51 protein-coding genes (1 of these 51 cut by a window edge) are annotated in these 56747 nt (G+C 71.0%); 13 read left to right on the forward strand and 38 right to left on the reverse strand.

Going from position 1 to position 56747, the window contains the following annotated elements; genetic code table 11:
• Nucleotides 1-315: 315 nt before the first annotated feature.
• The 3 genes from rplT to infC all read right to left on the reverse strand — a co-directional run bounded on the left by rplT (nucleotide 316) and on the right by infC (nucleotide 1768).
• A complete protein-coding gene (rplT, locus tag ACWEKM_RS02395; protein WP_006141703.1) occupies nucleotides 316-699 on the reverse strand; it encodes a 50S ribosomal protein L20 in 384 nt (127 codons plus the stop codon).
• Between the two features lie 101 nt (nucleotides 700-800).
• Nucleotides 801-995 (reverse strand): 50S ribosomal protein L35, encoded by a 195-nt coding sequence (gene rpmI, locus ACWEKM_RS02400; RefSeq protein ID WP_451619269.1) that lies wholly within the window; start codon nucleotides 993-995, stop codon nucleotides 801-803.
• A gap of 110 nt (nucleotides 996-1105) precedes the next feature.
• The gene (gene infC / locus ACWEKM_RS02405; RefSeq protein WP_451619333.1) at nucleotides 1106-1768 is read right to left on the reverse strand and encodes a translation initiation factor IF-3; all 663 of its coding nucleotides are present in this window, start codon (nucleotides 1766-1768) and stop codon (nucleotides 1106-1108) included.
• A 377-nt stretch (nucleotides 1769-2145) separates the two neighbouring features.
• On the opposite strand from infC, the gene ACWEKM_RS02410 reads away from it, so the two are divergent.
• Entirely contained in the window at nucleotides 2146-2523 is a 378-nt protein-coding gene (locus ACWEKM_RS02410) for a DUF1844 domain-containing protein (RefSeq protein WP_451619270.1), read from the forward strand.
• A gap of 13 nt (nucleotides 2524-2536) precedes the next feature.
• Here ACWEKM_RS02410 and ACWEKM_RS02415 read toward each other — a convergent pair whose 3' ends face one another.
• Nucleotides 2537-3268 (reverse strand): SseB family protein, encoded by a 732-nt coding sequence (locus tag ACWEKM_RS02415; protein ID WP_451619271.1) that lies wholly within the window; start codon nucleotides 3266-3268, stop codon nucleotides 2537-2539.
• Nucleotides 3269-3418: 150 nt separating this feature from the next.
• Between ACWEKM_RS02415 and ACWEKM_RS02420 the strand changes: the two genes are divergently transcribed.
• A complete protein-coding gene (locus ACWEKM_RS02420) occupies nucleotides 3419-4483 on the forward strand; it encodes a serine hydrolase (protein ID WP_451619272.1) in 1065 nt (354 codons plus the stop codon).
• Nucleotides 4484-5124: 641 nt separating this feature from the next.
• On the opposite strand, the gene mycP is transcribed toward ACWEKM_RS02420, so the two are convergent.
• Complete coding sequence (gene mycP, locus ACWEKM_RS02425) at nucleotides 5125-6312, reverse strand: type VII secretion-associated serine protease mycosin (RefSeq protein ID WP_451619273.1); 1188 nt, start codon at nucleotides 6310-6312, stop codon at nucleotides 5125-5127.
• Entirely contained in the window at nucleotides 6309-7403 is a 1095-nt protein-coding gene (locus tag ACWEKM_RS02430) for a hypothetical protein (protein ID WP_451619274.1), read from the reverse strand. The genes mycP and ACWEKM_RS02430 overlap by 4 nt, the downstream gene beginning before the upstream one ends.
• 828 nt (nucleotides 7404-8231) lie before the next feature.
• Between ACWEKM_RS02430 and ACWEKM_RS02435 the strand changes: the two genes are divergently transcribed.
• On the forward strand, nucleotides 8232-9434 hold the full coding sequence (locus ACWEKM_RS02435; RefSeq protein WP_451619275.1) for an amino acid deaminase/aldolase: 1203 nt from the start codon (nucleotides 8232-8234) through the stop codon (nucleotides 9432-9434).
• Between the two features lie 4 nt (nucleotides 9435-9438).
• On the opposite strand, the gene ACWEKM_RS02440 is transcribed toward ACWEKM_RS02435, so the two are convergent.
• The 4 genes from ACWEKM_RS02440 to ACWEKM_RS02455 form a co-directional block, all read right to left on the reverse strand.
• Nucleotides 9439-10350 (reverse strand): DUF2510 domain-containing protein, encoded by a 912-nt coding sequence (locus ACWEKM_RS02440; RefSeq protein WP_451619334.1) that lies wholly within the window; start codon nucleotides 10348-10350, stop codon nucleotides 9439-9441.
• 74 nt (nucleotides 10351-10424) lie between these two features.
• Nucleotides 10425-11216: a 3-oxoacyl-ACP reductase gene (locus ACWEKM_RS02445; RefSeq protein ID WP_451619276.1), complete on the reverse strand. Its 792-nt coding sequence runs from the start codon at nucleotides 11214-11216 to the stop codon at nucleotides 10425-10427.
• Nucleotides 11213-12625 carry an aldehyde dehydrogenase family protein gene (locus tag ACWEKM_RS02450; RefSeq protein WP_451619277.1) on the reverse strand — a complete coding sequence of 471 codons (1413 nt, stop codon included), beginning with the start codon at nucleotides 12623-12625 and terminating at the stop codon, nucleotides 11213-11215. Before ACWEKM_RS02450 ends, ACWEKM_RS02445 begins: the two co-directional genes overlap by 4 nt.
• Nucleotides 12626-12633: 8 nt before the next feature.
• Nucleotides 12634-13992: a glutamine synthetase family protein gene (locus ACWEKM_RS02455; protein WP_451619278.1), complete on the reverse strand. Its 1359-nt coding sequence runs from the start codon at nucleotides 13990-13992 to the stop codon at nucleotides 12634-12636.
• A gap of 85 nt (nucleotides 13993-14077) precedes the next feature.
• On the opposite strand from ACWEKM_RS02455, the gene ACWEKM_RS02460 reads away from it, so the two are divergent.
• Together ACWEKM_RS02460 and ACWEKM_RS02465 are read left to right on the forward strand one after the other, a co-directional pair.
• A complete protein-coding gene (locus ACWEKM_RS02460) occupies nucleotides 14078-14815 on the forward strand; it encodes a FadR/GntR family transcriptional regulator (RefSeq protein WP_451619279.1) in 738 nt (245 codons plus the stop codon).
• A gap of 392 nt (nucleotides 14816-15207) precedes the next feature.
• Entirely contained in the window at nucleotides 15208-15921 is a 714-nt protein-coding gene (locus ACWEKM_RS02465) for a gamma-glutamyl-gamma-aminobutyrate hydrolase family protein (protein WP_451619280.1), read from the forward strand.
• 11 nt (nucleotides 15922-15932) lie between these two features.
• On the opposite strand, the gene ACWEKM_RS02470 is transcribed toward ACWEKM_RS02465, so the two are convergent.
• The gene (locus tag ACWEKM_RS02470; RefSeq protein WP_451619281.1) at nucleotides 15933-16859 is read right to left on the reverse strand and encodes a LysR family transcriptional regulator; all 927 of its coding nucleotides are present in this window, start codon (nucleotides 16857-16859) and stop codon (nucleotides 15933-15935) included.
• Between the two features lie 70 nt (nucleotides 16860-16929).
• Between ACWEKM_RS02470 and ACWEKM_RS02475 the strand changes: the two genes are divergently transcribed.
• Nucleotides 16930-18087: a TDT family transporter gene (locus tag ACWEKM_RS02475; RefSeq protein ID WP_451619282.1), complete on the forward strand. Its 1158-nt coding sequence runs from the start codon at nucleotides 16930-16932 to the stop codon at nucleotides 18085-18087.
• Here the strand turns inward: ACWEKM_RS02475 and ACWEKM_RS02480 are convergent.
• The 4 genes from ACWEKM_RS02480 to ACWEKM_RS02495 form a co-directional block, all read right to left on the reverse strand.
• Nucleotides 17999-18718 carry a helical backbone metal receptor gene (locus ACWEKM_RS02480; RefSeq protein WP_451619283.1) on the reverse strand — a complete coding sequence of 240 codons (720 nt, stop codon included), beginning with the start codon at nucleotides 18716-18718 and terminating at the stop codon, nucleotides 17999-18001. The two genes, ACWEKM_RS02475 and ACWEKM_RS02480, sit on opposite strands and share 89 nt — an antisense overlap.
• Before the next feature lie 134 nt (nucleotides 18719-18852).
• Entirely contained in the window at nucleotides 18853-19422 is a 570-nt protein-coding gene (locus tag ACWEKM_RS02485; RefSeq protein ID WP_451619284.1) for a helix-turn-helix domain-containing protein, read from the reverse strand.
• Nucleotides 19423-20121: 699 nt separating this feature from the next.
• Nucleotides 20122-22740 carry an ABC transporter permease/substrate binding protein gene (locus ACWEKM_RS02490; protein ID WP_451619285.1) on the reverse strand — a complete coding sequence of 873 codons (2619 nt, stop codon included), beginning with the start codon at nucleotides 22738-22740 and terminating at the stop codon, nucleotides 20122-20124.
• A complete protein-coding gene (locus ACWEKM_RS02495; protein WP_451619286.1) occupies nucleotides 22733-23809 on the reverse strand; it encodes a quaternary amine ABC transporter ATP-binding protein in 1077 nt (358 codons plus the stop codon). Before ACWEKM_RS02495 ends, ACWEKM_RS02490 begins: the two co-directional genes overlap by 8 nt.
• A gap of 180 nt (nucleotides 23810-23989) precedes the next feature.
• Here ACWEKM_RS02495 and ACWEKM_RS02500 point away from each other — a divergent pair, with 180 nt between their 5' ends.
• The 3 genes from ACWEKM_RS02500 (at nucleotide 23990) to ACWEKM_RS02510 (ending at nucleotide 27410) form a co-directional block, all read left to right on the forward strand.
• Complete coding sequence (locus ACWEKM_RS02500) at nucleotides 23990-24919, forward strand: 5'-3' exonuclease (RefSeq protein WP_451619335.1); 930 nt, start codon at nucleotides 23990-23992, stop codon at nucleotides 24917-24919.
• A gap of 127 nt (nucleotides 24920-25046) precedes the next feature.
• Entirely contained in the window at nucleotides 25047-25889 is an 843-nt protein-coding gene (locus tag ACWEKM_RS02505) for a siderophore-interacting protein (RefSeq protein ID WP_451619287.1), read from the forward strand.
• A gap of 567 nt (nucleotides 25890-26456) precedes the next feature.
• Nucleotides 26457-27410: an RluA family pseudouridine synthase gene (locus ACWEKM_RS02510; RefSeq protein WP_451619288.1), complete on the forward strand. Its 954-nt coding sequence runs from the start codon at nucleotides 26457-26459 to the stop codon at nucleotides 27408-27410.
• A 196-nt stretch (nucleotides 27411-27606) separates the two neighbouring features.
• On the opposite strand, the gene ACWEKM_RS02515 is transcribed toward ACWEKM_RS02510, so the two are convergent.
• From ACWEKM_RS02515 to ACWEKM_RS02565, 11 genes are all read right to left on the reverse strand, one after another.
• Complete coding sequence (locus tag ACWEKM_RS02515; protein ID WP_451619336.1) at nucleotides 27607-30459, reverse strand: DEAD/DEAH box helicase; 2853 nt, start codon at nucleotides 30457-30459, stop codon at nucleotides 27607-27609.
• An 89-nt stretch (nucleotides 30460-30548) separates the two neighbouring features.
• Complete coding sequence (gene tatC, locus ACWEKM_RS02520) at nucleotides 30549-31499, reverse strand: twin-arginine translocase subunit TatC (RefSeq protein ID WP_451619289.1); 951 nt, start codon at nucleotides 31497-31499, stop codon at nucleotides 30549-30551.
• A 47-nt stretch (nucleotides 31500-31546) separates the two neighbouring features.
• Nucleotides 31547-31837, reverse strand: coding sequence for a Sec-independent protein translocase subunit TatA (tatA, locus tag ACWEKM_RS02525; protein ID WP_451619290.1), 291 nt, complete (start codon nucleotides 31835-31837; stop codon nucleotides 31547-31549).
• Nucleotides 31838-32095: 258 nt separating this feature from the next.
• Entirely contained in the window at nucleotides 32096-32290 is a 195-nt protein-coding gene (locus ACWEKM_RS02530) for a hypothetical protein (protein ID WP_451619291.1), read from the reverse strand.
• Between the two features lie 10 nt (nucleotides 32291-32300).
• Nucleotides 32301-32561: a hypothetical protein gene (locus ACWEKM_RS02535; protein WP_451619337.1), complete on the reverse strand. Its 261-nt coding sequence runs from the start codon at nucleotides 32559-32561 to the stop codon at nucleotides 32301-32303.
• 159 nt (nucleotides 32562-32720) lie between these two features.
• Entirely contained in the window at nucleotides 32721-33773 is a 1053-nt protein-coding gene (locus tag ACWEKM_RS02540; RefSeq protein ID WP_451619292.1) for a helix-turn-helix transcriptional regulator, read from the reverse strand.
• 19 nt (nucleotides 33774-33792) lie between these two features.
• On the reverse strand, nucleotides 33793-34770 hold the full coding sequence (locus ACWEKM_RS02545; protein WP_451619293.1) for a helix-turn-helix transcriptional regulator: 978 nt from the start codon (nucleotides 34768-34770) through the stop codon (nucleotides 33793-33795).
• Nucleotides 34771-34889: 119 nt separating this feature from the next.
• Nucleotides 34890-35264 carry an FKBP-type peptidyl-prolyl cis-trans isomerase gene (locus ACWEKM_RS02550; RefSeq protein WP_451619294.1) on the reverse strand — a complete coding sequence of 125 codons (375 nt, stop codon included), beginning with the start codon at nucleotides 35262-35264 and terminating at the stop codon, nucleotides 34890-34892.
• A 104-nt stretch (nucleotides 35265-35368) separates the two neighbouring features.
• Nucleotides 35369-36373 (reverse strand): FKBP-type peptidyl-prolyl cis-trans isomerase, encoded by a 1005-nt coding sequence (locus ACWEKM_RS02555; protein WP_451619295.1) that lies wholly within the window; start codon nucleotides 36371-36373, stop codon nucleotides 35369-35371.
• Between the two features lie 160 nt (nucleotides 36374-36533).
• Complete coding sequence (gene pafA / locus ACWEKM_RS02560; RefSeq protein ID WP_451619296.1) at nucleotides 36534-37895, reverse strand: Pup--protein ligase; 1362 nt, start codon at nucleotides 37893-37895, stop codon at nucleotides 36534-36536.
• Between the two features lie 9 nt (nucleotides 37896-37904).
• Nucleotides 37905-39164 carry an MFS transporter gene (locus tag ACWEKM_RS02565; RefSeq protein ID WP_451619338.1) on the reverse strand — a complete coding sequence of 420 codons (1260 nt, stop codon included), beginning with the start codon at nucleotides 39162-39164 and terminating at the stop codon, nucleotides 37905-37907.
• Between the two features lie 120 nt (nucleotides 39165-39284).
• Between ACWEKM_RS02565 and ACWEKM_RS02570 the strand changes: the two genes are divergently transcribed.
• A complete protein-coding gene (locus ACWEKM_RS02570; RefSeq protein WP_451619297.1) occupies nucleotides 39285-40304 on the forward strand; it encodes a LacI family DNA-binding transcriptional regulator in 1020 nt (339 codons plus the stop codon).
• A gap of 343 nt (nucleotides 40305-40647) precedes the next feature.
• Here ACWEKM_RS02570 and prcA read toward each other — a convergent pair whose 3' ends face one another.
• From prcA to arc, 6 genes are all read right to left on the reverse strand, one after another.
• Nucleotides 40648-41400, reverse strand: coding sequence for a proteasome subunit alpha (gene prcA, locus ACWEKM_RS02575; protein ID WP_451619298.1), 753 nt, complete (start codon nucleotides 41398-41400; stop codon nucleotides 40648-40650).
• Between the two features lie 57 nt (nucleotides 41401-41457).
• The gene (prcB, locus tag ACWEKM_RS02580) at nucleotides 41458-42303 is read right to left on the reverse strand and encodes a proteasome subunit beta (RefSeq protein ID WP_451619299.1); all 846 of its coding nucleotides are present in this window, start codon (nucleotides 42301-42303) and stop codon (nucleotides 41458-41460) included.
• Nucleotides 42255-42848: an endonuclease VII domain-containing protein gene (locus tag ACWEKM_RS02585; RefSeq protein ID WP_451619300.1), complete on the reverse strand. Its 594-nt coding sequence runs from the start codon at nucleotides 42846-42848 to the stop codon at nucleotides 42255-42257. Before ACWEKM_RS02585 ends, prcB begins: the two co-directional genes overlap by 49 nt.
• Nucleotides 42849-42892: 44 nt before the next feature.
• Nucleotides 42893-43111 (reverse strand): ubiquitin-like protein Pup, encoded by a 219-nt coding sequence (locus ACWEKM_RS02590; protein WP_451619301.1) that lies wholly within the window; start codon nucleotides 43109-43111, stop codon nucleotides 42893-42895.
• Nucleotides 43112-43300: 189 nt separating this feature from the next.
• The gene (dop, locus tag ACWEKM_RS02595; protein ID WP_451619302.1) at nucleotides 43301-44812 is read right to left on the reverse strand and encodes a depupylase/deamidase Dop; all 1512 of its coding nucleotides are present in this window, start codon (nucleotides 44810-44812) and stop codon (nucleotides 43301-43303) included.
• Between the two features lie 231 nt (nucleotides 44813-45043).
• Entirely contained in the window at nucleotides 45044-46810 is a 1767-nt protein-coding gene (arc, locus tag ACWEKM_RS02600) for a proteasome ATPase (protein ID WP_451619303.1), read from the reverse strand.
• Nucleotides 46811-47053: 243 nt separating this feature from the next.
• On the opposite strand from arc, the gene ACWEKM_RS02605 reads away from it, so the two are divergent.
• Nucleotides 47054-47359, forward strand: a complete 306-nt coding sequence (locus ACWEKM_RS02605) for a ferredoxin (protein ID WP_451619304.1) — start codon at nucleotides 47054-47056, stop codon at nucleotides 47357-47359.
• A 61-nt stretch (nucleotides 47360-47420) separates the two neighbouring features.
• On the opposite strand, the gene ACWEKM_RS02610 is transcribed toward ACWEKM_RS02605, so the two are convergent.
• The 3 genes from ACWEKM_RS02610 to ACWEKM_RS02620 form a co-directional block, all read right to left on the reverse strand.
• Nucleotides 47421-47996 carry a hypothetical protein gene (locus tag ACWEKM_RS02610; RefSeq protein ID WP_451619305.1) on the reverse strand — a complete coding sequence of 192 codons (576 nt, stop codon included), beginning with the start codon at nucleotides 47994-47996 and terminating at the stop codon, nucleotides 47421-47423.
• Nucleotides 47997-48237: 241 nt separating this feature from the next.
• Nucleotides 48238-49140, reverse strand: coding sequence for a tRNA (adenine-N1)-methyltransferase (locus ACWEKM_RS02615; RefSeq protein ID WP_451619306.1), 903 nt, complete (start codon nucleotides 49138-49140; stop codon nucleotides 48238-48240).
• Between the two features lie 265 nt (nucleotides 49141-49405).
• Nucleotides 49406-51013, reverse strand: coding sequence for a site-2 protease family protein (locus tag ACWEKM_RS02620; protein WP_451619307.1), 1608 nt, complete (start codon nucleotides 51011-51013; stop codon nucleotides 49406-49408).
• Between the two features lie 174 nt (nucleotides 51014-51187).
• Between ACWEKM_RS02620 and ACWEKM_RS02625 the strand changes: the two genes are divergently transcribed.
• The gene (locus ACWEKM_RS02625; protein WP_451619308.1) at nucleotides 51188-52243 is read left to right on the forward strand and encodes a RecB family exonuclease; all 1056 of its coding nucleotides are present in this window, start codon (nucleotides 51188-51190) and stop codon (nucleotides 52241-52243) included.
• Nucleotides 52244-52255: 12 nt separating this feature from the next.
• The gene (locus ACWEKM_RS02630; protein WP_121888237.1) at nucleotides 52256-52927 is read left to right on the forward strand and encodes a response regulator; all 672 of its coding nucleotides are present in this window, start codon (nucleotides 52256-52258) and stop codon (nucleotides 52925-52927) included.
• Between the two features lie 157 nt (nucleotides 52928-53084).
• Here the strand turns inward: ACWEKM_RS02630 and ACWEKM_RS02635 are convergent, their stop codons facing one another.
• The 3 genes from ACWEKM_RS02635 to metH form a co-directional block, all read right to left on the reverse strand.
• Nucleotides 53085-54689 carry an ABC transporter substrate-binding protein gene (locus ACWEKM_RS02635; protein ID WP_451619309.1) on the reverse strand — a complete coding sequence of 535 codons (1605 nt, stop codon included), beginning with the start codon at nucleotides 54687-54689 and terminating at the stop codon, nucleotides 53085-53087.
• Between the two features lie 421 nt (nucleotides 54690-55110).
• A complete protein-coding gene (locus tag ACWEKM_RS02640; RefSeq protein ID WP_451619310.1) occupies nucleotides 55111-55812 on the reverse strand; it encodes an HAD family hydrolase in 702 nt (233 codons plus the stop codon).
• Nucleotides 55813-56541: 729 nt separating this feature from the next.
• A protein-coding gene (gene metH, locus ACWEKM_RS02645) for a methionine synthase (RefSeq protein ID WP_451619311.1) crosses the window boundary here: on the reverse strand, nucleotides 56542-56747 show its 3' end. It continues 3310 nt past the right edge of the window; 206 of the gene's 3516 nt are visible here — the last part of the coding sequence; the start codon falls outside the window, past its right edge; its stop codon occupies nucleotides 56542-56544.

Genomic DNA, 56747 nt, shown 5'->3' on the forward strand with positions numbered 1-56747 from the left:
GGCACCTCGAAGCCGACGGCACGGCGATCCCCCAAGGGGCGCGGGGAACTGCGCGACCAACCCCCACCAACCCGCACCCGAAACGAAAACCGAGGACCCAACAGACGGCTGCCCGTGCCCACGGCACCTCGAAGCCGACGGCACGGCGATCCCCCAAGGGGCGCGGGGAACTGCGCGACCAACCCCCACCAACCCGCACCCGAAACGAAAACCGAGGGCCCAGCAGACGAAAGCCGAGGACGCCAACAGCAGGACCCGCAAGCCATGAAGCCTGCGGGTCCTTCAGTCACGTACGCGGCTGAAGCCAGCGCAGCGTCACGCGGCCTTGGGCGCGTTGACGTCCGACGGCAGCGCCTTCTGCGCGACCTCGACGAGGGCGGCGAAGGCGTTCGCGTCGTTGACCGCAAGCTCGGCCAGGATCTTACGGTCGACCTCGACGTTGGCGGCCTTCAGACCCTGGATGAAGCGGTTGTAGGTGATGCCGTTGGCGCGAGCAGCGGCGTTGATGCGCTGGATCCACAGCTGCCGGAAGTCGCCCTTGCGCTTCTTGCGGTCGTTGTAGTTGTAGACCAGCGAGTGGGTGACCTGCTCTTTGGCCTTGCGGTACAGGCGCGAACGCTGACCGCGGTAGCCGGATGCCTGCTCGAGGATCGCCCGGCGCTTCTTGTGGGCGTTGACTGCCCGCTTGACGCGTGCCACTTGTTAACTCCTTGTAGCGGGGCCGTGGTGGTACTCACACAGCCCGGAAACGACTGGGTCCCGGTCCTGACGCGGGGCGCTCGGCTGCGAGCGCCCGTGTGTCACTTGCCGAGAAGCTTCTTGATCTTCTTGGCGTCGCCCGGGGCCATCTCGGCGTTGCCGGTGAGGCGACGCGTCACACGGGACGACTTGTGCTCAAGCAGGTGGCGCTTGCCGGAGCGCTCACGGAGCACCTTGCCCGATCCGGTGATCTTGAAGCGCTTGCTGGAACCGCTGTGCGTCTTGTTCTTCGGCATAGCGCCGTTTCTCCTCGTCGGTGGCGCTCCGATGCCCGGTTGCGAGAACCGGGCACAGCAGAGCGTCGCTCTTGTTTCGGTTATGTCCTGGGGACTCGCGTCCCCCGGGATCACGCCTCGGCGGAAGCCTCCGCAGGGGCCTCGGCGTCCACGTCCATGGCGCTGTCGGGGTCCGCGGCGTTCTGCGAGCGGCCCGGATGGGCCTTCGCGGTCGCCTTGCGGGCCTCCTGCGCCTGACGGGCCTCGGCCATCGCCTCGGTCTTCTTCTTGTGCGGACCGAGGACCATGATCATGTTGCGGCCGTCCTGCTTCGGGTTGGACTCGACGAAGCCGAGGTCCTGGACGTCCTCCGCGAGCCGCTGCAGCAGTCGGTAGCCCAGCTCGGGGCGGGACTGCTCGCGACCACGGAACATGATCGTGATCTTGACCTTGTCGCCCTGCTTGAGGAACCGGACGACGTGACCCTTCTTGGTGTCGTAGTCGTGCGGGTCGATCTTCGGCCGGAGCTTCATCTCCTTGATGACCGTGTGCGCCTGGTTCTTGCGCGCCTCACGGGCCTTCATGGCCGACTCGTACTTGAACTTCCCGTAGTCCATGAGCTTGCACACGGGCGGACGGGCGGTCGCCGCGACCTCGACCAGGTCCAGGTCGTACTCCTGCGCAAGCTCCAGTGCCTTCGCGAGCGGCACGATGCCGACCTGCTCGCCACTGGGACCGACAAGTCGCACCTCGGGAACGCGAATCCGGTCGTTGATGCGGGGCTCGGCGCTGATGGATCCTCCTCGGTAGCACCACGCGACGGTCTGGCGGACAGCCGCGTAACGTCTGTTTTCGTGAGACCTAACCGCGCCGAAGCAGAAAAAACGCCCCGGACGATCACAGGCGGGGCTCCTCGCACTACCGGAGCACCATCGCGATGACCGCGGGGCGCGCTTTCGGGCGACTCCATCGTCCGTACGGAACGATGGTGGCCGCCTGACCGGAGACCCGCCGCCTCAGAAGGCGGTCAGGTGGGAGATCGGAGCCTCCACTTGTGGGCCGGGCACAGTCGTGTCCGGCCGGTCGTTCCTTCAGGCTAGCAGCCCGGGGCCGGAACGGCGAACCGAGGCCGACTGGGGTCCGGTCCCGCGCGGCGCCTATCGTGTCCCGCATGAGTGAGACCTCCCCCTCCGGCACCGCCGAGCAGCCCGACTTCGACGAGATGGCGCGCGACATCGCCGAGGTCCCCGCGGTCGAGGTGATCGTGACGGTCGCCGTCAACCTGATGAGCGCCGCGGCCGTGAAGCTCGGGCTTGCCCCCCATGAAGGGGAGGGTGACAAGTACAAGGACCTCGACGAGGCCCGCAAGCTGGTGACCGCCCTCGCCGGCCTGCTGGACGCGAGCGCGACCGAGATCAGCTCCTTTCACGCGGCGCCGTTGCGTGACGGCCTGAAGTCGCTGCAGCTGGCGTTCCGCGAGGCGTCGATCGTCCCGGACGAGCCCGGCCAGGGCCCCGGCGAGAAGTACACCGGCCCCGTGTACGGCTAGCCCGTCCGGCGGTTCATCCGCGTACGTACAGGGGCTCGCCCGGGGGCGTGGTCCCGGCCGGCAGCAGCGCCAGGTCGAGGCCGTGCACCAGGCGGGCCCGCAGTGTCTCGTCGGCGGCGATGCGGCCCGCGACGGCACGGGCGGCCTCGGCGGGTTGCGCCGCCGGGTCGAGGACGAGGGCGAGGGTGCCGTCGGCCCGGCCGGCACCGAGGTGCGCGCGCAGCACGGCGGGCTCGGCGGCCACTGCGCTCCGTACCGCCTCCCGCACGGCGGGGTCGGCGAGCGGGTCGGCCGTCGTACGGCCCTCGGCCAGCGCGAGCAGCGCGGGGCCGGTCAGTTCGAAGGGCACCGGGCCGGACATGTCCAGCACGACCGTGTCGGCCTTCTCGTGCGCGGCGGCCTGCAGCGCCTGGTGCAGCGGTACGGCGACGGGCCTGGCGGCCGGGTCCCAGCGGGCCAGCGACGCGGTGGAGGTGAAGGCGGGCAGAGCGGTACGGGATCCGGCCCGCAGGGTCGGCACGGCCATGTCGCTGGTCTTCTCGCGGCGCAGCCCCTGCTCGTCCTCCTCCGCCTCGCCCAGGACGGCCACGACCGGAACGAGCAGCCGGGCTCCCTTGAGCGCCTCCAGGACGGGACCCACGGCGGTGCGGTCCTCGGCCCAGGCGGCGAGCGCGGCGCTCAGCCTGGGGTCGGCGGATCCGTCGTCGTCGGGGAAACCGGGGTCGGGAATGTTCTTGTTCGCCACGGTCGACGACCCTATCGGGGGGCTGCCGCGGGGCTTGTGCGGGCCCCGAAAACTCGCGGTCACGGATCTCACCGGAATCTCAGCCGTCACTGACGAGCTTCTCAGCCGCGTCCAACGGCCTGCACAGTCCGCGCCCCGAGCATCGCCGGCATGGAGTCCCGCAGAACCCGCCGACGCGGCCGGTCCCTTCCGTCCGTGCGCCGTCCGTCCAGACGCCGTCCGCCGGCGCACACCGCGCACACCGGGCTCGCGGTGATCGCGGTACTCGCGGGGCTCGCCATCGTGGGGACGACGGCCGGCGGGACGGTGTATGTGTCGGCGCGGGCGCACTCCGGCGGCGGGGACATATCCTCGGCGGCGTCGCCGTCGGCCTCCTCCTCGGCCCCGGCGGGCGAGGAGGAATCGGTGCGGCCGGTGACGGAACCGACGGTGGACCGGGACACGCTGCTGAGCACGGCGATGGCGGCGCTGGCCGTCCCGTCGGGCGCACGGGTGGCGGCGGCCGTGCTCGACCTGGACTCCGGCGAGCGCGCCGTCCATGGCGACGCGACGTTCGACACGGCGAGCATCGTCAAGGTCGACATCCTGGCGGCGCTGCTGCTCCAGGTACAGGACGCGGGACGGCGCCTCACCGCGGCGGAGCGGGCCCATGCCACGAAGATGATCGAGAACAGCGACAACGACTCGGCGTCGGCGCTGTGGCGGAGCATCGGCGGCGCGGACGGGCTCGACGCGGCGAACGAGCGCTTCGGGCTGACGGACACGACCGGCGGCGACGGCCCGCTGTGGGGGCTGACCCAGACCACGGCGGCCGATCAACTCACGCTGCTCCAGCAGGTGTTCCGGGACGAGTCGGAGCTGAGCGAGGCGTCGCGGGAGTATCTCCAGGGGCTGATGGAGACCGTCGAGTCCGATCAGCGGTGGGGTGTCTCGGCGGTGGCCGACGGCTCCGGGTGGGCCCTGAAGAACGGCTGGCTCGCGCGCAGCACGACCGGGCTGTGGGACGTGAACAGCATCGGCCGGGTGCGGGTGGACGGCACCGCGTATCTGGTGGCCGTGCTGACGGAGGGCACCGCGTCCCAGGCGCGCGGCATCGAGCTGGTCGAGGCGGCTGCGCGGGCCGCGGTGTCGACGTTCACCGGGCAGCCGACCCCGGCCACGACATCCGCCCACCCCTCAGCGACACCGACCTCATCGGCGCCCCCGGCAGGGTAGCCCCCGCGCGGCCACCCACCCCATCAACGGCCCCGGCACACCGTCCCGGCGTGGGCGCCCGTCCGGCCAGCGGTCCCGGCACGGCAGGCCCAGCGCGGCCACCCATCCCATCAACGGCCCCAGCACGACAGTCCCAGAGCAGACGCCCAACTCGCCAACGGTCCCAGCAAGACGATCCCGGCGCGGATACCCAACCGGCCAGCGATCCCGGCACGGCAGACCCAGCACGCCCACCCACCCCATCAACGGCCCCAGCACGACAGTCCCAGAGCAGACGCCCAACTCCTCAACGGGCCCGGCAAGACGATCCCGGCGTGGGCTCCGGGTCGTCAGCGTTCCGGCCACGCAGACCAAGCACGACCACCAACTCCCTCAACAGCACCCCCGCCAACGCGGGCCTGGCGCGACCGCCGGACTCGTCAACACCCCCGCCAACGCGACCCCGGCGCGACCGCCGATCTCGTCGGCACGCCCGCCAATACAACCCCAGGACAACCACCCACTCCCTCAACACCCCCGCCAACGCGGTCCCGTTGGAGCCGCCGGGGTCGTCGGCGGGCACGGCGAGGTGATCCCGGCGCGGGGGTATCCGCGGGCGTTGGTCGGCTGGGGGCGGGGTTCCCGGAGGGCAGGCCCTGGGATCAGCGCTCCGTTGTGCGTCGGCCGCGCCACAGGACCACCGCGGCCACCAGCAGCACCCCGCCGATGCCGCCCGCGAGGGGGCCCGCCCAGTCCGCGGTGTCCCCGGCCTGCTTGGCGGCGTCCGGGCCGGGCCCGAAGTACTTCTCGCCGTACACCGCCGAGTGCAGACCCTGTGGCTTGAGCCGGCCGGCCGCGCCGATCGCGGCGGCGGGGTCGACGAGGCCGAAGCCGCGCGAGTCGTCCCGGCCGCCGCTCGGCGCGTCCCGGGCGGTCTCCTCCAGGAGCCGTTTGATCTGGGCCGGGGTGAGGCCCGGGTGGGCCGCCCTGATGAGCGCGACGGCACCCGAGACGAACGCGGAGGCGGCGCTGGTCCCCCAGCCCTCGTAGTACTTGTGGTCCGGGTCGGCGATGACGATGTCGACGCCGGGCGCGCTGACCGTGGCGTACCAGCGCCGGGTGGAGAAGTCGGCACGGGTGTCGTAGCGGTCGACGGCGGTCGCGGCGATCACACCCGGATAGGCGGCCGGGTAGGAGATGTGGTCACCCTTGTCGCCGCCGTTCCCGGCGGAGGCGACGACGACCACGCCCTTCTTCAGGGCGTACTGCACGGCCTCGTCCTCGCTCGGCTCCGGGTGCGCGGAGTCGGAGTCGTCGCCGAGCGAGAGGTTGATGACGTCGGCGCCGTGATCGGCGGCCCAGCGGATGCCCTCGGCGAGGGCGTTGCCACGGGTGGAGCGGGCCTTGGCACGGGCCGAGTCGTCGTCCTCAAGGATCACCCGGACGGGCAGGATCCTGGCCTCGGGGGCGATGCCCATGACGCCGTCGGCGTTGCCGGGTCCGTGGCCGTGCGCCGCGATGATGCCGGCCATGGCCGTGCCGTGCTTGGCCCAGGCGACATCGCCGGGCTCGGCGCCGAAGCCGACGAAGTCCTTGGTGGGCAGGACGTTCCCGGCGAGATCGGGGTGGTCGGCGTCGACTCCGGTGTCCAGGACGGCGACGGTGACGCCCTTGCCCTTGGTGGTGCGCCAGACCTCGTCGGTGTGCAGGGCGGACAGGGCCCACTGCTGGGCGCGTATGCCGTCGGCGTGCGCGACGGTGGACGGCAGGAGGGCGAGTGCGCCGGCGAGCAGGAGACTCAGTGCCGTGCCGGTCGTGCGCGGGCGGTGGCCGCCCTTCGTTCGCCTCATGAGGGCTTCTCCGTGGCCGGGCTGACGGTCTGGCGCAGGCGTCGTTCGATGCGGTCGGCGAGGCCCTGGGCCTCCTGGCCGAGGCCCGCCTGGGCGGGGGCGGTGGTGGCACCGGACTGCTGGGCGTCCGCGGCGGGCTGGGGCGCGTCGACGGTGCGGCCGTCGGCCCAGCCGGAGACGGCGTAGGCCACGACGGGGGCGTCGGTGAGCACCGAGATGGTCCAGGAGGCGCGCTGCTTGTCGCCGAAGCCCGCGGCGAGGGTGTCCTTCGCGGCGTACGGGCGGGGCATCAGGTCGGTGCGGCGGTCCAGGCGCTCGTCCTTGAAGCGGGCGGCGAGGGCGGACATGGCGGCCGGGTCGGCCTTGGTGAACAGCAGACCGACGGTGGTGACATGGCTCTGGGTGGCGTCCGTGTAGGTGGCCCGCAGCAGCCGTTCGCAGCCGAGGGGGGCGAGGAGCCCCCGCAGCAGCGGGTCGAAGGCGTGCGCGCAGCCGCTGTCCGGGGCGACGGCGATCCGTGTCCAGGTCCGGTCGGCTCCGCCGGGTCCGGCGCCCTTGCCCTCGACGCTGGGCGGGAACAGTTCGTCCACGGGCATGCTGTGCCACAGGTCGCCGGCCGCGGCGAAACCGCTCGTGCTGCCCGCGGCACCGGCGTCACCGGTGAGCCAACTCCCGGTCACGGCACCGCCGATGAGGCCGAGGCCGAGGACCAGGCAGGCGGCGGCAGCGGCGGTACGGGGACGCAACCGCGCGCCCAGCGGCCGGGGCCGCGCCCGGTCGTCGTACCCCTCGGGCGCCGCGAACGACACGACGGGCCGCCCACCGCCGGGCGGCGGGTACGCGCTCCACGACAGCGCCGGGTCGGGGGTGATGGCGGATTCCGTCCGCCCCGGGAACGGCCCCGGGAAGTCATCGGGCCGCCAGGCCCCGACCCGCGGCCCGCCCGGAGCGGCGGCGGCGCCGGGCCGGACCGCGGGCCGCAGCGGCACGGCGGCCACGCCGGACCGTGCGGCAGGCGGCGGCGGTACGGGTCCCGGGCTGCCGTCCGAGCCGGACTCGCGCTCGGGATCGAGCTCGGGCTCAGGCGGCACCGGCCGCAGCCCGGCAGTCGACTCCGACGAGGTCCCGGCGGGCGGACCGGACGGCCGCGGCGGAACAACAGGCGGGCGTCCAGGACGCGGCGGAAACGCAGGCCGCCGCACATGCCGATCCGCCCCACCGGACCGCAACGAGCCGGAAGCCTCATCACGGCGCGGGCGGGAATCCATGGCCGGCGGGGCATCCGGGAAACGGGCCGAGGCAGGCGGCGGGGGCGGCCCGGCGGTCCGGCCCGCCTCGCCGTGCGACGTGGCGGAGGGCACGGCCGGGGACGCGGCGAGGTGCGGTGGAGGTGCGGGGTTCGCGGGTTTCGCCGTGTGTGGGACGTCGCCCGCCGTGTTCTCCGTGGTGCCGGTCCGCTCGGGATTCTCACCGATCCCGGCCCTCCCGGTCACCCCGGTCGCCCCGGTCCTCCCGGTCGCCCCGGCCTTCGCGGCTCTCTCACTGTTCTCGCTGGTCTCGCCGGTCTCGCTGGTCTTCGGGGGGCTCTCGGGGGTGTTCGTGGGGGTCGGGCGCGGAGGGATCGGGGCGTGGCGCGCTTCCGTGCTCATGCACCCCCCGTTTCCTCGTCCCCGGGCCGTCCCCTCGGTACGCGGGCGGTCCTGCTTCTCACCCGGGCCCGGTGCGGTCCGTCCCGGGCACGCATACCCGCACGGACGCAACGGCATCCCGGCGCGGGGCCGCGGCCGGTGGCGTTCCGTCGTACGTGCGCGTCACTCTACGGGTTGTTCCACGGCGAACGGGAACCAGTCCGCGACGCCGGGGCATCTGCCCGGAACATCCCCCTACCCTGCGGTAATCCCGTCTGGCAGGCTTCGGTCATGACCGCGCGACCCGCCGACCGGGCCCGTTACGACCGGGCCACCGCCCATCTGGACGCCCCACTCGCGATCGTGGACCTGGATGCCTTCGACTCCAACGCGGACGACCTCGTGCGCCGGGCCGGCGGGAAACCGATCCGTGTCGCCAGCAAGTCCGTGCGTTGCCGTGCCCTGCTCGAACGCGTCCTCGCGAGGGACGGCTTCCACGGCGTCCTGTCCTTCACCCTGGCCGAGTCGCTCTGGCTGGCGCGTTCCGGGTTCGACGACGTCCTGCTCGGCTACCCGTCCGCCGACCGGTCCGGTTTCGCCGAGCTGACCGCCCACCCCAAGCTGGCCGCCGCCGTCACCGTCATGATCGACGACCCGGCCCAGCTCGACCTCATCGACGCCTCCCGCGCCGGCGGCGGCGAAGTCGTGCGCGTCTGCCTGGAGTTGGACGCGTCGCTGAGGCTGTTCGGCGGCCGACTGCGGGTCGGGGCGCTGCGCTCGCCGCTGCACTCCCCCGACCAGGTCGCCGAGTTGGCGCGGGCGGTGGTGCGGCGCCCCGGTTTCACGCTCGTGGGGATCATGGCGTACGAGGGCCATATCGCCGGCGTGGGTGACTCGGTCGCCGGCCGGCCGCTGCGCTCGCGGGCCATCCGGCTGATGCAGGCGACCGCGCGGCGTGAGCTGGCCGAGCGGCGGGCCGCCGTGGTGCGGGCCGTCCGGGCGGTGGCGCCCGGCCTGGAGTTCGTCAACGGCGGCGGCACGGGCAGCGTGCAGCACACGGCCGCCGAGGACGCCGTCACCGAGATCGCCGCCGGTTCGGGGCTGTATGTGCCGCGCCTGTTCGACAACTACACGTCGTTCACGGGCCGTCCGGCGGCGCTGTTCGCGTTGCCGGTCGTGCGCCGGCCGGGCGTCGGGGTGGTGACGGTGCTCGGCGGCGGCTATCCGGCCTCCGGCGCGGCCGGGGCGGACCGGCTGCCGGTGCCGTATCTGCCGCGGGGGCTGCGTTACGACCCGCAGGAGGGGCCGGGCGAGGTGCAGACGCCGCTGCTCGGTGCGCCCGCCGACGATCTGCTCGTCGGCGACAAGGTGTGGTTCCGGCACGCCAAGGCCGGTGAGCTGTGCGAGCGGTTCGAGGTGCTGCACCTGGTCGAGGGGGACGCGGTGACGGCGGCCGTGCCCACCTACCGGGGCGAGGGCCACACGTTCCTGTGACGGGTCAGCTCGACGGGCCGAGGCTGCTGCCGACGCCGCCGCCGGTGTCCGCGTCGCCCACTGTCCGGATGCCCCGGGTGATCTCGTCCATGTCGGACAGCGGGGGCCCGTCGGGGCCCGCGTCGAAGACGAAGCGGACGATGACGGGCGCCTCGGTGCCGACGCTGGACGGGAAGGCCAGGGACTGGACGTAGCCGCCGGGCCCCTTGGCCGTCGTGATCCGCCAGCGCACGTAGTACCCGGCGCGGCCGGCGACCGCGACCTGCCCCGAGGCGACGAGCCGATGGGACTCGATGCCGTCGAAGGGCCGCTGCCCGATGGCGTTCTCGTCGTATGCGGTGTCCGCGGCATCGGAGATGTCCTTCTTGACGAGCGCTTCGGGCGAGGTCCCGTCGGCGGCGCTCGCGGTGCGGGTGCTGACCAGGCCGTGCCGGCACAGGCCGACGCCCGCCGGGCAGTCGTAGGTGCCGTCCGTGGTCATGACGACGTCCTGGTCGGCGACGTACTGCGGGCGCACCCAGCCGTCGGGCAGCGGCAGCGTGATGCCGTTGAGCTGGTCGACGACCACGCCGGGGTCGTCGACCGAGGAGCCGGAGGCCGACGGCGGGTCGGACGGCGACGGCGACGAGGGCTGCGGGTCGCTGGGGATGGGCGTGGCCGAGGTGTTCGCCTCGGTGGCACCGTCGCCCTGGTGGTCCGTGCGGAGCACCAGGGCGCCGGTGACGATCGCCGCGACCAGCACGGCGCCGGCGGTGACCAGCGCGACCGTCTTCGCCCGCCCGAAGGCGCGGTCCGGGGCCGCCGACGGGACCGGCGCTCCGGGCGAGCGGCGGTGCTCGGTCCAGGCGCTGCCGTCCCACCAGCGTTCCAGCTGCGGGGAGTTCGGGTCGGGGTACCAGCCGGGCGGCGGCGTCATGCTCATCCCGGCACTGTAGGCCGGGGGTCCGTGTCGCGTACACGGTGTCCGACCCGCGGGCGGGCGCGGTCCGGTCACATGGGGGTGACGTACGCGCCGGAGATCCCGCCGTCCACCAGGAAGTCGCTGGCGTTGACGAAGGAGGAGTCGTCGCTGGCGAGGAAGGCGACGGCGGCGGCGATCTCCTCGGCCTCGGCGAACCGGCCGAGCGGGATGTGCACCAGGCGGCGGGCGGCCCGCTCGGGGTCCTTGGCGAACAGCTCCCGCAGCAGCGGGGTGTTGACCGGGCCCGGGCACAGCGCGTTGACCCGGATGCCCTCCCGGGCGAACTGCACGCCGAGTTCGCGGGACATGGCGAGCACCCCGCCCTTGGAGGCGGTGTAGGAGATCTGCGAGGTGGCCGCGCCCATGCGGGCCACGAAGGAAGCGGTGTTGATGATGGATCCCCGGCGCTGGCGGCGCATATAGGGGATGGCGGCCTTGCAGCACAGGTAGACGGAGGTGAGGTTGACCTCCTGGACGCGTTTCCATGCCTCCAGGCCGGTCTCCAGGATGGAGTCGTCGTCGGGTGGGGAGATGCCCGCGTTGTTGAAGGCGACGTCGACGCTGCCGTAGGTGTCGTACGCCGCCTTGAACAGCGCCTCGACCTGCTCGGGGTCGGTGACGTCGACTTTCACGAACGGCCCGCCCAGTTCGTCGGCGGCGGCCTTGCCGCGGGTCTCGTCGACATCGCCGCAGACGACGTGGGCGCCCTCGGAGGCCAGTCGGCGGGCGGTGGCGAGGCCGATGCCGCTGCCCGCTCCGGTGACGACGGCGGTACGGCCGATCAGTCGGCGGCAGATGATCTCAGGGGTCTCGGCGGTCACTGTGCGGGGCCCTCCGTGCTGATGAAGACGTTCTTGGTTTCGGTGAAGGCGGTCAGGGCGTCCGGGCCCAACTCGCGGCCGAGGCCGGACTGCTTGACGCCGCCGAACGGGGTCCAGTAGCGGACGCCGGAGTGGGAGTTGACGGACAGGTTGCCGGCGCGGACGGCCCGCGAGACCCGCAGGGCGCGGCCGAGGTCCCGGGTCCACAGGGAGCCGGCCAGGCCGTAGGGGGTGTCGTTGGCGAGGCGGATCGCGTCGGCCTCGTCGGTGAAGGGCAGCAGCACGGCGACCGGACCGAAGATCTCCTCGCGGGCCGCGGCCGAGTCGGGTCGCTCCCCGGTGAGCACGGTCGGCGGGAACCAGTAGCCGGGTCCCTCGGGGGCGGTGCCGCGCAGGGCGGGCGCGTCGGCGGGGACGAAGGACCGTACGCGGTCGCGTTGCCGGGCGGAGATCAGGGGGCCCATCTGGGTCTTCGGGTCGGCCGGGTCACCCACCACGACGGCGGCCAGCTCGTCCGCCAGCAGCTCGCGGATCTGGTCGTGCACCGACTCCTGCACCAGGATCCGGGTGCGGGCGCAGCAGTCCTGGCCGGAGTTGTCGAGGAAGGAGAACGGGTCGACGGCGGCCGTGAGGTCGGCGTCGGCGAAGACGATGTTGGGGCTCTTGCCGCCGAGTTCGAGGGTGACCGGTTTGACCAGGCGGGCGCACCGCTCCATGACCTCGCGGCCGGTGCGGGTGGAGCCGGTGAACACGATCTTCGCCACGTCGGGGTGGTCGACGAGTGCCCGGCCGGTGATGCGGCCGTGTCCGGGCAGCACCTGGAAGAGGTGGTCGGGCAGGCCCGCCTCCAGGGCGAGTTCGGCGAGCCGGAGCGCGGTGAGCGGGGTGGTCTCGGCGGGCTTGAGGACGACGGCGTTGCCCGCGGCGAGAGCCGGGAAGCTGCCCCAGGCGGCGATGGGCATCGGGAAGTTCCAGGGCGCGATGACCCCGACCACGCCCAGCGGCTCCTGGAAGGTGACGTCCCAGCCGCCGGGTACGGGGATCTGCCGGCCGAGGAGCCGTTCGGCGCCGCCTGCCGCGTACAGCAGCAGGTCGCGGGCGTTGCCGGCCTCCCAGCGGGCGTTGCCGGGCAGATGACCGGCCTCGCGGACCTCCAGCCGCGCCAGTTCCTCGATGTGGGTGTCGACGGTGTCGGCGAAGCGGCGCAGCAGCCGGGCCCGGTCGGCGGGCGCGAGGGCGGCCCAGCGTGCCTGTGCCCTCGCGGCCCGTACGACGGCGGCGTCGACGTCGGCCGCGGTGGCGGCGGGGACGGTGGCGACGACTTCTTCGGTGGCGGGGTTGTGTACCTGGATTTCGGGTTCGGGGGGCAGCTCGTCGCACGAGTCGTATGCGTCGTATGCGTCGGACACAGCGGGCCTCACATGCGTTCGAAGGAGCGGCGCAGCTCCCAGTCGGTGACGGCGGCGTCGAAGGCGTCCAGTTCGACGCGGGCCAGGTTGCGGTAGTGGTCGACGACCTCGTCGCCGAAGGCGGCCCGGGCGATCGGGCTGGCCGTCCAGAGCGCGGCGGCCTCCCGCAGGGTGGTGGGGACATGTGCGAACCCGGCGGTGTAGGCGTTGCCGGGGCAGGGCTCGGGCAGTTCCAGTTTCCGTTCGATGCCGTACAGCCCGGCCGCCACCAGGGCGGCGACCGCGAGGTGCGGGTTGACGTCACCGCCGGGCAGCCGGTTCTCGAAGCGCAGGGAGCGGCCGTGGCCGACGACGCGCAGGGCGCAGGTGCGGTTGTCGTGGCCCCAGGCGACGGCGGTCGGGGCGAACGAGCCGGGCTGGAAGCGCTTGTAGGAGTTGATGTTGGGCGCGTACAGGAGGGCGAAGTCGCACAGGGCCGCCAGCTGTCCGGCGAGGAAGTGCCGCATGACGTCGGTCATCCCGTCGGGCCCGGCCATCGCGCTGCCGCCGTCGGTGTCGGCGAGCGAGAGGTGGATGTGGCAGGAGTTTCCCTCGCGCTCGTTGTACTTGGCCATGAACGTGATCGAGACGCCCTCCTGGGCGGCGATCTCCTTGGCGCCGGTCTTGTACACGGCGTGCTGGTCGCAGGTGACCAGGGCCTCGTCGTAGCGGAAGGCGATCTCGTGCTGGCCGGGGTTGCACTCGCCCTTGGCCGATTCGACGGTGAGCCCGGCACCGGCCATGTCGTTGCGCAGGCGGCGCAGCAGCGGCTCGATGCGGCCGGTGCCGAGGATGGAGTAGTCGACGTTGTACTGGTTGGCCGGGGTCAGCCCGCGGTAGCCCGCGTCCCATGCCTGCTCGTAGGTGTCCTTGAAGACGATGAACTCCAGCTCGGTGCCGACCTGGGCGGTGTAGCCGAGCCGGGCGAGCCGCTCCAGCTGGGTGCGCAGGATGTGGCGGGGCGCGGCGGCGACCGGGGAGCCGTCCGCCCAGGCCAGGTCGGCGACGACCAGGGCGGTGCCGGGGTGCCAGGGGATGCGGCGCAGGGTGTTCAGGTCGGGGTGCATGGCGAAGTCGCCGTAGCCGTTGTCCCAGGAGGACATGGCGTAGCCGTCGACCGTGTTCATCTCGGCGTCGACGGCAAGCAGATAGGCGCAGCCCTCGGCGCCGTGGCGGAGCACCTCGTCCAGGAAGAAGCGGGCGGCGAACCGCTTGCCCTGGAGCCGCCCTTGCATGTCGGGGAAGGCCAGCACGACAGTGTCGATCTCACCGCTCGCGACGAGGGCGTGCAGTTCCTCGATGCCGAGCGGCGGTGTGCGGTCTGCCACGGGAGAGTCTCCTTCGGCTTCTTCGGCCGGCCGGGAGCCATAAGGTATTGCCGATAACCATTGGTTGGGAAGGGGGCACGACGGGATGGCGCGGGACACGCGGCGGGGGAGGCCGGACGACCGGCTCGCGCCGGTGCTGCGGCCGGTGCGGGCGGGCAACGGCTTCGAGGCGGCGCTGGAGCAGATCCTTCAGGTCGTGCGGCTGGGTCTGGTGCCGGGCGGCGAGCGGCTGCCCGCCGAGCGGGAGTTGGCGCAGCGGCTCGGGATCAGCCGGGTGACGCTGCGCGAGGTGCTGAAGGTGCTCCAGGACCAGGGGCTCGTGGAGTCCCGGCGGGGGCGCTACGGCGGCACGTTCGTGCTGCCCCGGCCGGACGCGGGCGGCGAGGACGAGCTGCGGCGCCGGGTCGCGGCGGTCGACATCGACGATGTGCTCCGGTTCCGGGAGGTTCTGGAGGTGGGCGCGGCGGGGCTGTGCGCGGCGCACCCGCCGGCCGGCGGTGCGGCGGAGCGGCTGCGGGCGGCGCTGGCCCGCACGCACGACGCGCCGCCGGCCGAGTACCGGCGGCTGGACACCCTGTTCCATCTCACGCTGGCCGAGTTGTCCGGCTCGCCGACGCTGGCCGCGCAGTACGCGGCGGTCCGGGCGACGGTCAACGACCTGCTCGACTGCATCCCGCTCCTCGTCCGCAACCTGGAGCACTCCCAGCGCCAGCACACGGCACTGGTCGAGGCGGTCCTGGACGGCGACGCGGACCGGGCCCGGGAGACGATGCGAGAACACTGCGCGGGAACGGCGGCACTGCTACGGGGGTTCCTGGCATGAGGGGCTCGGCGCGGCACCGAGCGGAGGGAGCGCGCGACCCGGTGCGGGCGCCATCCGGCGGTGAAAGGGGCGGGTGGGGCGCACACCCGGTGCGGGCGAGCGGACGAGGATTCACCCAGCCGGACACACACCCCGCCGACCGACACCATCAGGCAGACACACACCCGGCCGACCGACACCATCGGGCAGACACCCACACCACCCACCGACGAGACCGCCGAACAGGCACCCTCCGCACGCGGTGGCCCGCTGGGAGCCGTCCCCGACGGCACCGCCCCTGACCGCTCGACGCGGCAGTGTCCTGTCGTCGCCTGCCGGACAGGGGCTTGCTCGCGATCGGATTCGCGGTAAAGGTATGCGTGCTAGCCATTGAGGGGGCGGAGGAGGGTGTCATGGCGGACCGGCCGTTGATCGGGGTCAGTACGTATCTGGAGTCCGGGGCATGCTGGGGGGGTTGGGAGCTGGCGGCGGCGCTGCTGCCGGCCGGTTATCCGCGGCTGGTGCAGCAGGCCGGCGGGCTGGCCGCGATGCTGCCGCCGGACGGACCCGAGCACGCCGCGGCCATCGTGGCACGGCTGGACGGACTGGTGATCGCGGGTGGGCCGGACGTCGAACCGGTCCGCTACGGCGCCGTGCCCGACCCGCGGACCAATCCGCCGGACCGCGCCCGGGACGCCTGGGAACTCGCCCTGATCGACGCCGCGTTGGCCGCGGACGTGCCGCTGCTCGGGATCTGCCGGGGCATGCAGCTGCTGAACGTCGCGCTCGGCGGCACGCTGGTACAGCATCTGGACGGGCACGCCGAGGTGCCGGGGGTCTTCGGCCGGCACCCCGTCAAGCCGGTCCCCGGCACGCGGTACGCCGGCATCGTCCCGGAGGAGACCTCCGTACCCACGTTCCACCACCAGGCCGTGGACCGGCTCGGCAGCGGGCTCGTGGCCTCGGCGCACGCGGCGGACGGGACGGTCGAGGCGATCGAGCCCTCGGAACCCGCCGGCTGGGTGCTGGGCGTGCAGTGGCATCCGGAGATGGGCGAGGACCTGCGGGTGATGCGGGCGCTGGTGGCGGCGGCCGGACCGCCGAAACGTCCCGGGGCGGCCGACTGAACGGTTCCCGGTCAGCCGCGGGTCAGCGACAGCAGCTCCCGGGCCGGGCCCGTCGGCCGGTGCCCCGTCCGCCAGACCGCGCGCAGATCACGGCCGAGGGACATGTCCCGCACGGGGATGCGGACCAGACGGCGCAGGCCCAGCTCCTCCCGTACCGCGAGTTCGCTCAGGACCGCGGGTCCGGCGCCGCTGACCGCGGACGCCTTGACCGCCGTGGTGGAGGACAGCTCGATCAGCGGGCGGGCGAGACCGCCCAGGGCGGCGTCCAGGACCTGGCGGGTGCCCGAGCCGCGCTCGCGCAGGATCAGCGGGGTACCGGCCAGCTCGTCCGCGGCCAGCGGGCTCCGGCGGCGGGCCCAGGGGTGCGCGGGGGCGGTCACGACGATCAGGTGGTCGTGCCCGATGACCGCGGAGTCCAGGCCCGCGGGGACCGTGAGGCCCTCCACGAAGCCGAGGTCCGCCTCGTCCGCGAGCAGCCGCTCGGCCACCGCCGTCGAGTTCCCGGCCAGCAGGGAGACCGCCGTGTCCGGGCGCCCCGCGCGCAGGGCCAGCAGCCAGCCCGGCAGCAGATACTCGGCGATCGTCATGCTGGCCGCCACCCGCAGCCGCGAGTCCCGCCGGTCCCGCAACGCCTGCGCGCCCGCGTCGAACGCCTCGGCCGCCTCCACGATCCGCCGTGCCCAGTCGGTCACCAGCACCCCCGCGTCGGTGAGGCGGGAGCCACGCGGCGAGCGGTCCACCAGGGCCACGCCCAGCTGCCGCTCCATGGAACGGATCCGGCTGCTGGCCGCCGGCTGACTGACGCCCAGCTCCCGGGCCGCCGCGCCGAGACTGCCGGTACGGGCCACCGCCAGCAGCAGTTCCAGCGCGCCGAGATCGGGCACCCGATGGCCCAGCGATCCCGGCCCGCGCCGCCGCCGCTCCTCCGCTTCACTCATAAGACCAGGTTATGCCCTGATAGAGACGGACTCCCTGGTCGCGGTCCGCACCTCGCGCCACGGTGGACCCATGGTCACCGCAGCCCAGCCCCAAGTCCTCCGCCGCGCCCCGCGCGTCCGCCATCTCGGCCCCCACTGGTACGCCGCCGTCATGGGCACGGCGGCGGTCGGCTCCGCCGGCGCCGTGCTTCCCTGGCACACCGGCCTGTTCCGCACCGGCTGCGCGGCTGTCTGGGCCCTGTCGCTCGGGCTGCTGGTGGTCCTCCTCGCCGCCCGCGCCCGGCACTGGACGCACCACGGCGACCAGGCCCGGGCCCATCTCCTCGACCCGGCGACGGCGCCCTTCTACGGCTGTCCGTCCATGGCGCTGCTGGCGGTCGGCGGCGGCGCCATGACCGTCGGGCGGGAGTGGCTCGGGGTGTCGGGCGCCGTCGCCCTGGACGCCGTGCTGTTCGTCGCCGGCACCGTCGTGGGGCTCGCGGCGACTGTGACGGTCCCGTACCTGATGGCGGTCCGCCATCGGATCGAGCCCGGGCAGATCTCCCCGGTGTGGCTGCTGCCGCTCGTCGCGCCCATGGTGTCGGCCGCGCTCGGCCCGCTGCTCGTGCCGCACCTGCCGCCGGGGCAGCCCCGTCAGACCCTGCTCCTCGCGTGTTTCGCCCTGTTCGGGCTCAGCCTGCTCGCGACCCTGCTGATGCTGCCCCTCGTGTTCGCCCGGCTGATCGTCTCGGGCCCGCTTCCCCTCGCGCTGACCCCGACACTGTTCCTGGTGCTGGGGCCGCTCGGGCAGTCCACCACCGCCGTGGGCGCCTTCGCGGATGTCGCGCCGGGGGTCGTGGCGGCCCCGTACGACCGCGGCTTCGTCGTGCTCGCCGTCCTGTACGGGGTGCCGGTGATGGGTTTCGCGCTGTTGTGGCTGGCGTTCGCCACGGCCCATGTGGTGCGGGCCGGGCGGCGCGGCATGGGGTTCACGATGAGCTGGTGGGGGTTCACCTTCCCGGTGGGCACCTGTGTCACCGGTGCCGCAACGCTGGCCCGGCACACCGGGCTGGCCGCCTACCACTGGCTGACGGTCGCCCTGTACGGGGTGCTGGTCGCCGCCTGGGCGGCTGCCGCCGTGGGCACGGTCCGCGGGCTGGTCAGCGGTGAACTGCTCGCAGAGCCCCGGACAGCACCCGCGGCGCCTGGGCCAGTGACGGGCCGTACCACGTCAGATGCCGTCCGCTGACCAGGGCCCAGGGCAGCCCCGGGAAGGACTCGGGGCCGTCGGCGGCCGTGAAGCGGTACGGCTCGTCGGGCAGGACGACAAGGTCGGGCGCGGCGGCCCGCAGCTCGTCCAGCGGGATCCGCGGATAACGGTCGGCGTGCCCTGCATGGATGTTGTCCACGCCCAGGCGGGCGAGCACATCGCCGGCGAAGGTGTCCCGGCCGAGCACCATCCACGGCCGTCGCCAGACCGGCACGACCGCCTTCGCGCGAAGCGCGGGCACCGGCGGCGCCGACCATGCCTCCTCGGCCTCGTCCAGCCATCGCGGCCGGGCCGGGGCACCGCACGCGGTCAGCACACGGGCCAGCTCCCCCCATGCCTGCGGCACGCTGCGCACCTCGGTGACCAGCACCGTCAGGCCCGCGGCGCGCAGGGCGTCCAGGTCGGGGGCGCGGTTCTCCTCCTCGTTGGCGATCACCAGGTCGGGGGCGAGGGCGACGATCCGGTCCACCTGCGGATTCTTGGTGCCGCCGACGCGGGTGACGGGGAGTTCCGCCGGGTGTGTGCACCAGTCGGTGGCGCCGACCAGCACGCCGGGGACGGTCTCGGCGACCGCCTCGGTGAGGGACGGGACGAGGGAGACGACGCGCATCATGCGCTCCACGGGGCGTGCCCGGAAGGGGTACGGGAAGCCGCGGGCCCGGCCACGACGCCGCGGCGGCCCTCGGACGGCGCGACATGTGCGGAAACACGACGGAGGTCACGCGCACCGTTCAGCGGGGCCGGTCAGCGGGGCCGGTCGTGGACGGCCTCGATGTGCTCGGCCACCGCGACCACGATCACGCGGGTGTCGGGCACCGTGGCGCGCCAGCGGTGGCGCACCCCGCCCGTGAGGTAGAGGGTGTCACCGCGGCCCAGGCGGTAGGCGCGGCCCTCGGCCTCTATCTCCACCGCGCCGTCGGCGACGTACAGCAACTCGTCGTTGCGGTGCTGGAATTCACGGCCCGCGTCATGGTCACCGGTGAACTCCGAGGCGTGCAACTGGTGGTGACCGCGCACCAGCGAGCGCACCCGGGGATTGAAGTCCGCCTCGACGATCTCGCCGCGTACGACGTCGACGCTGCACGCCGGGTCGGCGGCGGCGAGGAGTTCGACGGCCGTGGTGCGCAGCGCGTCGGCCACCTTCTCCAGGGAGCCGGTGCTGGGGCGTGCCCGGTCGTTCTCGATCTGGCTCAGGAAGGGCACCGACAGACCGCTGCGCTCCGCCACGACGGCGAGGGTCAGCTCCAGCGCACGGCGCCGCCGCCGGACGGCCGCACCCACTCGGACGGGCTGTTGTTCCTTGTGGTCGCCCATCGCTCCGGCTCCCTCCTCCGCTCGTCGTGCCGCTGCCTCGGGGTCCGGCGTCGGGCCCCCTTGCCCTGTTGGGTTCTCTGCACCCTACGCATGCTCGGCAAACCGTTTCATGCGGCCGTCACATCCACGTAAACGTCGGTAAGCACGACCCTCACGGTTCGCGCCAGCGGGCGGGCGGTCCGCCGATCCGTCCGGCCGACCGCGGGGCGGTGGGCCCATGGCGACCAGCTCCCGGAGCCGTGGCGCGACCGCTGACCCTCGATCAGCACCAGATCGCACCTCTTTTGTTCAATGCGCTGGAAGCTCCCGGTGTTCCCCGCCCGCGCCCCGGATCCGCAGGGCGCGGTGGAGCCGCTGGTCAGGGCGGGTATGGCGGATGGCGAGACAGGTGCGGGACGGGCCCGGTGGACAACCGGCCGGAGGATGGACCGAGCCACGGTCCGCCGTGGGCGCGGTCGGCGGCCCGGCCGGGGTCAGCGCGTGCTCGGGCCGGGCCGTAGCGCTCTGTGGTTGGCCGGATCCTTCTCGTGGGCGGTGGCACGCCGGCGGCCCCGGCGCCGAGGAGCAGCAGAGCAGGAGAAGCAGAACCGGACCAGGAGAACGGGTGGAGCAGAACCAGTGGAGCAGAACGGGTGGAGCGGTGGCCACGCCTCGCGACGCGACCACCGCTCCACCCGTCGGCGGACCTGAGTACGGTGCTCAGGACACCGGGGCCAGCTTGTCCTCAAGCCCCGGCTGGGCGTCCAGCCACTGCCGTGCGGACGCCTTCTCGTTCCCGGCGCCGCCCTTCTGTACCGCGACCTCCAGGGAGGCGAGCTGCTCCTCGGTCAGCTTGAAGTTCTTCAGCCAGCCGGAGAACTCCGGGAAGTCCTGGCTGAAGGTCTTCTTGCCCACCATGTGGATCCGCTCGCCCGCGCCCCAGGCGCCCTCGGGGTCCTTCAGCTTCTTCAGGTCGTACTTCCCGTACGCCCAGTGCGGCGACCACAGCGTCACCACCACCGGCTCACGCTTCCTGATCGACCGGTCCAACTCCGCCAGCATCGAGGACGTACTGGACGACACCACCTTGTACTCACCCTCCAGCCCATAAGCCTTCAGGACCTTGCTGTTCAGCGTCCCCATCTCCCCGGCACTCGCCTCAATACCGATGATCTTCCCGCCGAACTTCTTCCCCTGACCCTTCAGATCGGCCAGCGAATCAATCCCCTTCACATACGACGGAACCGACAACTCCAACGACGTCGGCCCGTACCACGACCCCAGATCCTCCAACCGCGAACCGTACTTGTCCCAATACGCCTTGTGCGTCGTCGGCAGCCACGCGTCCAGTTGGACGTCCATCTGGCCCTGGGCGAGGGAGCTGTAGAGCGGGCCCGGGTCCAGTTGCTTGAGGGTCGGCTTGTAGCCGCGGTCCTCCAGGATGTTCTGCCACAGGTAGCTGCTGGCGATGGCCTCGTCCCACGGGAAGTACCCCATGCTGACGGTCTTGCCCGCGTCCTTGCCCTGTTTCCCTGCGCCGCTTCCGGGGACCGGGGCGAGCTGGTCGACGAGGCCGGGGTTCTTCTTCAGCCAGGCACGCACGCCGTCCTGCTCATGGCCCTGGCCGGCCGAGCGGATGCCGTTCTCCAGCCCGGTCAGCTGGTTCTCGGTGAGCTTGAAGTCCTTCAGCCACCGCGCGGCGACCGGATCGTCGGAGCTGAAGCCCTTGCGGGCGACGGTGTGGATCCGCTCGCCCGCGCCCCAGGCGCCCTCGGGGTCCTTCAGCTTCTTCAGGTCGTACTTCCCGTACGCCCAGTGCGGCGACCACAGCGTCACCACCACCGGCTCACGCTTCCTGATCGACCGGTCCAACTCCGCCAGCATCGAGGACGTACTGGACGACACCACCTTGTACTCACCCTCCAGCCCATAAGCCTTCAGGACCTTGCTGTTCAGCGCCGCCATCTCCCCGGCACTCGCCTCAATGCCGATGATCTTCCCGCCGAACTTCTTCCCCTGACCCTTCAGATCGGCCAGCGAATCAATCCCCTTCACATACGACGGAACCGACAACTCCAACGACGTCGGCCCGTACCACGACCCCAGATCCTCCAACCGCGAACCGTACTTGTCCCAATACGCCTTGTGCGTCGTCGGCAGCCACGCGTCGGTCTGGAAGTCGAGGTCCCCGCGGGCCACGCCGGAGTAGAGCGGGCCGGGGTCGAGCTGCTTGACGTCGGTCTCGTAGCCGCGCCGCTCCAGCAGTTCCTTCCACAGATACGTGGTGGCGGTGCCCTCGTCCCAGGGGATGTAGCCGATGCTGATCCGCTTGCCCTTGCCGACGTTCGTGCTCGAACCGGCCTGGGCGTCGCCGGAACCGGCCAGGTTCAGGCCGCCCGCGACCAGCGCGAGCACGACGACGCCGACGGCCGCGACCGCGCCGGCCGGCCGGTAGTGGGCGAACCTCGCGCGTCCCACCAGGGCCGATGCCTTGGCCGCCGCGCGCCGGCCCAGCGGGGACACCCGCTCGCCGAGGGCCCCGGTCATACGGTCGAGGTACATCGCGAGGACGACCACCGCCACCCCGCTCTCCGCGGCAAGACCCACCTTGAGCTGGGTGATCGCGGAGTAGACCTGCTCGCCGAGGCCGCCCGCGCCGGCCATGCCGCCGATGACCACCATGGACAGGGCCAGCATGATGACCTGGTTGACGCCCGCCATGATCGTCGGCAGGGCCAGCGGCAGCTGGACACGGAGCAGGATGTCGCGCGGGGTGGTGCCGAACGCCTCGGCGGCCTCCACGAGTTCACCGTCGACCTGACGGATGCCGAGTTCGGTCATGCGGACACCCGGCGGCATCGCGAAGATGATCGTCGCGAGCAGCCCCGGGGTCGTGCCGACACCGAAGAACATCACGCCGGGGATGAGGTAGATGAACGCCGGCATGGTCTGCATGACGTCCAGCACCGGCCGCAGCTGGGCGCTGACGCGCCTGCTGCGCGCGGCCCAGACACCGAGCGGAATGGCGATCACTACGGTGATGACCGCGGCCACGAGCACCAGGGACAGGGTGTCCATGGCGTCGTCCCACAGCCCGAGCGAGTCGATGAGCGCGAACCCCACGAAGGCGAGGACGCCGGGCAGCAGGCCGCGCAGCCAGGCGGCGATCACGGCGAGGATGCCCGCCATCAGCAGCGGTTCGCCGCCGCCGAGGACGGTGTCAACGCCGCTGTACATGCCGTCGAGCACGGCGTTGACGATGTCGAAGACCCAGGTCAGATGGGACTGCAACCAGTCGACCGCGGTCTCCACCCAGTCGCCGAAGTGGATCCTAGGCACGGGCGGCCACCTTCCCGCCGCGCGGACGGCAGGGCGTGGGATCGCCCTGCTCGTCGCCGAGGAAACCGAGGAGGCGCCGCCGCGGGACGACCCCGACGAGGGTGCCCTCACGGTCGACGACGGCGACCGGGTGGGTCACCCGGGCGCTGATCGCGCACAGCTGAGCGAACGGCGTGTGCGGCGTGGCGGTCTCGCAGTCGCAGTCGGCCTCGTCGCCGCGCACGTCGGTGTCCATGACGGCGGCGGCGGTGAGCACACGGGCCCGGTCGACGTCCCTGGTGAACGAGGCGACGTAGTCGTCGGCGGGACGGACGAGGATGTCCTCCGCGGTGCCGATCTGCACGATCCGGCCGTCCCGCATCACGGCGATCCGGTCGCCCAGGCGCATGGCCTCGTTGAGGTCGTGGGTGATGAAGACGATCGTCTTCTTCAGGCTCTTCTGCAGCTCCAGCAGCTGGTCCTGCATATCGCGGCGGATCAGCGGGTCGAGCGCGCTGAACGACTCGTCCATGAGCAGCAGGTCGGCGTCCGTGGCGAGGGCGCGGGCCAGACCGACGCGCTGCTGCATACCGCCGGACAGCTCGTCGGGCCAGGACTTCTCCCAGCCGGCCAGGCCGCACAGGGCGAGCGCCTCGTCGGCGCGGCGATCGCGCTCGGCGCGGGGCACGCCCTGCACGCACAGGCCGTAGGCGGCGTTGTCGCGGACGCTGCGATGCGGGAACAGCGCGAAGTGCTGGAAGACCATGCTGATCTTGCGTGAGCGCAGCTCGCGCAGTGCGCGGTCGGGCAGCGAGGTCAGGTCCTGGCCGTCGAACCTGACCTGTCCCGCGGTGGGCTCCGACAGGCCGTTGAGCATGCGCAGCAGGGTGGACTTGCCGGATCCGGACAGGCCCATCACGACGAAGATCTCGCCGGGTTCCACCTGGAAGGAGGCGTCGATGACGGCGGGGGTGGTGCCGTCGGCGCGCAGTTCCTCCCGTCCGGCGCCCTGCCGGAGTCGCTCCACTGCATTGTCGGGTCGTCTTCCGAACACCTTGTAGAGATGTTCGGCCTCAAGCCTGGGTGACACGCGTACCTCTTGTCTGGGGGGCAAGGGACAGAGGCCGCGCCTGCCCTGGTCCAACGCGGGCAAACACCCAAGTGGTCCAGGTCACAGGCCGTACGCGTGCCGTACGCGTGCCGTACGCGTGCCGTACGCGTGGGCCTGCCGCCGCTGGTCGCGGGGAGGGTGTCGGTGCCGTACGGCATGATGCGGGGCGTGACCGGACGACTGATGCTCCTCGACACCGCCTCGCTGTACTTCCGCGCCTACTTCGGTGTGCCGGACTCCGTGAAGGCCCCGGACGGCACGCCGGTGAACGCCGTGCGCGGGCTGCTGGACTTCATCGACCGGCTGGTGAAGGACCACCGGCCCGACCGGCTGGTGGCCTGCATGGACGCCGACTGGCGGCCCAAGTGGCGGGTCGAGCTGATCCCCACGTACAAGGCGCACCGGGTCGCCGAGGAGCACGCGCAGGGCCCGGACGCGGAGGAGGTGCCGGACACCCTCTCCCCGCAGGTGCCGGTCATCGAGGAGGTGCTGGACGCGCTCGGCATCGCCCGGGTGGGCGTCGCGGAGTACGAGGCGGACGACGTGATCGGCACGTTCACCGCCCGCGCCGAAGGCCCGGTCGACATCGTCACCGGCGACCGGGACCTGTACCAGCTGGTGGACGACGCGCGCGGGGTGCGGGTGCTGTACCCGCTCAAGGGCGTGGGCACGCTCCAGCTCACGGACGAGGCCGTGCTGCGCGAGAAGTACGGCGTCGACGGCCGGGGGTACGCGGATCTGGCGCTGCTGCGCGGCGACCCGAGCGACGGGCTGCCCGGGGTGCCCGGCATCGGCGAGAAGACGGCGGCGAAGCTGCTCGCCGAGTTCGGGGATCTGGCCGGGATCATGGCGGCGGTCGACGACCCGAAGGCCCGGCTGACCCCGTCACAGCGCAAGCGCCTGACCGAGGCCCGGCCGTATGTCGCCATCGCCCCGAAGGTCGTCCGGGTCGCCGCCGACGTACCGCTGCCGGACGTCGACACGGCGCTGCCGCGCGGCCCCCGCGACCCGGCGGGCCTGGACGTGCTGGCGGCGCGCTGGGGGCTGGGCGGGTCGCTGCGCCGGCTCCTCACCACACTCGCCGCATGAGCGGCGTTCCTACCGGCGTTCCTACCGGCGTTCCGGCGGTGTTCCTGTGCGTGCTCCTGTCGGCCGCCAGGGCGTAATGCTAACTTAGGTAAACCTAAGAACGTGGCACGTGAACATGGAGGCCGCCATGGCAGAACGTCCGGCACGCAAGCCGCGCAAGGCCCACTCCGCGCAGGTCCTCCGTACCGAACGGCTGACCCCGCACATGCAGCGGGTCGTGCTCGGCGGTGCGGGGCTGGCCGATTTCGCGGCGGACACCTACACCGACCACTATGTGAAACTGCTCTTCCCGGCGGCGGGCGCGACCTATCCGGAGCCCTTCGACGTGGAGCGGATCCGTGCGGAGTTCCCGCGCGAACAGTGGCCGGTGACCCGGACCTACACGGTGCGTGACTGGGATCCCGAGCACCGGGAGCTGACCCTGGACTTCGTGGTGCACGGCGACGAGGGCCTGGCCGGTCCGTGGGCGTTGCGCGTGCGGCCAGGCGAGACCGTGTGGTTCATGGGCCCCGGCGGCGCCTACGCGCCCGACGCGAGCGCCGACTGGCATCTGCTGGCCGGCGACGAGAGCGCGCTGCCCGCGATCGCCCGCGCCCTGGAGACGCTGCCTCCCGGTGCCCGGGCCCACGCCTTCGTCGAGGTGTCCGGGCCGGCGGAGGAGCAGAAGATCGACTCCGATGTGGCGGTCGTCTGGCTGCACCGCGGGGACCGGCCGGTCGGCGAGGCCCTGGTCGAGGCCGTGCGGGCGCTGGAGTTCCCGGCAGGGCGGGTGCACGCGTTCGTGCACGGCGAGGCGGGCTTCGTGAAGGAGCTGCGCCGACTGCTGCGGGTCGAGTACGCGCTCCCCCGCGAGGATCTGTCGATCTCCGGCTACTGGCGGCTGGGCCACGACGAGGACGGCTGGCAGTCGTCCAAGCGGGAGTGGAACGCCCGCATCGAGGCAGAGCAGGAGGGCGCCACCGCCGCGTGAGCCCGCCGACGGCATCCCTCCGCCGCCGCGCCAACGCCTTCCGGCCAACCGGTCAGACGCCTCACCATCGACCCGGCCCCGACCCACCACGCCTGCCCTTGGGCGACGACCGCCGAGCGTGACGACCGCCTCTCCTCGGCCCGACGGCCGGCCAGGGCATCCCGCGCACCGGCGGGTCCGTCACCCAGCCGACCGTGATTGTGGCCGTGGCCGTGGGCATCCTCGCGGCGGCGCCACTCCTGCCGAACTCCGCCTCACCGGAGGATTCCCGCCCATCGGCACCACCCGCATCGTGCCGCTCTGCCTTTCCAACGCCATGGTCACCGGCCCCGCCGCCGATGCAGCGGCGTCCCCGCCGGCGACCCGGACAGGACGGGCCCGCTCCTCTTCTCGCTCGGCCGCCGGGGCACCCCGGCCAACGCGCTCGCCCTGCGCCGCCGACCGACCATGACGGTCCACCTGGCCCGGCCACAGGAGGACGGTGACGACCGGGCGGACGGGCACTGGTACTTCCGCTGGTTCCCCGTCCCGGACACTCCCGGGCACCTCCCCGTACGCTGGGCCCTGATGAGACGCAGGACCCGCACCCCACCCACTCCCCTCCCCCAACGCGACGGCGTGGACGCCGTACGGGTGCGGCTGCCCGCCGAGGGGCCCTGGGACACGGTGCGGGCGCACCTCGTGGCACGGCTGTCCGGCGCGCCGCCCGGCACGGTCGACGGGATGCTGGCGGCGGGCCGGATCGTCGGGGCCGACGGGCGGGCGGTCACGCCCGACGATCCGTACGTGCCCGGCATATACGTCTGGTTCCACCGGGAGCTGCCCGACGAGGTGCCCGTGCCGTTCCCGCTGGAGGTAGTCCACCGCGACGCACACCTGGTCGTGGCCGACAAACCGCACTTCCTCGCCACCACCCCACGCGGCGCCCACATCGCTCAGACGGCGCTGACCCGGCTGCGCCGTGAGCTGGGCATCCCCACGCTGTCCCCGGCGCACCGCCTGGACCGGCTGACGGCCGGGCTGGTGCTGTTCACGGTACGGCCCGAGGAACGCGGCGCCTACCAGTCGCTGTTCCGTGACCGGCTGGTACGCAAGGAGTACGAGGCCGTCGCCCGTTACGATCCCGCGCTCGACCTGCCCCGGACGCTGCGCAGCCGGATCCTGAAGGAACGCGGGGCACCGGCCGCGCGGCAGGTCGAGGGCGACCCGAACGCGGTGACCCGGGTCGAACTGGCCGAACACCGCGAACGCGACGGGCTGGCCCGCTACCGGCTGACCCCGCACACCGGGCAGACGCATCAGCTGCGGGTGCACATGAACGCCCTGGGCGTGCCGATCCTCGGCGATCCGCTGTATCCGGTGGTGACCGATCCCGAACCGGCCGGCGACTTCCGGCGCCCGCTGCAACTGCTCGCGCGACGCCTGGAGTTCACCGACCCGGTCACCGGGGCGGAACACCGGTTCCACAGCGGGCGAACGCTCACGGCCTGGTCCGCGTACCCACAGTGGGCCGGTCGGTAACCGGGACCGGCAATGACCGGGACCCGACCGAGGCCAGGCCCCGTCCGTAACCGGGGACCCGTCCGTGACCGGGACCGGTCAGTGACCGTGCCACCAGTGGCGCATCCACTGCCGGCGCCGCGGGGCGCGGGGAGCTACACAAACACCCCCCACGCCACCAACCACCAACCACCAACCACCAACCACCAACCACCCGTCACCCCACCGACGAGTAGGCCACCACCCCCCGCAGCAACTGATCCACCGCCTTACGCGCACTCTTGGCCACGGTCGAGCCCTCCGCAGGAGCCGCCGCCGAGATCTGCCCGAGCACATCGATGACCTGCTTGCACCAGCGTACGAAGTCCCCGGCCGGCATCTCCGCCTCGCGCAGCACCTCGTCCAGACCCGAACCGGACGCCCACATATAGGCGGCCCAGGCAAAGCCGAGATCGGGCTCGCGCTGGCCCACCCCCTCGGTCTGGGTGATCCGGAACTCCTCCTCCAGACCGTCGAGGCGGCCCCAGATCCGGACCATCTCGCCGAGCGCGGCCTTCGCCCGGCCCGAGGGCACCCGGGGCGCCAGCGCGTCGTCACCGACCCGCGCCTCGTACACCAACGCCGAGACACAGGCGGCGAGTTCGGCGGGACTCAACTCCTCCCAGACCCGCCCGCGCAGACACTCGCTGGCCAGCAGGTCCAGTTCGCCGTACAGCCGCGCAAGCCGCTTGCCGTGTTCGGTGACCTCGTCACCGCGCAGGTAGTCGAGTTCGGTCAGCAGCGCCACGATCCGGTCGAAGGTCCGCGCGATCGTGTTCGTACGCCCCTCGATACGCCGCTCCAGCTGCGAGGTGTCGCGCAGCAGCCGGTGGTGGCGCTCGGCCCAACGGGCGTGGTCCTCACGGTCGTTGCAGCCGTGGCAGGGGTGTGCGCGGATCGCGGCGCGCAGCCGGGCGATCTCCCGGTCGTCGGCGGCCTGCGCACGCTTCTTGCGATGCCGCTCCGGCGGGATGTGCCCGGCCTTGCTGCGCAGCGCGGAGGCGAGGTCGCGACGGGACTGCGGCGAGCGCGGGTTGAACGTCTTCGGGATGCGCATCCGCTCCAGCGGTTCGACCGGCACCGGGAAGTCGATCGACGCCAGCCGCTTGACCTGCCGCTCGGCGGTGAGGACGAGAGGACGCGGGCCGTCGTGGTGCTCGAAGCCGCGGTGGCCGTTGGAACGCCCGGCGGGCAGGCCGGGGTCGAGCACCAGGGCCAGGCCCGCGTACTTGCCGGTGGGCACGTGGATGACGTCACCGGGCCGGAGCTTCTCCAGGGCCACGGCTGCCTCGGCGCGCCGCTGGTTCGCGCCCTGCCGGGCCAGCTCGGTCTCCCGGTCCTTCAGTTCGCGGCGCAGGCGCGCATACTCCTCGAAGTCGCCGAGGTGGCAGGTCATGGACTCCTTGTAGCCCTCGAGACCCTCCTCGTTGCGCTGCACCTGCCGGGAGATCCCGACGACCGACCGGTCCGCCTGGAACTGCGCGAAGGAGGTCTCCAGCAGTTCACGCGAGCGATGCCTGCCGAACTGCTCGACCAGGTTGACCGCCATGTTGTACGACGGCTTGAAACTGGAGCGCAGCGGATAGGTACGGGTGCCCGCAAGTCCCGCGAGGTGCTCGGGGTTGATGCCGCGCTGCCACAGCACCACCGCATGGCCCTCGACATCGATACCGCGGCGGCCCGCCCGCCCGGTGAGCTGGGTGTACTCGCCGGGGGTGATGTCGGCGTGCTGCTCGCCGTTCCATTTGACGAGCTTCTCCAGCACCACCGAACGCGCCGGCATGTTGATGCCGAGCGCGAGGGTCTCGGTGGCGAAGACGGCCTTCACCAGGCCGCGCACGAACAACTCCTCGACGACCTCCTTGAACGTCGGCAGCATGCCCGCGTGGTGGGCGGCGATGCCCCGCTCCAGGCCCTCCAGCCACTCGTAGTAGCCGAGGACGTGCAGGTCCTCGCGGGGGATGGAGGCGGTGCGCTCCTCCACGAGGTCGCGCACCCGGTGCCGGGCCTCGTCGTCGTTGAGCCGCAGTCCCGCGTACAGGCACTGCTGGACGGCGGCCTCGCAGGCGGCCCGGCTGAAGATGAAGGTGATGGCGGGCAGCAGGCCCTCGGAGTCGAGCCGCTCGATGACCTCGGGGCGGCCCGGCGTCCACGCCCGGGAACGCTGCCGCCGCTCACGCTCGCGGTCCGCCTCGCGCATCGCACGGCCGCGTCTGCGGTCCTGGTAGGAGGGCCGGCCAGCCTCCATCCGGGAGAGCCGGACGAGGTCGGGGTTGACCGCCTTCTTGTGACCGTCGCCCTCCTCGAACAGGTCGTACATCCGGCGCCCGGCGAGCACATGCTGGAACAGGGGCACCGGCCGGTGCTCGGAGACGATCACCTCGGTGTCGCCGCGGACGGTGTCCAGCCAGTCGCCGAACTCCTCGGCGTTGGACACGGTCGCCGAGAGCGAGACGAGGGTGACGGACTCGGGGAGGTGGATGATGACCTCCTCCCACACCGCGCCACGGAAGCGGTCGGAGAGGTAGTGCACCTCGTCCATCACCACATACCCGAGGCCGAGCAGGGTCTGGGAGCCCGCGTACAGCATGTTCCGCAGCACCTCGGTGGTCATCACGACCACCGGGGCGTCGGAGTTGACGCTGTTGTCGCCGGTGAGGAGGCCCACCTTGCCCGTGCCGTAGCGGCGGCACAGATCGGCGTACTTCTGGTTCGACAGCGCCTTGATGGGTGTCGTGTAGAAGCACTTCTTGCCCTGGCGGAGGGCGAGATGGACGGCGAACTCGCCCACGATCGTCTTTCCTGAGCCGGTGGGGGCGGCCACCAGCACGCCCTTCCCCGCCTCAAGCGCCTGGCATGCCTCGATCTGGAAGGGGTCGAGGCCGAAGTCGTACATCTCGCGGAAGGACGCGAGCGCGGTGGCCTGCTCGGCTGCCCGCCTGCGGGCTGCCGCATACCGCTCGGCCGGTGAGAGGTCCTCTGTCATCGTGCTTTCGAGCGTACCGGGCCGCACTGACAACAGGACGATCATTATCCGGAACGCGGGAAGGTACGCCGGGCGCACCGGGGCACCGCACACGCGAGTGCCCGCGCCCTCCACGGGCACGGGCACCCGACCGGTCAGGTCACGTCGTCGTAGCCGTTGACCCGGTCCGTGTGCTGCTGTTCGGGCAGCGCCCGGTTGGCGGAGACCGTCTCGACCTCGCCGATGTCCTCGGGCGTCAGGTCCAGGTCGGATGCCTCGTCGTCGGCCGGGCCCTCGGCCTCGCGACGCTGCTTGCGCCGGTCGTTGAGCAGCGAGAAGGCGACCGCCACGAAGTACAGCACGCAGATCGGTCCGGCGAGCGACAGCATGGAGATGGGGTCGGTGCTGGGCGTGGCCACGGCCGCGAAGACCGTGATGCCCATGATCATGGCCCGCCACCAGCCGAGCATGCGCTTGCCGCTGAGCGCGCCGGTCAGATTGAGCATGATCAGCAGCAGGGGCAGCTCGAAGGAGAGGCCGAAGACGACCACCATGCGCGTGACGAGTTGCAGCAGGTCGTCCAGCGGCAGCAGGTTGTCGACGCCGTGCGGCGTGAACTGCATCAGTACCGTGGCCGTGGTGGGCAGCACCCGGTACGCGAAGTACGCGCCGCCGAGGAACAGCGGGACGCCGCTGCCGACGAACGCGTAGGCGTACTTCTTCTCGTGCCCGTGCAGACCGGGCGCGACGAACGCCCACAGCTGGTAGAGCCAGACCGGCGAGGCGAACACGATGCCCGCCATCAGGGAGACCTGGAGGGCCAGCGTGAACGGGGCGAGGAGGCCGTTGATGGTGATCCGCGCGCACGGCTGGGACTTGTCGGTCGACCGGGCCAGTTCCTCGAAGGTCTTCCCGCAGCCGACCGAGTCGAGGATCGGCTTGGTCAGGAAGTTGATGACGTCGTTGTAGAAGAAGGCGGCGACGACCGTGACGACGACAATGGCCAAAATCGCCTTCGCGAGCCGGTTGCGCAGCTCACGCAGATGGTCCGTAAGGGGCATCCGCCCCTCGGGATCCTTCTCCTTCTTGCGGGCAGGCTTGGGCAACCCACGTCCTCATCTCATGCGGCAGGCCGGGAGTTTCCGGCCGTGCGTCAGCGCTTGGTGGTGTCCGACGGCTCGGTGACCGGCCGCGAGCTGGTCACGTCGCCGGGGGCGGCCTGGATGGTGCGCTGGGCCGAGGACTGCTCGTCGGAGTTGGTGGCCTGGGCGGAGGCGGCGGCGCTGTTGCCGCCCTCCTCCTTCATCGCCTTGGCCTCGCTCTTGAGGATGCGGGCCGACTTCCCGAGCGAGCGGGCCATGTCCGGAAGCTTCTTCGCGCCGAACAGCAGGACGATGACGACGAGGATGAGAATGATCTCGGGGGCTCCGAGCCTTCCGAACATAAGATTTACCTTCTCACCGAGGCGGCTGGGTGGGGTGCTGTCCGATCCGCCGGACATGTGTCCGAGTGACCGTGCTGGCAGCGATCGTAACGCTCAGGGGTGAACGTGAGGCAATCCCCGTGCGTACTCCCGGTCCGCGGTACGGGCCTCGTTCTCCGCACCGCGACCAGCAGCGTACCCGCCGAAACCGGCAGCATGACAGGGCGAAGTGACACATGGCGCTGTCGGTCCGGCGGTCACAGCCGTTCACCCCGGGGCTCACAGCGCATCGACGGCGCGTGACGCGCTCACCGCAGCCCGCTCCAGATCCTCGGCCGCCCGGTTGATCCGGCGCGCCGAGTCCTCGACCTGCCGCCCCAGGCGCCGCGCCTCCAAAAAGACCCTGACGGCGAACACACCGAGGACGGCGAGACCCAGAAAACCCACGGCTACCGCGAACATCGGCCAGAACATGGCGTCGAGCCTAGACCGTGGAGTGCAGCCGCAGCGTCTTGACCCCGCCGCCGGTCAGCAGCTCGACGATGCGTTCACCCGCGGGCTTGCGGACCAGGGCGCCGCAGTCCGGACAGGTGAAGGAGTAGAACGTCGTACGGCTGGTGGCGCCGATGGCGAGCCGCAGGGCGCTCGCGGTCAGCTCGAAGCGGCCCCGGCACTCCGGGCAGCCCGCCCTGAACACCACGGGAACCACTCTTCGCATCCCCGCGAAGGCGGTCGCGACCGTCATCTGTCCCGCGTCGGACACCTCAGACTCGCTCAAGGCCCTCGCTCCTCACTTCGTGGTAGGTCGCCTTCGGGGCGTCACCGCCCAGCTCGCGGGGCCCCACCCCCGGCCTGCCCGGCCCGCCATGCGCCGACCCCGCGGCACCGGGCGGATCCCCGCGGCTCACTCCGCCCCGTCGTACAGCCCGTCGTGCGCACCGCGTGTCGCGTCGCGCGGTGCGTCCTGCGCCGCCTCCACCCCGTCGTACCCGGCGAGGGCCGCGCGGGCGGCCTGCCGGGCGCTGTCGGCCAGCTCGGGCGGCGAGACGATCCGGCCGTCGCGGCCGAGCCGCAGCGCCAGGCGTCTGAGCGAGGCCGGATCGGGGGTGCGCACAGTGATCCGCAGCCCGCCGTCGGGAAGCTCATCGGCGCTGTCGTGCGGGTAGTACTCGGCGACCCAGCGGCCGCCCGGGCCGACCTCGACGACGACCTCCGGGTCCTCGGCGGCCGGCTGCACCAGCCCCTCCGACAGGTCCCGCAGCTCGATCTCCGGCGGCGCCGACGGCTCGTCGAGGATCTTGATCTCGGCAACCCGGTCCAGCCGGAAGGTGCGGCGCGCCTCGGAGCGACGGCACCATGCCTCCACATAGGTGTGGCCGACGCTGACCAGACGGATGGGGTCGATCTCACGCTCGGTGACCTCGTCACGGGCCGGTGAGTAGTAGCGGATCCACAGGCGGCGCCGCTCGGAGATGGCCCGGTCGACATCCGCGAAGACACCGCCCTCGGACTCGAAGGTCACCGAGAGCCGCGAGCTGGCGCCCGCCGCCTCGCCGGCCGCCCCCTCCACCTTGGCGGTGGCCCGCAGCAGCGCCTGCCGGTCACTCTCCCGCAGGCCCGGCAGGGTGGCCACGGCGCGGGCGGCCACCAGCAGCGCGGTCGCCTCGTCCGCGGCCAGCCTGAGCGGCTCCGCCGCGTCCGCGCCGAGAGCGGCGGGGTTGTGCCACCAGATGCGCTCACCGTCCGTGTCGATGTCCAGCAGGTCGCCGCCACGGAAGCTGGTACCGCACATGGGCAGCACATCGAGGTCCGAGACCAGTTCGTCCTCGGTGACACCGAAGGCGCGCGCGACGTCCGCGACCCGGGCACCCGGGCGCTCCCGCAGATACGTCACCAAAGAGAGCATCCGCCGGGTCTGGTCGATGGCGTTCACGGGCCTGACCGGTTTGCCTGCCACTGTTTCGCTCCGCTCCCCCTCAGCCCTTGGCCACGGCACGCAGCCGGTCCACCACGTCGGCCCGCAGCTCGGCCGGCTCCAGGACCACCACATCGGGCCCGAACTCCACCAGCCAGGCATCCAGACCGTGCCCGTACGGAATCTCCAACTCGTCCCAGCCGTCCCCGAGTTCCCGAACCCCGGTGGCCTTCGCCCGAAGGGGGTAGCCCGCGCCGGAACGCAGCCGGATCAGCGCCGAGCGGTCGGCGACCTCACCCGCCCAGCTCGCAACGGTCTCGCGCACGGTGACCACATCGGGCACCACGGCGGTGAAGCCACTCCCCCGCGAGCGGACCCGGCCGGTGATCCGGGACAGCCGGAACACCCGCTCGGCACCCCGGTCACGGTCCCAGCCCGCGAGGTACCAGTGGCCCCGCCAGCACTCCAGCGCCCACGGCTCGACATGCCGGGTCTCGGGGCGGGCGGCGCTGGCCTTGCGATAGTCGAAGACCACCGGACGGCGGTCGCGGCAGGCCAGCATCAACGGCTCGAAGGCCGCCTCATGCACCGGAATACGCGGCTCCAGCGCGCCATGCGCCTCGTACGGGTCGACCTCCTCGGGCAGCCCCGCCGCGCGCAGCTTCTGCAACGCGCCGCTGGCCGCGCCGGCCAGCCGGGCCTGCTGCCACACCTTGGCGGCCAGCCCGAGCGCGGCGGCCTCCTCCGCGTCCAGGGTGATGGGCGGCAGACGGTTGCTGTCACGGCGGGCGAGATAGCCGACCTCGCCGTCGAGGTTCTCGACGGTCTCGATGACCAGGCCGAGTTCGCGCAGATCGTCCTTGTCGCGCTCGAACATCCGGCTGAAGGAGTCGTCGCCGCCGGCCGCGCCCTTGCCCGGCCCGAAAGCCTCGACATAAGCCTCGATGGACTCCCGCAGCTCACGCTTGCTGAGCGGCCGCCGCGTCCCGAGCAGACACAGCGCCAGGTTCATCAGCCGCTCGGCCTTGGCAATCGCCATCGACGCCCTTCGCCTTCCCTATGGTGCTTACGATCAACGACCGTACCGCTCCACGGCAGGGCGGCAAAAGCCGAAGGCCCATGCCCGCGCGGACATGGGCCCCGGATGATCGGATCAGATCAGACCGCGACCAGGTCACAGACGAAGATCAGCGTCTCGCCGGGGGCGATCCGGCCGCCGCCCGCGCCACGGTCGCCGTAGGCCAGATGCGCCGGAATGGTCAGCTGGCGACGGCCGCCGACCTTCATGCCCTGCACACCCCGGTCCCAGCCGGCGATGACCTGACCGGCCCCCAGCTGGAACTGCAGCGGCGTGCCACGGTTCCAGGACGCGTCGAACTCCTCGCCCGTGGAGAAGGCCACACCCACGTAATGGACGGAAACGGTGTCGCCGGCCTTGGCCTGCGGACCGTCACCCTCCCAGATGTCCTTGATCTCAAGGTCCGCCGGGGGCTCGCCGCCCGGGAAGTCGACCTCGGGCTTTTCGATGCTCACGTCTCTAGCTCCTGCTTGTGTACGACACGGAACGCGGACAGTCTTTCATCCCCGCCCCCGGCACGCGCCCGCGGCGGGCTTACCCGGCCCGAGGCCGCACGGCGTCACATCGCCGCCAGGATGTCCACGGAGAACACCAGCGTGGAGCCCTTCTTGATGACGTCGCCGCTCGGCGGCGTGTCGCCGTAGGCCAGATCCGGAGGCACCACGACGAGGACCCGACTGCCGACCTTCTTGCCCGTCAGACCCTCCGACAGCCCCTTGACGACCTGCTTCATCTGCTCCAGGGAGAACTGGCTCAGCCGGCCCGTGCCATACGTCTGCTCGAAGGTCTTGCCGCCGTCCCAGACCACACCCCGGAACTGGCACAGGATCGTCTGATCCGCCTTGAGCACGGCGCCGTCGCCCTCCAGGACATAGGCGGACACCAGCTTGCCCGGCGCGGCCGACTTCGGGATGTCGACGGAGGGCGCATCGCCGTCCGTGTTCGTACCGACCTTGGGCAGGGCGGCGTCGGTCTGCGGGACCTCCTTGCCCCGCGCCGAACTCTTGGAGTTGAAGACATCCACCAGGTCGACCACGAACACCAGGGTGTCGGTGCCCTTGATGCCGGCCTGCGCATTGCCCGACGTGCCGTAACCCCAGGTCGGCGGGACCGCCGTCACGACCCGGCTACCCACCTTCTTGCCGCTCAGCGCATACCGCCAGCCGTCGATGACACTACCCTCGGCCAACTGGAGCACCAGCGGAGTCTTACGGTCGTAGGAGTTGTCGAAGACCTTCGCCGTACTCCAGATCTGACCCAGGTAGTGCGCCTGCACGAAGTCGTTCTCCGCGACCGTCCTGCCGCCGCCCGCGATCACCGTCTTCACCGCCAGGTCCTTCGACGGCTCCCCCGACCCCTTGGCCACAGTCGGCTTCTCACCGAACTTCGTGCCCGCGGTGATCGCCGGCAACGGCCCGTCCACGATCTTCGGTGGCGGCACGGACGACGCCGAGGCGGACGCGGACGCACTCGCCTTGCTGGAGTCCGACTTGTCGTCGCCGCACCCGGCGAGCGTGACCAGTCCTGCGGGTACGGCAGCGAGAAGGAGGGAGCGTCGGCGCACGGTGGGGGCCTCGTAATCGGTCGATCTTGTGGATGGCGTGCCCGCGCAACTCTACGACGTGCAAAGGGCGCCGTACGGGAAACGTACGGCGCCCGTGTGGCGTTCCACCCGGTTCCCCCGTTCGAGCGAAGCCGAACGAGAGAACGCCGGAACGCCCCGCTCACATACCGGCGATGAGCTTCTCCACCCGGTCGTCCACCGAACGGAACGGGTCCTTGCACAACACCGTCCGCTGCGCCTGATCGTTGAGCTTGAGATGCACCCAGTCGACCGTGAAGTCACGGCGCTGCTCCTGGGCGCGCCGGATGAAATCACCGCGCAGCCGGGCCCGAGTGGTCTGCGGGGGAACCGACTTGCCCTCGAAGATCTTCAAGTCGTTGCAGATCCGGGCGGCTTGACCCTTCTTCTCCAGCAGGTAGTACAAGCCACGACGACGGTGGATGTCGTGATAGGCGAGGTCTATCTGCGCGACCCGCGGATGCGACATGGTCATGTTGTGCTTGGCCCGATACCGCTCGATGAGCTGATACTTCATCACCCAGTCGATCTCGGTGCCGATCCGGTCCAGGTCCTCCGACCCGATCGCGTCGAGCGTGCGGCCCCACAGCTCCAGCACCCGCTCCACCGTGCCGGTGCGGATACCACGCCGCTCACAGAAGTCCACGGCCTTCTCGTAGTACTCGCGCTGCACCTCCAGCGCGGATGCCTCCCGCCCACTGGCCAGACGCACCTTGCGCCGGCCCGTGATGTCATGGCTGACCTCACGGATCGCCCGGATCGGGTTCTCCAGGGTCAGGTCACGCATCACCGTGCCCGCCTCGATCATGCGCAGCACCAGGTCGGTGGCCCCGACCTTGAGCAGCATGGTCGTCTCGGACATGTTCGAGTCGCCCACGATGACATGCAGCCTGCGATAACGCTCCGCGTCCGCGTGCGGCTCGTCCCGCGTGTTGATGATGGGCCGGGACCGGGTCGTCGCCGAGGAGACGCCCTCCCAGATGTGCTCCGCCCGCTGGCTCACGCAGTACACCGCGCCGCGCGGCGTCTGCAACACCTTCCCCGCGCCGCACAACAGCTGCCGGGTGACCAGGAACGGAATGAGGATGTCGGCGAGCCGGGAGAACTCCCCGTGCCGCGCCACCAGATAGTTCTCGTGGCAACCGTAGGAGTTGCCCGCCGAGTCCGTGTTGTTCTTGAAAAGGTAGACGTCGCCCGCGATTCCCTCCTCATGCAGGCGTCGTTCCGCGTCCACCAGAAGTCCTTCGAGAATGCGCTCGCCGGCCTTGTCGTGGGTGACCAGTTCGATCACGTTGTCACATTCGGGTGTGGCATATTCCGGATGTGACCCCACATCGAGATAAAGCCGGGCACCATTGCGCAGAAAGACATTGCTGCTACGGCCCCATGACACGACACGGCGGAAGAGGTACCGCGCCACCTCGTCAGGCGACAGGCGGCGCTGTCCCCTGAACGTGCACGTGACGCCGTACTCGTTCTCCAGCCCGAAAATGCGGCGGTCCATGACTGAACATTACGCCCGATCCCCTGAACTGAAACGGGGTTCGACAACACGATTTGGATCATTTTCCGTCGACACCGCAACCACCGCTCCCCGGCCAGGAGCTGCGAGGACCCGCCCCGTGGCCAACAACACCAGCAAGGACACCGCCCCCGCGACACCCGGCACGGCGAACCCCCAGAGCGCACCACCCGCCTCGACCACCGGACCCGCCAGGCCCGTTCCCACCGAAGCACCCACCGTGAACGTCGTCACCAGCCAGGAGAACGCCTCAGTGACCGTACCCCTCGGCGCATGCCGGTCGACAATGACGAACGCACACGCGATCGCAGGCGCCAGGAACACCCCCGCGACCACAGTGAGCAACACCATCGCCACCGCGCCCGGCATCAGCATCAGCGGCAGGTAACACAGCGCCAGAAGAGCCACCAACACCCGCAGTCGCCGCTCCGGCACACCACTCCACCGCCGCGCCCCGTACACCGTGCCACCCGCCAGCGCGCCCAGCCCGAGGGCCGCCATCAACCAGCCGTACACCACATCACCGCCGTGGTCATCGGCGTACGGCACCGAGGCCACCGTGATCGAGCCGAGCGCCACACCCACGAACAGGAACGCACCGAGCAGCGCCAGCAGCCCCCGCGAGCGGAGCGGACCCAGCCAGTGCGCCTCACGCGGCGCGGAACGCCACGCGCGCGAGGGCGGCGACAGCACCACGGACAGCGCCCCGAGCACGCCCACGACGTTCAGCACCAGCAGGGCCACCCGCTCCGACCACACCGACACGCACAACGTGACCAGCAGCGGGCCGACGGTGAACATGACCTCCTGGGCGATCGCGTCCATGGCATACGCCGTGTGCACCCGCTCCTCGCGGCGCAGCACCGAGGGCCACAGGGCACGCAGGCCGCCCTCCAGGGGCGGCGTGAACAGACCGGCGGCCGCGACCGCGGCGTACGCGAGGGGCAACGGGTCGGTGCCGCTGAGCGCGAAGACCGCCATCGACAGCGCCGACAGCACCGCCGCGGGCAACTGGATCCGCGGCTGCCCGTACAGGTCGACCAGCCGCCCGAGAACGGGCTGCCCGACGGCGTTGGCCACGCCGTAGACCGCGGCCAGCACCCCCGCCAGGCTGTAGCCGCCGCCCTCCGCACGCACGAACAACACCAGCGCGATCGCCGCCGTGGCGTTCGGCAGCCGGCCCACCAGCGTGCCCGCCAGCAGCCGGGCCGCATGCCTCGCTCTGAGGATCTCCAGGTATCCCGCGGCCATCTCCTGCCCTCCACCGGCTCGCCCGAGGTCGGTCGCCGTGCTCACGTGTTACGTATAACCCCTGGGGTCATACGTACCATGTGCGCTGTTCACCCGTCCAGACGAAGGAGCGCACCCACGGTGGCACACAGCAGCACGCGCCCGACGAGCCGTGACGTCGCCCAGGCCGCCGGAGTCTCCCAGGCGGCCGTCTCCCTCGTCCTCGGCGACAAATGGCACGGCCGGGTCTCGGCAGCCACCGCACAACGGGTCCGGGACGCCGCACACGAACTGGGCTACCGCCCCAACCTCGCCGCCCGCAACCTCCGCCTGGGCCACACCCGCACCGTGCTCCTCGTCGTCCCCACCCTCACCACGGAGTTCTTCGCCGGCGTCTACACGGGAGCGGCCCGCATCGCCGCCCAGCACGGCTTCGGCGTCGTCCTCTACCCCTCCCCGGCGGGCATCGGCCCGGCCCGCGACCCCTTCGCCTCCGCACAGGCCGCCCTGGACGGCGTGCTCGCCTCCTCCATGGCCGCCGACGCACTCACCACCATCCGCGGCGACCAACTCCCCCTCGTCATGCTCGACAGCGACCCGCAGGGCAACCTGGGCGCGGCAACAGTGAACCTGGACATCACCGACGGCGCCCGCCAGATCGCCGAACACCTGCTGGGCCTCGGCCACCGCCGCTTTCTGCACCTCGCCGCCGACGTACCCTCCTGGACCTTCGAGGTACGCGCGCACGAACTGGCCACCCGGATCGCAGCCGTCCCCGGCACAGACCTACGAACCCTCCGCGCCCCCCTCTCCATCGAGGACGCCAAGGCCGCCACCGAGGCCGCCCTCGCCGCCCCCGGCCCCCACCCCACCGCCCTCGTCTGCGACGACGACAAACTCGCGGCCGGCGCCTACAAGGCACTGCGCCGCCAGGGCCTGCACGTACCGTCCGACATCTCGGTCACCGGGTTCGACGACCTCACCCTGGCCACCGCCATCGACCCCGAGCTGACCACCGTGCGACTCGACGCCGAACTGTTCGGCGAACACGGCATGCAGGCCCTCCTGGCCGTCCTGGAGGGCCGCGAACCGGACCGGTCGGACATCCCCGTACACCTGGTGGTACGCGGCTCCACAGCACCACCTCCCGGGCCGCACTGACGACCGCCGGCCGGAACCCCAGGACAGCGCGACAGTCGGCCGCTTGCGGTCGTTCTTGCGGGTGGGTGGTGGGTGGGTGCGGTGCAGGGGGCTTGTCGACGCACAGGGTGCCCGTGGGTGCCTTGTGGCTGGCCGGACGGGTGTGGTGGGCGCGTGGCCCGGCCACCATCCCCACCGTGAATCCCCACCGGGAACAGCCCATGCCCCTGCCACGCATCGCGGTGGCACGGTTCAAGCCGCGCGCCAAGGCATCTTCGACATGCCACCCCACCGGCAGAACGCGCCGCGCCCCGGTCGGCAGGGCCGACCGGGGCACACGGGCCAGACGGAACGGGCGCGAACCCTACTCCTCCTCGGCGCCCTCGGCCTCGGCACTCTCCGCCTCGGTGGCCGCGCCATCCGCCTCCAGCAGCCGCGAGAGCTGCCGACCGACGATGCGCTTGAACTTGCGCTGCTGCGGTCGCGTCCGGTCCAGCACGGCGACCTCCAGCCGCTCCGCCGGGATCTCCCGCTCGCTGCCGTTCGTGTCCCGGGACAGGGCCTGCACAGCCAGCTTGAGCGCCTCCGCGAGACTCATCCCGTCGCGGTGCCGCTGATCCAGGAAGCTGCTGATCTGCTCGGCGTTACCACCCACCGCGACCGAACCGTGCTCATCCACGATCGACCCGTCGTGCGGCAGCCGGTAGATCTGGTCGCCCTCCGGGGTCGCCCCGACCTCGGCCACCACCAACTCCACCTCGTACGGCTTCTCGGCCGCACTGGAGAAGATCGTGCCCAGCGTCTGGGCATAGACATTGGCCAGGCCGCGGGCGGTCACGTCATCCCGGTCGTAGGTGTAACCGCGCAGATCCGCATAGCGCACACCACCGATGCGGAGATTCTCGTACTCGTTGTACTTGCCGGCCGCGGCAAAGCCGATCCGGTCGTAGATCTCGCTGAACTTGTGCAGCGCACGAGACGGGTTCTCACCGACGAACACGATGCCGTCGGCGTACTGCAGCACGACCAGGCTGCGGCCACGGGCGATGCCCTTACGGGCGTACTCCGCCCGGTCGGCCATGGCCTGCTGGGGGGAGACATAGAACGGCGTCGACACCGGTTATCCGTCCCTTTCTGTCGAAGTCACTCGATCACCTTGCAAAGAAACAGCCGGCTACAGCAACGCGGCCCGCGGGCCGTCCGGCTGCTCCAGGCGACGCTCCAGGACCGCACGGGCGATCTCGGAGGACTCCTCCTCGGTGAGCCGCCGGAAGCCGTCCTCGGTGATCACGGTGACGATCGGGTAGATCCGGCGGGCGACATCGGGACCGCCGGTCGCCGAGTCGTCGTCTGCCGCGTCGTACAGGGCCTGCACCACGAGCGTCGTGGCCTGCTCCTCGGCCAGGTCGTCACGGAACAGCTTCTTCATCGCGCCGCGCGCGAAGACCGAGCCGGACCCCGTCGCGGCGAAGTTGTGCTCCTCGGAGCGGCCTCCGGTGACGTCGTAGGAGAAGATGCGGCCCTTCTCGCGGTCCACGTCGTATCCGGCGAACAGCGGGACGACGGCCAGCCCCTGCATCGCCATGCCGAGATTGGAGCGGATCATCGTCGACAGCCGGTTCGCCTTGCCCTCCAGCGACAGCTGGGCACCCTCGACCTTCTCGAAGTGCTCCAGCTCCAGCTGGAAGAGCTTGACCATCTCGACGGCCAGACCGGCGGTGCCGGCGATCCCGACGGCCGAGTACTCGTCGGCCGGGAAGACCTTCTCGATGTCCCGCTGGGCGATGATATTGCCCATCGTGGCCCGACGGTCACCGGCAAGCACCACGCCACCGGGGAAGGTCACGGCGACGATCGTCGTCCCGTGCGGCGCCTCGATCACCCCCTGAGTGGGGGGCAGCTGCCGCTTGCCCGGCAGCAGCTCCGGCTGGTGATCGGCGAGAAAGTCCATGAAGGAGGCGGACCCAGGCGTCAGGAAGGCAGCCGGTAGACGCCCTGTGCTACGAGTGTTGGCTTCCACGCGTTTCCTTCCACATATGCAGCAGCCCGCCTTATGGCCTCGGGCTGATCCTTGAACTGCCCCAGCGCAGCGTTGCAGCTGAAGCACAGTACGCCACGGACCCTACCCGTCTCATGGCAGTGATCCACATGCTCGGCAGGGGCGGCAAGGCATATACAACACACGCCGTGCTGCTCGGCGACCAGCGCGTCCAGCTCCGCCGGCGTGAGTCCGTATTTGCGCTTGAAGTAGCTGACCCGATTCCGCTCAGCCCGGCACGCACGGCAATAGCTGGCCCAGCCGTCCGACGAGGACTTGTTGCGCTCCCACGCGGAGTGCGGCTTCACCTCTTCACACTGGGGACATCGCTTGTGTCCCGGCGGGGCCGGAACCTTCACCCGGACCTTCTTCCCCTTGGCCTCCTGACGTCGCCGGTAGTACTCGGCAGAGCACTCCCGGCAGTACGCCTGGAGGCCATCGGACATGGCCCTGTTGCTTGCGAACGCCGCACGCGGCAGGTGCTTCTTGCACCGCGAACAGCGCCTCCACCCCGGCTCTTCGTCCACTCTGAGCTTCTTCCCCCGATCTCACCTTCGAATCAAAGGTGAAATCACTGTCCACCCTTCTGAACGAAGGACCTCACGAAATCCTCGGCGTTCTCCTCGAGTACATCGTCAATTTCGTCAAGTACCGAGTCGACGTCGTCGCTCAGTTTCTCGTGTCGTTCCTTGAGGTCGTCGGTGGCCTGCGCGTCCTGCGCCTGCTCCTCGACCTCCTCGGTGGAACGCGTGGCCTTCTGCTGGCCGCCGCCGCTGTCCTTGGTCGCCATAACCCTCACCCCGCTCAGTTCGCCCGACATGGTCGACAGGTCGGCATTCCTGCCGATCGGTGATGATCAGACCCTACAAGCCGGGTCCGACATCGGCCCCGCAGTTTCTCCAACGTACGGGGACCACCTCGATGATTCCCGGGCGCCGGGATTTCCACCCCGGACGCCCGGTACGGTCCGTCGGCCCGCTCAGCCGCCGGAAAGGACCCTGACCAGGTCTTCCGCCGTGCGGCAGCGGTCCAGCAGTTCCTTGACGTGATTTCGCGTTCCGCGAAGCGGTTCGAGGGTTGGAACGCGCTGGAGGGAGTCCCGGCCGGGCAGGTCGAAGATCACCGAGTCCCAGGAGGCGGCCGCCACATCGTCCGCGTACTGCTCCAGACAGCGGCCCCGGAAGTACGCCCGGGTGTCCTCCGGCGGCTTCGTGCGCGCCCGCTCGACCTCGGTCTCGTCCAGCAGTCGCTTCATGCGTCCGCGGCCCACCAGGCGGTTGTACAGGCCCTTCTCGGCGCGTACGTCCGCGTACTGGAGGTCCACCAGGTGCAGCCGGGCGGCGTCCCAGTCCAGGTTGTCGCGGCGCCGGTAGCCGTCCATGAGTTCGCGTTTGGCGATCCAGTCCAGCTCGCCCGCGAGGCTCATCGGGTCGTTCTCCAGTCGGTTCAGGGTGTCCTCCCAGCGGACCAGGACGTCCTTGGTCTGCTCGTCGGCGTCCGCTCCGTGGCGCTCCTCGACGTACTTGCGGGCCAGTTCGTAGTACTCCATCTGGAGCTGGACGGCGGTGAGTGTCCGGCCGCTGCGGAGGGTGACCAGGCGCTTGAGTGTGGGGTCGTGGGAGACCTGGTGGAGGGTGCGCACGGGCTGGTCCACGGCCAGGTCGACGGCGATGAAGCCGTCCTCGATCATGGACAAAACCAGGGCCGTGGTGCCCAGTTTCAGGTAGGTCGAGATCTCCGAGAGGTTGGCGTCGCCGATGATCACGTGCAGTCGTCGGTACTTCTCCGCGTCCGCGTGCGGCTCGTCGCGGGTGTTGATGATGGGGCGTTTGAGGGTGGTCTCCAGGCCGACCTCGACCTCGAAGTAGTCGGCGCGCTGGCTGAGCTGGAAGCCGTGTTCGTGGCCGTCCTGGCCGATGCCGACGCGGCCGGCTCCGGCGAAGACCTGCCGGGAGACGAAGAAGGGTGTGAGGTGGCGCACGATGTCGGAGAAGGCGGTCTCCCGCTTCATCAGGTAGTTCTCGTGCGTGCCGTAGGAGGCGCCCTTGTTGTCGGTGTTGTTCTTGTACAGGTGGATGGGCTGGGCGCCGGGGAGCTGGGCGGCCCGTTCGGCGGCCTCTGCCATGATCCGTTCGCCGGCCTTGTCCCAGAGGACGGCGTCGCGTGGGTTGGTGACCTCGGGTGCGCTGTATTCGGGGTGTGCGTGGTCGACGTAGAGGCGCGCGCCGTTTGTGAGGATCACGTTGGCGAGGCCGATGTCCTCGTCGGTGAGCTGGCTGGCGTCGGCGGCCTCGCGGGCGAGGTCAAAGCCTCGTGCGTCGCGCAGCGGGTTCTCCTCCTCGAAGTCCCAGCGGGCTCGGCGGGCCCGGTGCATCGCTGCTGCGTAGGCGTTGACGATCTGGGACGAGGTGAGCATGGCATTGGCATTGGGGTGGCCGGGGACGGAGATGCCGTACTCCGTCTCGATGCCCATTACTCGCCGTACGGTCATGCGGCCCTCCTTGCCCGGCGGCGCCCTCGGTCGTGGGCGCCGCTCAAGTACCGCTGGCGCTCCGGTGCGTGTGCGGTGCCCGTCTCCGCACTGCGCGACTCGGCGGTACCGAAGAGCCTAGAACGCCTTTGCGCTGGTGGGGAGATCATTTGCGTCATTGCCTGTTCCGGTGTGGTCCGGAAAACAGTCGGCTGCGGGTACCCGGTGGGGGCACCCGCAGCCGCCCTGTGTTTACAGGTACTGTCCGGTGTTCGCCACCGTGTCGATGGAGCGTCCGGTGTCCGCGCCCTGCTTTCCGGTGATGAGGGTGCGGATGTAGACGATCCTTTCACCCTTCTTGCCGGAGATTCGGGCCCAGTCGTCCGGGTTGGTGGTGTTGGGCAGGTCTTCATTCTCCTTGAACTCGTCCACGCACGCCTGGAGGAGGTGGGAGACTCGGAGGCCCTTCTGGTTGTGTTCGAGGAATTCCTTGATCGCCATTTTCTTGGCGCGTCCGACGATGTTCTCGATCATCGCTCCGGAGTTGAAGTCCTTGAAGTAGAGGACTTCCTTGTCGCCGTTGGCGTAGGTGACTTCCAGGAAGCGGTTCTCCTCGGTTTCGGCGTACATGTGCTCGACCGCGGTCTGGATCATGCTCTGGACCGTGGTGGCCTTGTCGCCGCCGTGTTCTCCGAGGTCGTCCGCGTGCAGCGGGAGGCGTTCGGTGAGGTACTTGCCGAAGATGTCCTTGGCCGCTTCGGCGTCCGGACGCTCGATCTTGATCTTCACGTCGAGTCGGCCGGGCCGCAGGATGGCGGGGTCGATCATGTCCTCGCGGTTGGAGGCGCCGATCACCACGACGTTCTGCAGGCCCTCGACGCCGTCGATCTCGGCGAGCAGCTGGGGGACGATGGTGTTTTCCACGTCGGAGCTGACGCCGGAGCCGCGGGTGCGGAAGAGCGACTCCATCTCGTCGAAGAAGACGATCACGGGGGTGCCTTCGCTGGCCTTTTCCCGTGCGCGCTGGAAGACGAGGCGGATCTGCCGTTCGGTCTCGCCGACGTACTTGTTGAGCAGCTCGGGGCCCTTGATGTTGAGGAAGAAGCTCTTGCCGGCGGCCTGGCCGGTGACCTCGGCGACTTTCTTGGCCAGCGAGTTGGCGACGGCCTTGGCGATGAGTGTCTTGCCGCATCCGGGGGGGCCGTAGAGCAGGACTCCCTTGGGTGGGCGCAGCTCGTGCTCTTTGAAGAGGTCGGGGTAGAGGTAGGGCAGCTCGACCGCGTCGCGGATGGCCTCGATCTGGTTGCCGAGGCCGCCGATCTGCTCGTACCCGATGTCGGGTACCTCTTCGAGGACGAGTTCTTCGACCTCGCTCTTGGGGACGACTTCGTAGACGTAGCCGGAGCGGGGTTCGAGGAGCAGGGCGTCGCCGGGGCGGATGGTGACGTCCAGCAGCGGCTCGGCGAGCCGTACCACCCGTTCCTCGTCGGTGTGCCCGAGCACCAGGGCTCGCTCGCCGTCCTCCAGGATTTCCTTGAGGGTGACGATGTCCCCGACGCGCTCGTACTCCATGGCTTCGACCACGTTGAGTGCTTCGTTGAGCATTACTTCCTGGCCGCGGCGCAGGATGTCGAGGTCCACGCTCGGGCTGACGTTCACCCGGAGCTTGCGGCCGCCGGTGAAGATGTCGGCGGTGCCGTCCTCGTTCGCCTGTAGGAAGACGCCGAAGCCGGCCGGTGGCTGGGCGAGCCGGTCGACCTCTTCTTTGAGGGCCACGATCTGGTCGCGGGCCTCGCGGAGTGTGTTGGCGAGTCGCTCGTTCTGTGCGGACACGCCGGCCAGGTTGGTCTGCAGCTCGACGATCCGCTCTTCGAGAATTCTCGTGTGTCGCGGAGAGTCGGCGAGCTTGCGTCGCAGGACGGCGATCTCCTGCTCAAGGTAGGCGATCTGTCCGGCGGGGTCTTCGGACCCTCGTCCCGGGCGGATGCCGCGGTTCATGTCGTCGTCGTGGGCTGCCACGGTCCTCACCTCCTCCAAGGGGAGCTGGACGCTTCCAGACCCTACCTGGGTGGGTGTCGATTGAAACCCCTAGATCACAAAGACTGTCAAGGTGTGTCCGATCTTCACCCTTGCGCTCTCCCTCACGCCAGGGGAATACCCACGGAACATGCTTGGGAAGCGGGCGCGGGTAGGGTCGAGGGGTTCAACACCCGTCAGAGCTGGCCGGATTCCTGTCGGCTCGGTCTGTGAACGGCAGGAGAGATGACCGTGGGGCAGGTGGTCCGAGGGGGCGGCGAGGCGCTGGAGGTCTGGATCGATCAGGATCTGTGTACGGGGGACGGGATCTGCGTCCAGTACGCACCCGAGGTGTTCGAGCTGGATATCGATGGGCTGGCCTATGTGAAGGGGGCGGAGGACGAGCTGTTGCAGGCCAAGGGGGCTGTGACTCCGGTGCCGTTGCCGCTTGTCTCGGATGTGGTGGACTCGGCGAGGGAGTGTCCGGGCGAGTGCATCCATGTGCGTCGGATTTCGGACAGGGTCGAGGTACACGGTCCGGACGCGGAGTGATCGTGAGGTCACCCCACGCAACAATGTCGGATTTCTCACATTCCCGTCGGTACGGGGTGTTTCATACGCTGTGGGTGGCCGCTGGTGTGGAACGGATGAACGCGCGGCCGTTCCACTGCCACTTGGCGGACGTCTTCACGTCCGGGCAGCAACTCGGTACGTCGGCCGTGGAGTAGCCGAGGAGGGTCGCGGTGACCGCACCGGACTGCACCGCGAAGTCGGTCACGGTGACCCGGTCCTTGGGGTCGACGAGCGTGGCGACGACGCGGACCCGCTCGGTCCGGGCGTCTCGGGTGAGGACGTAGATCCCGTCGGGCGGGGTGCCCATGGGGGCGTCGCAGTGCACCACGGCGACCGTCTCGGGGCTGCCGTCGCCGTCGAGGTCTCCGGTGGCCTTCTTTTTCACGACGGCCTTCACGGGTCCGCACTCGATGGGGAAGGCGACGCCCGCGGTGCCGGGCGCGGTGGCCGCGGGTGCGGGCTTCGGCCTCTGGTCCGCGGCGGGCTGGGCGGCCTTGGCCGAGCCGGGCTGGATCACCGAGGAGAGGGCGACGACGCCGGCGACGGCGGTTGCGGTGGCCACCCAGTGGATGGGGCGGGTGTGGGTGTGTGCGAGTTCCGGGACGGCGGATTGCACTAGGAGGGTCTCCTGTGAGGGCTGTGCCGGTGGGAGTGGCCAGCATGGTGCCACACGTCACAGTGCGGGGGAACGGCGGGGTCCGGGATTCCCGCGGGTCCTTCGCCCGCGGCGGTGGCGGCGTGTGGATCTCGCCGTCTTCCGGTCTCTGTTCCCTCAACGCGCGTGCGCTGTGGCCGAGTTCCCGGTCGGCCCGGGAGAACTCGGCCTCGGCGCTGCTGCGTTGGTGGTGGTGAGGGGGTCAGCGGCCGGGGCCGCCGTCGGCGTTGGGGCCCGCGTAGTCCTCGCCGTAGGCGCCCTTGGCGGGGCGGCGGCGGCGCATGGGCGGCTCGACGCCGTCGGCGAGGCGTCGGGCGGTGAGCAGAAAACCGGTGTGGCCGATCATCCGGTGGTCGGGGCGGACGGCCAGGCCCTCGATGTGCCAGTTGCGGATCATCGTCTCCCAGGAGGTCGGCTCGTTGAAGCAGCCGATCTCGCGGATGGACTCGACGGTCCGGGCGAGCTGCGTGGTGGTCGCCACGTAGCAGCACAGGATGCCGCCGGGCACGAGTGCCTTGGAGACGGCCTCCAGGCACTCCCAGGGGGCGAGCATGTCGAGGATGACACGGTCGACGTCGGCGTCGGAGAGGTTGTCCTGGAGGTCGCCGACGGTGAGTTGCCAGGCCGGGTGCGGTCCGCCGAAGTAGCGCTCCACGTTCTGCCGGGCGATGTCGGCGAAGTCCTCACGGCGCTCGTAGGAGTGCAGCATGCCCTGGTCGCCGATGGCTCGCAGCAGGAAGCTGCTGAGCGACCCGGAGCCGACGCCGGCCTCCACGACGCGGGCGCCGGGGAAGATGTCGGCGAAGGCGAGGATCTGCCCCGCGTCCTTCGGATAGACGACGGCCGCCCCGCGGGGCATGGACAGGACATAGTCGGGGAGCAGGGGGCGCAGCGCGAGGTAGGCGACGTTTCCGGTGGTGCGGACAACGCTGCCCTCGGGAGCGCCGATCAGTTCGTCGTGCGGGAAGGAACCCTTGTGGGTGTGGAAGTTCTTCCCGGCTTCGAGCGTGAACGTGTAGTGGCGGCCCTTGGGGTCGGTCAGCTGTACCTGGTCCCCGACCTTGAAGGGCCCGCGCCTGCGGGCGGCACCGGTCGGTTCGGACATGTGACCAGCCTACCGGTTCCCTGCCGGGGGCTGGACGGACGGAGGGGGTGGGGGGCTGCTGTGTGTGCGGACGGTGCGGATTGTGTGTGGCTTGTCGCGCCGTTCCCCGCGCCCCTGAAGGGCGCTGATGCGCAGGGCGTTGTCAGGCGGGCCGTGCCATGGCCTTGACGAAGACGCGACAAGGGGCGGGGCGCTGCTGCTTTGTGAGCGGGTGCGGGTGCTTCGTGGCTGAGCGCGCGGTTCCCCGCGCCCCCTTGGGGGCGCCTCAGGCCGGCCGTGCCATTGCCTTGACGAAGGCTCGTTCCACGTCGGCCGCGGACAGGACGCCGTAGATCTCGCCCGTTTTCTCCACCACCAGGTACTCGGTCGCCGGGGTGGCCCGCAGGACGTCGAGGAGGTCCTCGCCCGCGAGTTCGGCGGAGACGCGCATGCCGTCGGTGAGTTCCTGGGCGAGACCGCTGACGGCGACCCAGGGGCGGCGGTGCTCGGGTACGCCGACGATGGCGGCCTCGCGGACCAGGGAGAGCGGGTTGCCGTCGGCGTCGACGACGACGAGGGCGCGGGCGCCGGCGGCGTTGGCGCGGCGCAGCGCCTCGGACAGCGGGGTGTCGGTCTCCACCGGGACGGCGCGCCGGGTGAGGGTGCGGGCCCGCAGTTGTGGGAGGTGCTCGCGCAGCCGGGCCATGCGCAGGCTGTTGCCGGCGCCGGTCCAGATGATCGCCGCGAGGATGGCGGCGAGCAGGGCGTCGGTGACGGTGTCCATGCCGCTGATGTCCTGGGTGTCGGAGCCGAGGGCACCGGACTGGTTGAGCAGCGGGAGGCCGATCAGTACGGAGATGGCGAGGCCGCGGCCGACCCAGGCGGCGGCCACGGTGCCGGTCATGGGCCGGCCGGTGATCTTCCAGACGACCGCGCGGAGCATCCGGCCGCCGTCGAGGGGGAGGCCGGGCAGGAGGTTGAAGACGGCGACGATGAGGTTGGAGATCATCAGGCCGGCCAGTAGGACGCCGGGCACGGTGCCGGGTTCGACGGGCTGCATGGCCAGGTAGAACAGGCCCGCGAGGACCAGGGAGAGCAGGGGGCCGACGAAGGCCAGCACGAATTCGCGTCCGGGGGTCTCGGCCTCCTTCTCGATCTCGGAGACGCCGCCGAAGAACTGGAGCTGGATGCGGCGGACCGGGAGCTTGTAACGGATGGCGGCGACGGTGTGGGCGAGTTCGTGGACGAGGACGGAGGCGTAGAAGGCGACCGCGAAGAAGAGGGACACCAGGTAGCGGGCGGCGCCCAGCTCCGGCAGCACCCGGTCGAGCTGGCCGCCGAACACCCAGGTGATCAGCGCGGCGACGAGGAACCAGCTGGGCGCGACGTAGACGGGCACCCCGAAGGGCCGTCCCATGAGCAGCCCGCCGCCGGGCCCCTTGGGGCGCTCCGGCGGTTGCCCCGGTGTGGGCCCCTGGCCGGGGCCGGAATCGGTGTGCGCACGCGAGGCGGAGTCGCCGTCGTCCGATCGCCGGCCGGCTGCCGGGGGCGGGTCTGCGGGCCGTGCAGGTCCGGGCCGGGCCGGGGTGCCGTCGTGGGCTTCGGGCGGGGTCGGTGAGGGTGGCGCGGCCGAGGCGTCCGACGGGTCGTGTCCGGTCGTGGTGGCGGGGGCGTTGTCGGATTCGGTGTCGTGCTCGGGCTCAGGTTCGGGTTCGGCCGTGGTGTCCGCGGCGCCTGGTCGGGGCTCGGTCCGCTCGGTGTTCTTAGTAGGCTCGGGGGCCGCGACGCTGTCGTCGGTGTCGTTGCCGGTGCTCGGGGCCGTAGGACCTGCGGGGCGCTCGGCCGGCTCGTCGTTGCCGGACCGCGGCTGCCCGCTCCCGCCGCTCACGTCCACGGTGTCCCCTCGTTCGAAGCGTCTTCCGCGCCTGGCGGGCGGAAGGGTCTGGGGTCGATGGTATGCGGCCGTCGTCATGCGTTCCGCCCCGGCACCCCCCGTGTTCGCCCCGGGGTCGCCGGGCGGGCGGCGCGGCTGGGTCACTGTCAGTGGCGGCACGTATGGTCTGTGCTCATGGACAGCAGCATCGAGGGTGCAACGGGGGTCCGTCCCGGCGATGCCGGGGAGGGGGAGCCACCGGTCACGACGGCAGCGGCAGAGGCGGCGGACGGGGCGTCAGGCCCGGCCGACGGGGCCGCCCCAGCCGACTCGGCTGGGGCGGCCGGAAGGGCTGACGCGGCGGCTGCGGCTGGTCCGGCGGGGACGGCCGGGACGGTCGCCGTACCGCCCGCCGCTCTGTCGCCCTCGCGGGCCGGTGACTTCATGCAGTGCCCGTTGCTGTACCGGTTCCGGGTGATCGACCGGCTCCCGGAGCGGCCGAGCGAGGCGGCGACCCGGGGCACCCTGGTGCACGCGGTGCTTGAGCGGCTCTTCGACGCGCCCGCCGCCGAGCGGACCGCGCCCCGCGCCAAGTCGCTGATCCCCGGCCAGTGGGACCGGCTGCGGGAGACGAAGCCCGAGGTCGTGGAGTTGTTCGCGGACGACCCGCAGGGCGAGCGGCTCGCGCGCTGGCTCGGCGAGGCGGAGCAACTGGTGGAGCGCTGGTTCACGCTGGAGGATCCGACCCGGCTGGAACCCGCCGAGCGGGAGCTGTTCGTCGAGGCCGAGCTGGCGTCGGGGCTGCGGTTGCGCGGCATCATCGACCGGGTCGATGTGGCGCCCACGGGAGAGGTGCGGATCGTCGACTACAAGACGGGCAAGGCGCCGAAACCGCAGTACGCGGAGGGCGCGCTGTTCCAGATGAAGTTCTACGCCCTGGTCGTGTGGCGGCTGAAGCGGGTGGTCCCGCGCCGGCTCCAGCTCGTCTACCTGGGCAGCGGCGAGGTGCTGACGTACGACCCGGTGCTCGCCGACCTCGAACGGGTCGAGCGCAAGCTGCTGGCCCTGTGGGAGGCGATCCGGCAGGCCACCGAGACGGGTGACTGGCGTCCGCGCCCGACCCGGTTGTGCGGCTGGTGCGACCACCAGGCGCACTGCCCGGAGTTCGGCGGCACTCCCCCGCCCTACCCGCTGCCGGTGAGGGGGGCCGAGTCCCCGGGCGTCCCGCAGGGCAGAATGGGGCCGGGCTAGCAAAGGAGACTTATGGCCATCCGCGTCCTACTGGTCGACGACCAGCCGCTGCTGCGCACCGGATTCCGGATGATCCTGGAGGCGGAGCAGGACATCGCGGTCGTGGGCGAGGCCGGAGACGGCCTGCAGGCCCTCGATCAGGTGCGTGCTCTGCAGCCGGATGTGGTGCTGATGGACATCCGCATGCCGCGGATGGACGGGGTGGAGGCGACCCGGCAGATTTCCGGCCCGGGACGCGACGGCCCGGCGAAGGTGCTGGTGCTGACCACGTTCGACCTCGACGAGTATGTGGTGGAGGCGCTGCGGGCCGGGGCCAGCGGCTTCCTGCTGAAGGACGCCCCGGCCAATGAACTCGTCCAGGCGATCCGGGTGGTGGCCGCCGGTGAGGCCATGCTGGCGCCGAGTATCACGCGTCGGCTGCTGGACAAGTACGCGACGCATCTGCCGTCCGGCGAGGAGCCGGTGCCGGACACGCTGCACACGCTCACCGAGCGTGAGGTGGAGGTGCTGAAACTGGTGGCGCGCGGGCTGTCGAACGCCGAGATCGCCGCGGACCTGTTCGTCAGCGAGACCACGGTGAAGACGCACGTCGGGCATGTGCTGACCAAGCTGGGTCTGCGGGACCGGGTACAGGCGGCGGTGTACGCGTACGAGAGCGGGTTGGTGCGCCCCGGCGCGCAGTGACGGCGCGGCGACGAACGGCGTACCGGAATCCCCTGGGGGTGCCCGACAGCCGTACGAGAGCCCCGAGGTCGCCCTCTTCCGCAGAAGGGGCGCCCTCGGGGCTTCTTGGTCTTCTTGTGGGTCCGGGGCCGCGCGGGCGCGGACCACGGGGTGTGGGTCAGCCGCCCACGCCGCGGCCGAGCTCCCACAGCTGGAGCGTGGAGGACGAGTTGATGGCGTACGCGGCGCCCGTGATGTCGTCCCGCGCGGCGATGTACTGCTTGCCCTGCCACAGCGGCAGCACGGGGACTTCATCGGCGACGATGTCCTGGATGCGGGTGAGGGTCTTGGCGGCGCCGAGCCGGTCGGCCTCGCGGCGGGACTCCGGGATCAGGGTGTTGATGATCTCGGAGTTGGCGTAGGGGGAGGCGAGGAAGTTGTCCGTGTCGAGGAACGGCGCCAGATAGCTGTCGGGGTCGGGGAAGTCGGGGAACCAACCCATGCCGTAGACGTCGTACTTGCCCTTGCGCTCATCGGTCTGGAAGGTGGACCAGAGCCAGCCCTTGATGCTGACGTCGAACAGACCGCTGTCGTTGAGCTGCTTCTGCAGGACCTCGAACTCCTGCTTGGTGGCCGCACCGTAGTGGTCGGTGGTGTAGTGCAGGGTCAGCTTCACGGGGGTGGTGATGCCGGCCTTGGTGAGCAGTGACTTGGCCTGGTCTACGTCGGGCTCGCCGTACTTGTTGAAGAACGAGTTGGAATGCCCGGTGATGCCGGCCGGGACCAGCGAGTAGAGCGGCTCGGCCTGGGAGCCGTACACCTTGGAGACGAGTTCGGCGCGGTTGACGACCTCGGCCATCGCCTGGCGGACGGCCTTGTCCTTCACGGTCGGCGCATCGGTGTTGAAGCCGAGGAGGCGGATCTCCAGACCGGCCATCTCGACGAGGCTGATGTGCTGGTCGGTGTCGGCGTCCAGCTTGCGGATCTGCGTCGGCGTCATGGTGCGGGTCATGACGTCGATGTCACCCTTGTCGAGGGCGACGCCCATCGCGTCCGCGTCCACGAAGGAGCGCATCTCGACCTTGTTGTTGTTCACCTTCAAACTGCCCTTGTAGTGGGGGTTCTTGGTGAAGGTGGCCGAGACGACCTCGTTGTCCTTGACGTCGGTCTTCATCGAGTAGGGGCCGGAGCCGTCCACGTCGAAGCCGTCCCGCAGCTTGTCCTTCGCGTAATCCCTGGGGTTGACGATGCCCGCGACCGGGGTGGACAGCTTGTACGGGAAGGTGGCGTCCGCGGTCTTGAGGTGGAAGATCACCTCACGGTCGCCCTGGGTCTCGATGGTGTCGATGGTGGAGAGCAGGGCGAACACACCACTGTCCGCCTTGATCCGCATCGCCCGCTCCATCGAGTACTTGACGTCCTCGGCGGTGACGTCGTCGCCGCTGGCGAACTTCAGCCCGTCACGCAGCTTGCAGGCGTAGCGCTCGTTGCCGCTGTCGGTGAAGGTGCAGCTCTCGGCGGCCTCGGGCACCGGGTCACCGTCACCCTTGGGCTGGATCATCAGGGTCTGGACGGTCTGGCGCAGCACGTTCCAGGTGCCGACGTCGTACGCGTAGGCCGGGTCGAGGGGGGCCGGGGCGTCCTTGGTGGCGGTGAACCGGTCCGTGGTGCCGACGACGATCGGGTCGCCGCTGCCACTCCCGCTGTCGGATCCTCCGCACGCGGCGAGCACCGGCGCGAGCAGGCCCGCCACGGCCGGCAGCACCAAAGTCTTGCGGTTCATGCTCGAAGTTCTCCAGGGCTGTTCGAGTCCGTGTACCCGGCAGGCAGGGGTGTTGCGGCGGATCACGGGGGTAAGGGCGATGTTCTCGCGACGAGATTAGTCCGCACTCGCTCGACGGTTCACGGCCACGGGAGTTGAGTTCCCATCACGCAGCGAAACCGGGCGTGGACGCACCGAAAACCCGACAGCAGCAAGATTAGTGCAGCGTTCCACCAAACGGGACACATGGTCATACCCAGGCTGCCCGGGCGGGGGTGAGTGGCACAGGTCCCGGCGGATGTCGACCCCCGGGAACGTGGCGAACCTCACATCGTCAACTCGGCTTGCCACAAGCGGAATTCAGCCAGTCGGCCGACCTTGAATTCGGAGCGGTGTACAGCGGCGGACTCTTGCCCGATGCGTTGGCGCGCCGAGTGAATGGCTAGGGCATATCCGTCATCAGGCCGCGCAGAAAAGCCAGGTCGACCTCTTCGAGGGAGCCGACGACGGTGCGTCGGGCGGCCGGGGGGATGGGGGCGACGGACGGCACGGCGACCACCCGGCAGCCGGCGGCCTCGGCCGCCGCGACGCCGGTCGCGGTGTCCTCGACGACCGCGCACCTGGCCGGGTCCACGTCGAGGCCGGCGGCGGCGAGCAGATACGGGTCGGGGTGCGGCTTGGTGCGGGACACCTCGTCGCCCGCGATGGACAGGCCGAAGTGCTGGGTGCCGAGGGAGACCAGGACGCGGTCGATGATGCGCCGGTGGGACGCGGAGACCAGGGCCGTGGGGATCTCCTGCTCGTACAGCTCGGCGAGCAGCCGGGCGGCGCCGGGCATCAGCGGCAGGGCGCGGCCGATGCGGTCCTCGAACCCCTCGTTCAGCAGCACCGACAGCTCGGCGAGGGGGATGTCGGCGCCGGTGGCCTCGATGAGGAAACCGGCGCTGCGGGTCATCGGGCCGCCGACCACGACATGCCGCCAGGACTCGTCGAGGGTGTGGCCGAGGCCCGCGAAGACCTCGACCTCGACCTCCCACCAGAAGCCTTCGGTGTCCACCAGAGTGCCGTCCATGTCCAGGAGGACGGCCTGCAGGGCCGAGCCTTCCGCCGAACGGGTTCCGAGCGCGGGGACCGTAGCGGTCATCCTGGCGCACCTCCTTGAGGGACGATCAGGCCGGTTCCCATGCGGGGAACCGGCCTGCGGTGGACCGACAAGTGTACGTCCCCGCCAGGCGAACCGCCTCATGTGACTCCCCCACCTGGGAAAACCGCAGGTAACACCCGCCGAGCCATCCCGAACACCGCCCTGACCTGCGGAAATTCAACGAGCACGGTCCGGACTACGGGCACGACGGCCGGGCGTGAGCAGGAGGGGGCTGACCGGACGTGAGCACGGCGGCCCAGGCGCGGGACGGCAGCCGGACATGAGCCCGGTAGCGGGCGCAAGCACAACGGGCCGAACCACAAGCACGACGAGCCGGACGCGAGCACAACGACCGGGCGCGAGCATGGGGCCAGGCGCAAGTACGACGGGCCCGGTGTGAGCACGGCGGGTAGGCGCGAGTGCAGCGGCCAGGTGTGGGGCGGTCATCCGGGCAGTGCCACGGAACGAATGCGGGCCCTGCACGGCGTGCCCGCGGACGGATGCCCGGCCCCGACACGCGCGGACAAGACCAGCGCCCGCCGACCGGACACGCACGGGGACCCGCGAGGTCCCGGGCCGGACACGCACCCGCGAGGTCCCGAACCGCTGGACACGCACGCACGCCCCCAGGTCCCCGCGCAGGACCGGAACCGGATGCCCGCAGGTCGCCGCGCAGGACCGGAACCGGGCGGCCGACACCGGGAGCCGGCCCGCGCCGGGTCCCGAGGGTCAGCGGGCGTTGAAGTACTTGGCTTCCGGGTGGTGGATGACGATGGCGTCCGTGGACTGTTCCGGGTGGAGCTGAAACTCCTCCGAGAGGTGAACGCCGATACGTTCCGGGCGGAGGAGTTCGGCGATCTTGGCCCGGTCCTCCAGGTCGGGGCAGGCGCCGTAGCCGAGGGAGAAGCGGGCGCCCCGGTACTTCAGGGCGAACA

It is taken from the genome of Streptomyces sp. NPDC004752, assembly GCF_053601275.1.

What these genes read in the sequence shown, in the direction of transcription:
- rpmI (WP_451619269.1), bottom strand. Translation starts at nt 995, where the DNA reads ATGCCGAAGAACAAGACGCACAGCGGTTCCAGCAAGCGCTTCAAGATC.
- ACWEKM_RS02410 (WP_451619270.1), top strand. Translation starts at nt 2,146, where the DNA reads ATGAGTGAGACCTCCCCCTCCGGCACCGCCGAGCAGCCCGACTTCGAC.
- ACWEKM_RS02420 (WP_451619272.1), top strand. Translation starts at nt 3,419, where the DNA reads ATGGAGTCCCGCAGAACCCGCCGACGCGGCCGGTCCCTTCCGTCCGTG.
- mycP (WP_451619273.1), bottom strand. Translation starts at nt 6,312, where the DNA reads ATGAGGCGAACGAAGGGCGGCCACCGCCCGCGCACGACCGGCACGGCA.
- ACWEKM_RS02435 (WP_451619275.1), top strand. Translation starts at nt 8,232, where the DNA reads ATGACCGCGCGACCCGCCGACCGGGCCCGTTACGACCGGGCCACCGCC.
- ACWEKM_RS02440 (WP_451619334.1), bottom strand. Translation starts at nt 10,350, where the DNA reads ATGACGCCGCCGCCCGGCTGGTACCCCGACCCGAACTCCCCGCAGCTG.
- ACWEKM_RS02460 (WP_451619279.1), top strand. Translation starts at nt 14,078, where the DNA reads ATGGCGCGGGACACGCGGCGGGGGAGGCCGGACGACCGGCTCGCGCCG.
- ACWEKM_RS02465 (WP_451619280.1), top strand. Translation starts at nt 15,208, where the DNA reads ATGGCGGACCGGCCGTTGATCGGGGTCAGTACGTATCTGGAGTCCGGG.
- ACWEKM_RS02470 (WP_451619281.1), bottom strand. Translation starts at nt 16,859, where the DNA reads ATGAGTGAAGCGGAGGAGCGGCGGCGGCGCGGGCCGGGATCGCTGGGC.
- ACWEKM_RS02475 (WP_451619282.1), top strand. Translation starts at nt 16,930, where the DNA reads ATGGTCACCGCAGCCCAGCCCCAAGTCCTCCGCCGCGCCCCGCGCGTC.
- ACWEKM_RS02480 (WP_451619283.1), bottom strand. Translation starts at nt 18,718, where the DNA reads ATGCGCGTCGTCTCCCTCGTCCCGTCCCTCACCGAGGCGGTCGCCGAG.
- ACWEKM_RS02485 (WP_451619284.1), bottom strand. Translation starts at nt 19,422, where the DNA reads ATGGGCGACCACAAGGAACAACAGCCCGTCCGAGTGGGTGCGGCCGTC.
- ACWEKM_RS02500 (WP_451619335.1), top strand. Translation starts at nt 23,990, where the DNA reads ATGCGGGGCGTGACCGGACGACTGATGCTCCTCGACACCGCCTCGCTG.
- ACWEKM_RS02505 (WP_451619287.1), top strand. Translation starts at nt 25,047, where the DNA reads ATGGCAGAACGTCCGGCACGCAAGCCGCGCAAGGCCCACTCCGCGCAG.
- ACWEKM_RS02510 (WP_451619288.1), top strand. Translation starts at nt 26,457, where the DNA reads ATGAGACGCAGGACCCGCACCCCACCCACTCCCCTCCCCCAACGCGAC.
- ACWEKM_RS02515 (WP_451619336.1), bottom strand. Translation starts at nt 30,459, where the DNA reads ATGATCGTCCTGTTGTCAGTGCGGCCCGGTACGCTCGAAAGCACGATG.
- tatA (WP_451619290.1), bottom strand. Translation starts at nt 31,837, where the DNA reads ATGTTCGGAAGGCTCGGAGCCCCCGAGATCATTCTCATCCTCGTCGTC.
- ACWEKM_RS02530 (WP_451619291.1), bottom strand. Translation starts at nt 32,290, where the DNA reads ATGTTCTGGCCGATGTTCGCGGTAGCCGTGGGTTTTCTGGGTCTCGCC.
- ACWEKM_RS02535 (WP_451619337.1), bottom strand. Translation starts at nt 32,561, where the DNA reads ATGACGGTCGCGACCGCCTTCGCGGGGATGCGAAGAGTGGTTCCCGTG.
- ACWEKM_RS02545 (WP_451619293.1), bottom strand. Translation starts at nt 34,770, where the DNA reads ATGGCGATTGCCAAGGCCGAGCGGCTGATGAACCTGGCGCTGTGTCTG.
- pafA (WP_451619296.1), bottom strand. Translation starts at nt 37,895, where the DNA reads ATGGACCGCCGCATTTTCGGGCTGGAGAACGAGTACGGCGTCACGTGC.
- ACWEKM_RS02565 (WP_451619338.1), bottom strand. Translation starts at nt 39,164, where the DNA reads ATGGCCGCGGGATACCTGGAGATCCTCAGAGCGAGGCATGCGGCCCGG.
- ACWEKM_RS02590 (WP_451619301.1), bottom strand. Translation starts at nt 43,111, where the DNA reads ATGGCGACCAAGGACAGCGGCGGCGGCCAGCAGAAGGCCACGCGTTCC.
- dop (WP_451619302.1), bottom strand. Translation starts at nt 44,812, where the DNA reads ATGACCGTACGGCGAGTAATGGGCATCGAGACGGAGTACGGCATCTCC.
- ACWEKM_RS02605 (WP_451619304.1), top strand. Translation starts at nt 47,054, where the DNA reads ATGACCGTGGGGCAGGTGGTCCGAGGGGGCGGCGAGGCGCTGGAGGTC.
- ACWEKM_RS02615 (WP_451619306.1), bottom strand. Translation starts at nt 49,140, where the DNA reads ATGTCCGAACCGACCGGTGCCGCCCGCAGGCGCGGGCCCTTCAAGGTC.
- ACWEKM_RS02625 (WP_451619308.1), top strand. Translation starts at nt 51,188, where the DNA reads ATGGACAGCAGCATCGAGGGTGCAACGGGGGTCCGTCCCGGCGATGCC.
- ACWEKM_RS02630 (WP_121888237.1), top strand. Translation starts at nt 52,256, where the DNA reads ATGGCCATCCGCGTCCTACTGGTCGACGACCAGCCGCTGCTGCGCACC.
- ACWEKM_RS02635 (WP_451619309.1), bottom strand. Translation starts at nt 54,689, where the DNA reads ATGAACCGCAAGACTTTGGTGCTGCCGGCCGTGGCGGGCCTGCTCGCG.
- ACWEKM_RS02640 (WP_451619310.1), bottom strand. Translation starts at nt 55,812, where the DNA reads ATGACCGCTACGGTCCCCGCGCTCGGAACCCGTTCGGCGGAAGGCTCG.